Below are 57,671 nucleotides of genomic sequence, written 5' to 3' on the forward strand. Positions count from 1 at the left end.
TCGAGGTGCTGCTCGGCCACATGGGCGGGCCGTTCTGGGCGCGCAAGGACGCTGCGGGCTGGTCCATGCCCAAGGGCGAGCACGACGACGCCGAGGACCCGCGGGACGCCGCGCGTCGCGAGTTCGGCGAGGAGCTCGGTGTCCCCGCCCCGGCGGGTGAGCTGCGCGAGCTCGGCACGATCGTCCAGTCCGGGCGGCGCAAGAGCGTGACGGCGTTCGCGCTCGCCGGTGACCTGGCCGACGAGCTCGTCGCGGCCGTCGCCGGACGCCCGGACGACGGTTCCTGGGTGGAGGTGGAGTGGCCCCGGGGCTCGGGGCGGCGGCTGCGCTTCCCGGAGATCGACCGCGTCGCCTGGTTCGACGTGGACACCGCCCGGGAGAAGCTGGTCAGGGGGCAGGTCGGGTTCCTGGACCGGTTGCTGGCCCTGCGGAAGACCTCCTGAAAGGGACGTTTTCTGAATCGATCGTGAGTACCCTCACCTGCGGATTACTGGCGCGCGAGGAGGCGTTGGGGCACGGTAGGTATCGACGCACGCGGTCGTGCGTCCTGATTCCGACCGCATCCGTCCCGTTCGACCACGACCCGACAGGTCGAGCGCCGTCTCGGCAGACCCCCCGCAGCTGGCAACAGTGGCCGCTGCGGTCGCCATCCGGTGGTCCCCACACCGATGGCCCGGGCTCCGCCGGAGGAAATCCCCATGCCCGTCGCTTCCGTCGGTACGCGCGTTCGTGCGTCCGCCCGGCTCCGTTCCACCCCTTCGACCCCACCCTCCTTCCGGAGGCTCCGGATCGCCGTCACCGCGCTGTTCGCGTTCGACGGCGCCGTGTTCGGCAGCTGGGCCGCCCGGATCCCGGACGTCACCGTCCAGGTCGGCGCGACCCACGCCACCCTCGGGTTCGCCCTGCTCTGCGTGTCCCTCGGCGCGCTGGCGAGCATGCAGCTAACCGGCGTGCTCGCCGCTCGGTTCGGCTCCGGCCTCGTCGCCGGCGTGGGGGTGGCGGCGACCTGTCTGGTCGTCCCCCTGCCCGGGCTGGCGACGTCCGTCCCGCAGCTCTGCGGCGCGCTGCTGCTGTTCGGCGCGCTGACCGGTCTGGTCAACGTCGCGATCAACAGTGCCGGCGTGGCCGTCGAGGCCATGCGGCCGGAGAAGCCGCTGCTCACGTCCCTGCACGCCGCCTTCAGCTTCGGTGGCCTCGCCGGGGCCGCGGTGGGTGGGCTCGCGTCGTCGCTGGGCCCGGTCGAACCGCATCTCCTCGCCGTCTCGGTGGTCGGGCTGGCCGTCACCGCGCTCGCCGGCCCCGTGCTGGTCACGGTCGGCCGCACCACGGCCGCTGCCGCCCCGTCCGTCGAGTCGGAGGAGCGGGACCCGAAGGACGGGCGCCGGCTCGTCGTCCTGCTCGGGCTGATCGCCGGCTGCACCGCGTTCGGCGAGGGCGCCTTGACCGACTGGGGCACCCTGCACCTGCGGGAGACCCTGCACGCCGCACCCGGGCTCGCCGCCGTCGGCTACTCCGGGTTCTCCCTCGCGATGGCGTGCGGCCGGCTCTCCGGCGGCTGGCTGCTGGGCCGTCTCGGCGAGACCCGGCTGCTCGCGGGCGGGGCCGTCCTGGCCGCCGCCGGCATGACCGGCGCCCTGCTGACGACCTCACCAATGGTGGCACTCGCGGGATTCGTGCTGGTCGGGCTGGGCCTGGCCAACCTGTTCCCGATCGCGATCGCCCGCGCGGGGGCGCGCTCCGGTTCCCGGGGCGTCGCGCTCGCGTCGACCGTCGGCTACAGCGGCCTGCTCGGCGGCCCGCCCGCGATCGGCTTCCTCGCCGAGCACGCCGGCCTGCCGGTGGCCCTGGCGAGCGTGCCGCTGCTGGCACTCGCGGCGGCCGGGCTCGCGCTGGTCGTGGCGGCCGAGCGGCCCAGGCTCCGCCTGCCCGCCCGCGTCGTCCTGCCGGCCGGCATCCGGCCCTCGCGACTCGCCGGTCCGGTCCGGGCGCCGTTCGCCCGACTGGCGACCGCTGCCGCGCGGGACGTCGAGAGCGCTCCGGGCTCGGGTGTGCTGGCGACGGCGGCACGCGCCGCCCGGAGCGGCCGCGCCGGTGTGGGATCGGCCGTCCGGGAGCTGCCGCGGACCGCACCCCTGCGGGTCGTGCGCACCGCCCACGCCCGGTTCGCCGCGACCGCCCGCCCCGCGATCCTGCGCGGCGCGGCGGCGGTCGAGCGCGCCGTGGCGAGCGAGCTCCCGGCGCTGACGAAAGCCGCCGACGGCGGGACGGAGACCAAGGCCCCGGGCGCGCACATCCGCGCCTACCCGGGCCTGGAGCGCCTCGCCGCCTGACCGCGGATCGTCGTGTCACAGGACGCCGGGCAGGCCTTCGGGCCTGCCCGGCATCCTGGTCTTGCGGGTCCTCAGGCGGCGGGCTCGCCCGGTGCCGCACCGGCCGCGCCGTCCTCGCGGGCGGCCGCGGCCCGGCCCCGCGCCGCGGCGTAGCCGAGCCCGACGACCAGCCCGACGACGATCAGCAGCACCCATCCCCACCAGGGCAGACCGCCCAGCGCGGTAGCGATCACCCCTGCGAGGGCGGCGCCGACGACGGTGCCGAGGGTGCTGGACGTCGAGGTCCGGCGGCGACTCGTCGTGGTGCGGCGCCGCGTGCTGCTCCGCTTGCGGGTGGTGGTCCTCCTCCGCGCGGCGGCCTTCCTACGCGGCGTGGTGGCCATCAGCCGACCACGTCGCGCAGCCAGTTCTGCAGCACCGTCGCGCCGGCGTCGCCGGACTTCTCCGGGTGGAACTGGGTGGCGGAAAGCGGCCCGTTCTCGACGGCGGCGACGAAGTCCTCGCCGTGGTGCGCCCACGTGACCATGGGCGGGCGGATGGCGTGCGACTCCTCCAGCTCCCAGCGCCGGACGCCGAAGGAGTGGACGAAGTAGAAGCGCGTGTCCGCGTCGAGGCCGTTGAAGAGCGTGGAGCCGGGGGCGGCCTTCACGGTGTTCCAGCCCATGTGCGGCAGGACGTCCGCCTTCAGCCGCTCGACCGTGCCGGGCCACTCCCCGCAGCCGTCCGCCTCGTCGCCGAACTCGACGCCGCGGTCGAACAGGATCTGCATCCCGACGCAGATGCCGAGCACCGGGCGTCCCCCAGCGAGCCTGCGGCCGATGATCTGCGGCCCGCGGACGGCGTTCAGGCCCTGCATGCAGTGCGCGAACGCACCGACGCCGGGGACGACCAGGCCGTCCGCCTCACATGCGGCATCGAAGTCGGTGGTGACGGTGACGTCCCCACCCACCCGGCGGAGCGCACGCTCCGCGGAGCGCAGGTTCCCCGATCCGTAGTCCAGCACGACGATCTTCGACACGCCTGCCAGCCTACCGGCCCGTTCACGCATGGGTCCGCGATCCGACGCACAGGCCGCAACCTGTGCGCGAACCCACGAACATGGGACTAGAGGGTGCCCTTGGTCGACGCGATGCCCGTGATCCTCGCGTCCGGTTCCGTCGCGGCCCGCAGGGCGCGCGCGATCGCCTTGAACTCGGCCTCGGTGATGTGGTGCGGGTCCCGGCCGTCGAGCACGCGGACGTGCAGCGCGAGGTGCCCGTGGAACGCCAGGGACTCGAAGACGTGCCGGTTCAGCACCGTCGGGTAGTGCCCGCCGACGACGAAGCCCTGCATCACCTCCGGCTCGCCGGTGTGCACCGTGTACGGCCGGCCGGAGACGTCGACGACGGCGTGCGCGAGCGCCTCGTCCATCGGGATCCAGGCGTCCCCGAAGCGGCGGATGCCCTTCTTGTCCCCCAGCGCCTGCCGGATCGCCTGGCCCAGCACGATCGCGGTGTCCTCGACGGTGTGGTGCGCGTCGAGCTCGACGTCGCCCTCCGCGCGGACGGTGAGGTCGAACGCGCCGTGCTTGCCCAGCGCGTCGAGCATGTGGTCGAAGAACGGGACTCCGGTGCTGATGTCCGTGGTGCCGGTGCCGTCGAGATCGATCTCGACGAGGACCTTGGACTCCTTGGTGACCCGCTCGACGCGGCCGATGCGACTCACGAAAGCTCCTCCGTTGCGACGTCCACTGCGACCTGCAGGAACGCGTCGTTCTCCTCGGGTGTGCCGATCGTGACCCGCAGTCGTTCCGGGATCCCGTTGTCCCGGATCAGCACGCCGCGCTCCAGGAACGCCCGCCACGCCCGGTCCGCGTCGGCGAACCGGCCGAAGAGCACGAAGTTCGCGTCGCTCGGGACGACGTCGTAACCGGCCGCGGCCAGCTCCGACATCACGCGGTCCCGTTCGGCCGACAGCAGCGCGACGGACGCGAGGGTCGCCTTCGCGTGCGTCAGGGCGGCCCGCGCGGCGGCCTGGGTCAGCACGGACAGGTGGTACGGCAGCCGGACGAGCTGCAGCGCGTCGACGACCGCGGGTGCCGCGGCGAGGTAGCCCAGCCGGCCGCCCGCGAACGCGAACGCCTTGCTCATGGTGCGTGAGACGAGCAGCTTGTGGCCGTGCGTGGCGAGCAGCGTGGTTGCGCTCGGGTACGAGGAGAACTCCGCGTACGCCTCGTCGACCACGACGATCCCGGGCGCGGCGTCGATCAGCGCGGCCAGGTCGTCCGGGGCGATGGACTGGCCCGTGGGGTTGTTCGGGCTGGTCAGGAACGTGATGTCCGGCGCACGGTCCTTGAGCACCTGTCGCGCGGCGTCGACGTCGATCGCGAAGTCCGCGCCCCGTGGCGCCGGGAACCACTCCGTCCGGGTGCCCGAGGAGATGATCGGGTGCATCGAGTAGCTCGGCTCGAAGCCGACCGCTGTGCGTCCCGGCCCGCCGAAGGCCTGCAGGATCTGCTGCAGGATCTCGTTGGACCCGTTGGCGGCCCACAGGTTCTCCGGCCCGAGCTCGACGCCGGTCTGCGTGGTCAGGTAGGCCGCGAGGTCCGTGCGCAGGGCCACGGCGTCCCGGTCCGGGTAGCGGTGCAGGTCCCGCGCAGCCGCCTCGACGGCCGTGGCGACGTCCGCGACCAGCTCCGGCGGCGGCGGGTACGGGTTCTCGTTGGTGTTGAGCCGCACCGGTACCTCGAGCTGCGGGGCGCCGTACGGCGACTTCCCGCGCAGGTCCTCGCGCAGCGGCAGCTGGTCGAGGGTGACCTCGGCGCCGATCGCGCCCTGCTCGCTCATGCCCGGAACCTCGCCGTCACGGCCTGGCCGTGGGCGGGCAGGTCCTCCGCCGTGGCCAGGGTCACGACCTTGTCCGCCACCTCGCGCAGCGCCTCCTCCGTGTACTCGACGACGTGCACCCCGCGCAGGAACGTCTGCACGGACAGCCCGCCGGAGTGCCGCGCGCACCCGCCCGTCGGGAGCACGTGGTTGGACCCGGCGCAGTAGTCGCCGAGCGAGACCGGCGCGTACGGGCCGATGAAGATGGCGCCGGCGTTGCGGACACGCGCGGCCGTCTCGCGGGCGTCCGCGGTCTGGATCTCCAGGTGCTCCGCGGCGTAGGCGTCGACGACCGCGACGCCGTCGTCGAGGCTGCCCACCAGGATCGTGCCGGACTGCGGCCCGGACAGCGCGGTGCGGATGCGCTCGGTGTGCTTGGTGGCGCCCACCTGCGCCTCGAGCTCGGCGTCGACCGCCGTCGCCAGCTCGTCGGAGGTCGTGACCAGCACCGATGCGGCGTTCGGGTCGTGCTCGGCCTGGGAGATGAGGTCCGCGGCGACGTGCACCGGGTCCGCGCCGCCGTCCGCCAGGACCGCGATCTCGGTGGTGCCGGCCTCGGCGTCGATCCCGACCAGGCCGCGCAGCATGCGCTTGGCGGCGGTGACGTAGATGTTGCCCGGGCCGGTGACCATGTCGACGGGCTCCAGCTCGGCGCCGTCGGTGTCCGTGCCGCCGTGGGCCAGCAGCGCGACGCACTGGGCGCCGCCGACCGCCCACACCTCGTCGACGCCGAGGAGCGCGGCCGCGGCGAGGATCGTCGGGTGCGGGAGGCCGCCGTTCTCGGCCTGCGGCGGCGAGGCGACGACCAGGGACTCCACCCCCGCGGCCTGCGCGGGCACCACGTTCATGATCACGCTCGACGGGTAGACGGCCAGCCCGCCCGGGGCGTAGAGCCCGACGCGGCGGACCGGGACGAACCGTTCGGTGACGGTGCCGCCGGGGACGACGTGGGTGACGACGTCCTGGCGCCGCTGGTCCCCGTGGACCTTGCGGGCCCGCTCGATCGAGGTCTCCAGCGCGTCCTTCACCGCCGGGTCGAGGTCGCGCAGCGCGGTGCTCAGCGCGTCGGCGGGTACGCGCACCGAGGGGGGCCGCACCTTGTCGAACTTCTCGGCGAACTCCAGGGCGGCCTCGGCCCCACGCTCGCGCACGGCCTCGACGATCGGCCGGACCGCCGCCAGCGCCGCGTCCACGTCGACCTCGGCACGCGGCAGCATCCCGCGCAACGTGGCGGGGCGAGGCAGTGGTTCGGAACGCAGGTCGAGGCGGCGGAGCATGGTCCTCAGGGTACGTCCTGCGGCTCCGCCGCCCGTGCGCGGTAATCGTTGCTCAGGCGAGGATTTCCGCGCACGAGCGGCGCAGCCGCATAATCCTGGCGTGCCCCTCCCCGAGATCGGTCCCGAGCAGCGACGGGCCCGGCTCGCGACCCGGCACCGGCTGGCGGCTTCGCACCGCACGGACGACGTCGGCGCGATCGTCGACGACCTCGTGGCCCTGCACGCCACGGACCCCGTCACCGTCTACCTCTCCGCCGCCACGCGGATGCGCACCCCGGCACTCGCGCCGATCGAGACCGCGCTCTACGAGGACCGCACGCTGCTCCGCCACCACGCGATGCGCCGCACGTTGTGGGTGTTCGGCCACGGGAACGCCCGGCTCGCGCACCACGGCGCGACGGTCGACGTGGCCGCCGTCCAGCTCCGCAACCTGCTGAAGCAGCTCGACGCCGCCGGGGTCCCCGACCCCGCGGCGTGGCTGGCCCAGGCGCGGGCCACCGTCCACGACCTGCTCGCGGCCGAGGGCCCGATGCCCGCCCGCGACGTCGGCACGCGGCTCCCCGAACTCGCCATCCCCGTCCCGATCGGCGACGCGACCGTCGCCGCCCACTCCCGCGTCCTGCTGATCATGGGTTTCGACGGCCAGGTCCTGCGCGCCCGCCCGACCGGCACCTGGATCAACGGGCAGTACCGCTGGGCGGCCGCGAACGCGTGGCTGCCGGGCGGGATCGGCGCGGCCTTGGAGAAGCAGGTCGCCGCCGCCGGGCTGGCCGCGGCCTACCTCCGCGCCTTCGGCCCGGCGAGCCGTGAGGACCTGAAATGGTGGGCCGGCTGGACGGTGGCGACGACGAAGCGTGCGCTGGCGGACGTCGGCGCGGTGGAGACGACCGCCGGCTACGTGCTCCCGGACGATCTCGCCCCCGTCCCGGACCCCGGCCCGTCCGTCGCGCTGCTGCCCGGGCTGGATCCGACGACCATGGGCTGGAAGTCCCGGGACTGGTACCTGGCCCCCGAACTGGTCCCGCAGCTGTTCGACCGCAACGGCAACGGCGGCCCGTCGATCTGGGCGGACGGCCGCATCGTCGGCGGGTGGGTCCAGCGCAAGGACGGGACGATCGCGACGGAACTCCTGGTCGACGCGGGCACGGAGGCACGGGACGCCGTGGACGAAGCCGCACACGTGCTCGAGAAGCTGCTCGGCGACGTGCGGTTCACGGTCCGCTATCCCGCCCCGATGCAGGCCCGACTGCTCGCCTAGGTTCACCCCGTGACCGACTGGTTCCTGGCGGGTGAGTACGAGGCCGACGCCGTCGCGTCGATCGCGAGCGGCGAGCGTTCCTTCGACGAATGGCCGCACCTGTCGGTCCCGCTACACCGGGCGGAGCTCGCGGTGCTGCACGCCGCGCTCACCGAACCCGCGCCCACGGACGGACCCCTGCCGCCCGGCCTGCTCGCCGTCGAGGTCGACGAGGGCATGATCGTGACGCGGGTTCCGGCGCCCGTCGTCGAGGCCCTCGCCGAGATGACACCCCGCACCGCGCCGCGGGTGATCGCCGCGTGGTCCGCAGGGATCGACCATCGCGAGCCGGACGCTCTCGGCGAGATCCTCACCGAGCTCGCCGCCTTCGCCAGGGCCGCCGCGGAGACCGGAAGGCCGGTCCTGGAGCTCTCGCCCTACTGACCGGAGCACACGAATCGGCAGCGGTACGGCCGATCTTCGTCGACGCCCGCCCCGGAAGCCCCGAACCGATGACCGACTTCGGATACGACCCGGAGTCCCTACGCCACGCCGGCGCCCGGCACCGATCGACGGGAACCTCCGCCGCCGACCTCGGTGGCTTCCTCGAACGGATCGCGCTCGACCCCACAGCGCTGGGCGACGTCGCGCACGCTGCGGCGTTCCACGGGGCGACGGTGACCGCTCGCGACACGCAGGCTGGCAAGCCGCAGCGCCCCGAGATGAAGGGGCAGCCGACGGAGGCTTCGACGTATCCGAGCTCGCCGGGGGCGCCATCGACTCGTTCGAGGAGACCGGCGAGATGCTCGTCGAGCTGAACCCGCTGCGGGCGCTCACCGAGCCGGCCGAGTACGGGGACACGCGTGTTCCGGTACGCCGGCGGAATCGCCGCCATCCCCCGGGGCGATCATCGACCGCCCCCTGGACTTCGCCGACCAGATCTTGTTCAGCGGCGAGCTGCGCAAGGAGCAATGGGACCGGGCGACGGGCCAGACCGTCTCGGCGTTTCCGCAGCTCAGCCCTGGTTGTGAGTGTGGAACCTCGCTCTAGTGAGGTTCCACACTCACAGCAGATCGAGGCCCAGGTCCAGGGCGGTGACGGAGTGGGTGAGGCCGCCGACCGAGATGAAGTCGACCCCCGTCTCCGCGTACTCCCTCGCGTTCGCCAGGACCAGCCCGCCCGACGACTCCAGGAGCGTCGGCAGTGACCCGCGGCGACGGACGGCGTCCGCGGTCTGCGCCGGGCTGAAGTTGTCCAGCAGGATGAGCTCCGCGTTCAGGGCGAGGACCTCGTCGAGCTGCTCCAGCGAGTCGACCTCCACCTCGCACGGCAGGTCCGGCGCGGCCGCACGGGCCGCGGTCAGGGCCGCGGACACCGAGCCCGCCGCGGCGACGTGGTTGTCCTTGATCAGGACCGCGTCGCCGAGGCCGAGCCGGTGGTTCATCCCGCCCCCGCACCGCACCGCGTACTTCTCCAGCAGCCGCAGCCCGGGAAGGGTCTTGCGGGTGTCCCGGATGACGGCCCCGGTGCCCTCGACGGCGTCGACCCACCGGCGCGTCGCCGTCGCCACCCCGGAGAGGTGGCAGAGCAGGTTGAGCGCGGTCCGTTCCGCGGTGAGCAGGCCCCGGACCGGGGCCCGGACGACCAGCGCGGGCTCCCCCGGGACGAGCCGGGAGCCGTCGGGCAGCGCGGAGAGCACCGCGAACCCCGGTACCACCAGCTCCAGGACGCGCAGGGCGACCGGCGCGCCGGCCAGCACGCCCGCCGCCCGCGGCGAGAACTCCCCCACCGCGACGGCGTCCGCCGGGACGGTCGCGGCGGTCGTCGCATCCGGCCCGTAGCGCAGGTCCTCGTCGAGGGCGGTCTGCACGACCCGCGCCAGGTCCCCGGGATCGGGAACGCCGATCTCGGTCGCCCCACCGACGCCGGCCGCCAACTTCGCACTCATGCCACACCCGCCAACACGTCGGTGCCGATCACCGGGCGCCCGGTGGCGTCCAGCGAGATCGGCAGGCTGGAGCGCTGCCACACGTCGTCGCGCTCGGGGAAGTCCGTGCGCACGTGGCAGCCACGGGTCTCCCGGCGGGTCCCGGCCGCGGCGAGCACGGCCTGGGCCAGCAGGGTCAGTGCGGCGTCCTCGACGCCGGCGCGGTCGATCGGCGTCGCCGGCTGCGTCGCCGCCTCCACGACGTCCGACGCCGCGGCGAGCCCGGCCGCGTCCCGCCCGATCCCGGCGAACGCGCTCATCGCGCGCTGCACGACCCCGCGGTCCGCCACTCCGACGGCGGGCGCGGCCAGGACCAGCTCGGACGATGCCGACCGCGGCGTCGCGAGGTCCGCGACGACCGCGCGGACGACCCGCTCGCCGATGACCAGCCCCTCGAGCAGGCTGTTCGACGCGAGCCGGTTCGCGCCGTGCAGGCCGGTGCGGGCCACCTCGCCCGCGGCGTAGAGCCCCGGGACCGACGTCCGGCCGTCGACGTCGGTCACCACCCCGCCGCACGCGTAGTGCGCCGCCGGCGTCACCGGGATGGGCTCGCGGCGCGGGTCGATTCCCGCCTCCCGGCAGGAGGCGAAGACCGTCGGGAACCTCTCCGCGAACCCGCGGAGCCCGGTCGCGTCGAGATACATGCAGTCCGCGCCGGTCTCGGCCATCCGCCGGGTGATCGCGGCGGCGACGACGTCCCGCGGCGCCAGGTCGGCGAGCGGGTGGACCCCGGTCATGAGCCGGATGCCGGTGCGGTCGCGCAGCACGGCGCCCTCGCCGCGGACGGCCTCGGTGACGAGCGGGCGCCGCCCGACGGCCGGGCCGGTGTAGAGGACGGTGGGGTGGAACTGGACGAACTCCAGGTCCGCGGCCGTGGCACCGGCCCGCAGGGCGAGCGCGACGCCGTCGCCGGTGGAGGTGCCCGGGTTCGTCGTGCTGGCGTAGAGCTGCCCGTACCCGCCGCTGGCGAGCAGGACGGCGGGCGCGCGGAGCAGGCCGGGCCGCCCGGCGTCGTCGAGGACCGAGAGCCCGGCGACCCGTCCGGAGGCGTCCCGCACCGCGTCGAGGGCGACGTGGCCGGTCAGCAGGGCCAACCCGCTGGCGGCCGCGAGCAGGGCACGCTCGACCTCGGCGCCCGTCGCGTCGCCGCCGGCGTGCACCACGCGGAACGCCGAGTGGCCGCCCTCGCGGGTACGGTCCAGCCTGCTGCCACGGGCGTCGAACGAGGCGCCCCGCTCGCGCAGCCGGCGGACCGCCGCCGGGCCGCCGCGGAGGACCGCGGCGACCGCAGCCTCGTCGTTCAGCCCGCCGCCCGCCGCGAGGGTGTCCGCGATGTGCGCCTCGACCGTGTCCCCCGGGATGTCCCCGAGGACGACGGCCACGCCGCCCTGGGCCCAGCGGGTGCTGCCCTCGTCCGCCGCGTCCTTCGTGACGACGACGACCCGGAGCCCGGCCTCGGCGGCGTCGAGCGCGGCGGTCAGCCCCGCGACCCCGGTGCCGACGACCACCAGGTCCACCGAGGCCTCCCAGAGCCGATCGATCGCGTGGCCGGTCACTCGCCGCCCCCGGGCTGCCCGATCGCGATCATCCGCTGCACCGCGCGCCGGCCGCGGGCGGCGAGCTCGGGGTCCACCTGCACCTCGTCCGTGCCCTCGCGGACCGACCGCAGCAACGCGTCCGGCGTGATCATCTTCATGTAGGTGCAGGAGGCGCGGTCGTTGACGGCGCGGAAGTCGATCTCCGGAGCGGCCTTTCGGAGCTGGTGCAGCATGCCGATCTCGGTCGCGACCAGCACCGACTTCGATGTGCTCACGCGTGCCGCGTCGAGCATGCCGCCCGTCGAGAGGATCTTGACCCGCTCGGCCGGGACCGCGCCCGCGGTGGCCAGGTAGAGCGCGGACGTCGCGCAGCCGCACTCCGGGTGCACGTAGAGGTCCGCCTCGGGGTCGGCCTCGGCCTTCGCGGTGAGCTCGGCGCCGTTGATCCCCGCGTGCACGTGGCACTCCCCGGCCCAGACGTGGATGTTCGACCGGCCCGTGACCCGGCGGACGTGCGCGCCGAGGAACTGGTCCGGCAGGAAGAGCACCTCACGGTCGGCGGGGATCGACTGCACGACCTCCACGGCGTTCGACGAGGTGCAGCAGATGTCCGTTTCGGCCTTTACCGCGGCGGTGGTGTTCACGTACGCGACGACCACCGCGTCCGGGTGCTCGGCCTTCCACTCGCGGAGCTGCTCGGCGGTGATCGAATCCGCGAGGGAGCAGCCGGCGCGGGCGTCCGGGATGAGGACCGTCTTCTCCGGGGCGAGGATCTTCGCGGTCTCGGCCATGAAGTGCACACCGCAGAACACGATCGTCTCGGCCTCGACCTCGGCCGCGAGCCGGGAGAGCGCGAGGGAGTCCCCCACGTGGTCCGCCACGTCCTGGATGGCCGGGACCTGGTAGTTGTGCGCCAGGATCACCGCGTTGCGCTTCTCCGCGAGCGCACGCACCTCGTCGGCCCACCCGGGGCCCGGGTCCTCGGAATCCGTCGCCGGGGGCGCAGTTCGCGTCGCCGTCAGGCTCATCGTCGTCCTCCCCAGGACGTCGGACCTGTTTTCGCCTGATGGTCGAAAACGTGGCGATAGTAGCAGCCGGGTCCATCTCCCGGCACCGTCCACGTGACCCGGAACTCACCTGGCCGTAACCCCTACGTCGCCGAGGCGGCCGCGCGCCCACCCCTACGATCGGCCCCATGGACCGCACCCCGACCCGTCCGACGGGACACGAGGTGCTCGCCGCCGTCCTGCAGATCCGCGCCGGCAGGCTGCAGGTCCTGCTCTGGCAGCGCGCCCGGGAACCGGACCGCGGGCGGTGGGCGTTGCCCGGCGGGCGGCTCGGGGACGACGAGGACGTCGAGGCGTCGGTGCGCCGCCAGCTCGCCGAGAAGGTCGACGTCCGGGACGTCACGCACGTCGAGCAGATCTCGGTGTTCAGCGCGCCGGAGCGGGTTCCGGGCGTCCGGCTCGTCGCGACCGCGTTCCTCGGGCTCGTCCCCTCCGACGCCGATCCGGCCGTCCCGCCGGACACCGCCTGGCACCCCGTCGCGCACCTGCCGGACACGGCCTTCGACCACGCGGAGATCATCCGCGACGCCCGGGACCGCCTGCGCGCCAAGCTCTCCTACACGAACCTGGGCTTCGCGCTGGCCCCCCGCGAGTTCACGATCTCGGCACTGCGCGAGCTCTACGTCGCGGCGCTGGGGCACGGTGTCTCGGCCACCAACCTGCAGCGGGTCCTCACCCGCCGGGAGGTGCTCGTCCCGACCGGGGGGACGGCGCCGCCCGGTCCCTCCGGCGGGCGGCCGGCGGCCGAGTTCCGGTTCACCGACCGTGCGCTCAAGGTGACGGATGCGTTCGCCGTGCTCCGGCCCCCGGGAGCCACCGGACCGGGGTGCGCCAGGACCGATTCGCCGGGCGGCGGGACGCCGACGGCCGTACCGTGAACCGCGTGGTCGCGACGATTCCCCTCTTCCCCCTGGGCACGGTGCTGATGCCCGGGGCGTCGCTACCGCTGCACGTCTTCGAGCCGCGGTACCGGCAGCTGACGGTCGACCTGATGACGGGCGCCGTCCCGGACAAGGAGTTCGGCGTCGTCGCGGTGCGGGAGGGCTTCAACCCGGACGTCGACGGCATCGAGGCGCTGGCCCCGGTCGGGTGCACCGCCGCGCTGCTCGACGCCCGCCGGCTGCCCGACGGTCGCTACGACATCGTCACCCGCGGCGCGCGCCGCTTCCGGCTGCTCGAGATGGACGAGGGCTCGCACTCCTACCTGTGCGGATCCGTCAAGTTCCTGCCGGACGCCGAGAAGGCGGACGACGGGGACGACCTCACCCGAATGCTGTCGGCCTCGGCCCGCGCGGCCCACCGCCGCTACTGCGCGACCGCCTGGAAGAGCGACGACTGGTCCGAGCCCGCCCACGAGGTCGGCGCGGCGGAGCTGGCGCACGTCCTCGCGGCGGACTGCCTGCTGCCGATGTCGGACCGCCAGCAGCTGCTCGAGGAGACGCACCCGGTGCAGCGGCTCCGGATGGTGCGCATGCTCATCGCGCGGGAGACGGGCCTGCTGACGCGCCTACGCGCCGTCCCCACCCCGATGACCACGTACTCGACGGACCAGAGCCACAACTGACCGGGCGTCATGGAGCCACGACGCGCTTTTCAGGCCCCCATTCTCGCGTTGTGGGGCCACAACGCGGTTCCCGGGGGCGGTCAGGTCCAGCCGTACCGGGTGCGCAGGGCGTCCGCGACGCGGTCGAAGCGGGCCTCGTCCAGGATCGCGCCCTCGCGGCGGATGTCGTGCTCGCCGACCTCGAGCACCCGGTCCAGCCGGATGAACGACTCGCGGCCCTCGCGGTCCCACTCGCCGCTGCCGATGCCGATCCAGCCCTGCTCGCCGTCGCGCCTGTGCTGGCTGGAGAGCATCAGCCCGAGCAGCTCGCCCTGCCGGCGGCCGACGACGAGCAGCGGCCGGTCCTTGCCCTGGCTCGCGTCCTCCTCGAAGGGCACCCACGTCCAGACGATCTCGCCCGGATCCGCGGCGCCGTCGAGCTCGGGGGCGTAGGCGACGGTCCGCGCCCGCTCCGCGGTCGGCGCGGTGCGCACGCCGCCGTGCCCCTCCGGTCGCGGCGCGGGCTCGGTGCCACCCGACTCCGCCAACAGCTTCATCCCGACGTCCACCGCCTGCTTGAGCAGGTTCCCCCAGTCCGGCATGGGCACAGCATGGCCGACGGCCCGGCCCCACCCTCAACCGGAGCCCCCTGATGGCGGGAAAGCGGAGGATCAGGAGCCGGTGAGCTCGCCGTGCCGGCTGCACCGCGCGACCCAGCCCACCGGCGTCACCTGGACGACCATCCGGCGGGCGCACTCCGGGCAGTAGCGCGGGGGCTCGAGCTCCCGCCCCCGGGCGCAGCGCTCGTGTCCCGGGTCCGCGGCGGGGCGGCCGCAGCGGTCGCAGAAGAGGGTCACAGGGTGTCGTTGAGGGCCTTGAGCGGCATCTCCAGCTCGCCGAGCAGGTCGATGTCCGACTCCGCGGGCCGCCCGAGTGTCGTCAGGTAGTTCCCGACGATCACCGCGTTGATCCCGCCCAGCAGGCCCTGCCGCGCGCCGAGGTCGCCGAGGGTGATCTCCCGCCCGCCCGCGAACCGCAGCACGGTCCGGGGCATCGCCAGCCGGAAGGCGGCGACGGTGCGCAGCGCGTCCGGACCCGGCATCGGCTCCAGGTCCCCGAACGGCGTACCCGGGCGCGGGTTGAGGAAGTTCAGCGGCACCTCGTCCGGGGTCAGCGACGCGAGCTGCGCGGCGAACTCCGCGCGCTGCTCCAGGGTCTCCCCCATGCCGACGATCCCGCCGCAGCAGACCTCCATGCCGGCTTCGCGGACCAGGCGCAGGGTCTCCCAGCGCTCCTCCCACGTGTGCGTGGTGACCACGTTCGGGAAGTGCGAGCGCGCCGTCTCGAGGTTGTGGTTGTAGCGGTGCACGCCCATAGCGGCGAGCTCGGTGACCTGCTCGGGGGTCAGCATGCCCAGCGAGCAGGCGATGTTGATGTCGACCTCGTCCTTGATCGCGGCGATGCCGGCGGCGACCTGGCTCATCAGCCGCGCGTCCGGCCCGCGGACGGCCGCGACGATGCAGAACTCGGTCGCCCCGGTCTTCGCGGTCTGCTTCGCGGCCTCGACGAGCATCGGCACGTCCAGCCACGCCGAGCGGACCGGGGACTCGAAGAGCCCGGACTGCGAGCAGAAGTGGCAGTCCTCAGGGCAGCCGCCGGTCTTCAGCGAGATGATCCCCTCGACCTCGACCTCCGGGCCGCACCAGCGCATCCGCACCTCGTGGGCCAGCGCCAGGAGCTCGTCGAGCTCGGAGTCCGGCAGCCGCAGGACGTCGAGGACCTGCTGCTCGGAGAGGCCTTCACCGTTCTCGAGGACCTGGGTTCGGGCAATGCTGAGGACGGCCGACTGCGTTGTGGTCACGGCTCGGGACTATGCCATTCGCCCCCGAGCTCGGGAGCCAGGGTGTGACGCGCGACGCCGGTGAACCGTTCCGGCGCAAGGCTTCCGGCCCCCTCGGGTACGGCGCCGAGCAGCGGGACCCGGGTCACCGCCGGCAGGTCCGCGAGGTTGCAGCGCGCAGCGAGGTCCGGGCACCGCGGCCACGACCCGACGACGACGCCCGCGCACCCGAGCTCGCGCACCGCGAGCGCCTCCGTGGTCAACGCCGTGTGGTTGAGCGTGCCGAGCCCCGCGGTCGCGACGACGAGCACCGCCGCCCCCAGCTCGGCCGCGACGTCCGCGAGCGTCCCCGACCCGGCGAACCGCACGAGCAGCCCGCCGGCCCCCTCGACGAGCACCAGGTCGTGCTCGCGGGCCAGCCGCAGCGCCGCGCGCGCCACCTCCCCGGGTGTGACGGGCGGTGCTCCGGCGAGGCGCGCGGCGGTGTCCGGGGCGAGCGGTGCCGGGTAGCGGGCGAGCTCGCGCGTCGTCACCTCCGGGACGAGGGCCCGGACCCGGGCGAGGTCCCCGGGCTCCCCCTCGGCGACGCCGGTCTGCGCGGGCTTGAGCACCGCGGCCCGCTCCCCCGCGGCGACCGCGAGCGCGGCCACCGCCGCCGTGACCACGGTCTTGCCGACGTCGGTCCCGGTGCCGCTGACCAGCAGGATCCGGCCGCTCACGGGCGGACCTTTCGGCGGAGCACGTCGCGGACGCGGTCGAGCTCGGCGCCGGTGAGGTCCGCCCGGGCCGTCAGCCGTAGCCGGCTCGTCCCCTCGGGCACCGACGGTGGCCGGAAGCAACCGACCCGCACCCCGGCGTCGAGGCAGCGCTGGGCCGCCTCGTACGCGAGGACCGGCGGGCCCAGCACCACGGACACCACGGCCGACGGCGGCGCGGCCACCCCGGCCGTCCGTGCGAGCTCGGCCGCGACCCGCAACACCTCGGCGGGCAACGCCGGTTCGTCCATGAGCACGCGCAGCGCGGCCAGGGCGGCGCCGACGGCCGGCGGGTTGAGCGCGGTGTCGAAGATGAATGTGCGTGCGGCGTCCACCAGGTGCGCGGTCACGGCGGCCGGGCCGAGCACCGCACCGCCCTGGCTGCCGAGTGCCTTGGACAGGGTGACGGTGGCGACGACGTCGTCCGCGCCGGCCAGCCCCTCGGCGGCGAGGACACCCCGCCCGCCGGGACCGGCGACGCCGAGCCCGTGCGCCTCGTCGACGACCAGGACCGCGCCGCGCGCCCGGCTCACCGCGTGCAGCTCGCGCAGGGGGGCCAGGTCGCCGTCGACGCTGTTCACGCTGTCGGTCACGACGAGGGCGCGCTCCTCGGTGCGGGCGGCCAGCGCGGCGTCGACGGCGGCCACGTCGTTGTGCGGGACCACCACGGTCCGCGCGCGGGACAACCGGCAGGCGTCGACGAGCGAGGCGTGGTTGGCGGCGTCGGAGACGATCAGCGCGCCCGGCCCGGACAGGGCCGTCAGCACGCCGAGATTGGCCGCGTAGCCCGAGGAGAAGACGAGCGCGGACTCGGCGCCGCAGAAGGCGGCGAGCTCACGCTCCAGGGTGGAGTGCAACTGCGTGGTGCCGGTGACGAGCCGGGACCCGGTGGACCCCGCGCCCCAGGTCCGGGCCGCCTCGACGGCCCCGTCGACCACGCGCTCGTCCCGGCCCAGGCCGAGGTAGTCGTTGCCCGCCAGGTCGATCACGTCCGCGGACGGGGCCCGCGGGCGCAGCTCGCGACGCAGGCCGGCGGCCCGCCGGCGCTCTGCCACGGCGTCCAACCAGGACAGCGGATGCGGGTCGGCGGTCTCCACGACGGGTGACACTAGAGCGTGGGGCGCCGCCTGCGGACAGCCGAGTGGTGAAGACCCGTCCTCCGAGCCGGCCCCACGCAACGATCCGGACGACCCCGGATCGCGGGGCCGCCCGGATCGAGGGGCCGCCCGGATCGAGGGGTGACTCAGGCCTGCTGCTCGGACTCGGCCTGTGCGACGGAGGCGCGGACCTCGTCCATGTCCACCTCGCGCACCTTGCCGATCAGCTCCTCGAGCGCCGGGCCGGGCAGCGCGCCGGGCTCGGCGTAGAGCACCACGCCGTCCCGCACCGCCATCAGCGTCGGGATGGAGGAGATGCCGAAGGCCTGCGCGAGCTGCGTCTGGGCCTCCGTGTCCACCTTGCCGAACGTGATGTCGCCGTGCCGTTCGGACGCCTCGTCGAAGACGGGGGCGAACTGGCGGCAGGGACCGCACCATTCCGCCCAGAAGTCCACGAGGACGGTGCCCTCGGCACTCACGACGTCGTTGAAGTTCTCGGTCGTCAGTTCCACCGTTGCCATGGGTCCCTCAACTCTCCTCGGCCGGCTCGTGTTCCCGCGGGTACCCGCCGCTATCCGCGCAGAACCGGCAGCGCGCCGCCGGCGCGGTCGTGCGGGCGGAACTCCTCCGCGTCCGCGTCGTAGACGAGGACGCTGGCCGTCCGGATGTCGAAGAACAGGCCCATCAGCTCGGCGTCCACGTCCAGCTCGCGAAGCCGGTCCAGCTGGACCGCGACGTTGACCATGGCCAGGCAGTCGTTCTGCGCGAAGCCGTCGCGGGCGCCGGCCCGGCCGGCCGGGTGGCCGTCGATCCAGGCCTCGAGGCTCGACGCCCCGCCCTTGAGCCAGTCCCCGAGCGCGCCCTCCGGCATGTCCGTCGGGACGCCGTCGACGAGGCCCTTCATCGCGCCGCAGCCGGAGTGGCCGCAGACCGCGATCAACGGGACGTGCAGCACGGACGTCGCGTACTGGACCGCCGCCAGCGTGCTCGTCCCGGAGACCAGGTTGCCGACGTTCTGCACCGTGAACAGGTCGCCCGGCCCGCTGTGCGTGATCATGCTCGGCATCACCCGGGAGTCCGCGCAGGCCAGCAGCAGCCCGGACGGGCTCTGCCCGTGGGCGAGGCCGGACATCGTCGGACGGATCACGCCGGCGGTCTGCGCGTGGTAGGCCGCGACCCCGGCCAGCATCGGGGCCGATGCGCTGCCGTCACCGTGTTCCTCGGCCCACTGCGACCAGGTCGCGAAGCGGCCGTGGGACGCCTCGGCGCGCGCGTCGCCCGGCTCGTCGACCTCGACGAAGCCGCCGGTCCCTCGGTGCCGCCGGGTCCAGGCCTCGAGATGGTCGAACGCGGCGTGGTCGAGGTAGTCGACGACGAGCTCGATCCGGGTCGGCGCGCCCGCGGGTACCTCCGACAACACCCGGGACAGCGTGGGCACCGAGAGGAAGCTCAGCGTCCCCTCGACGACGACGCGGTGCAGCTCGCCCTGCCGTTCGATCCGGACCCGGGCCCGCACCGCGCGGCGCAGCACCATCAGGCCGGCGAGGACGAGCCCGATCGCGACGCCCTCCAGCAGGTTCAGGAGCACCACCCCGGCGACCGTCACCACGTAGAGCAGCAGCTCGCCGTGCCGGTGCGAGGTGCGGATGTCCGCGACCTTCACCAGCTGCAGGCCGACGACGACCAGCAGCCCGGCGAGCCCGGCCAGCGGGATCAGCTCGATCACCGACACGAGTGCGATGCCGAAGACGGCGATCCACACGCCGTGCAGGACCGCGGAGTTGCGGCTGCGGGCCCCCGCGCGGACGTTCGCGGCGCTGCGCACGATCACCCCGGTGATCGGCAGGCCGCCGAGCAGGCCGGAGACGGCGTTGCCGGCGCCCTGGCCGAGCAGCTCGCGGTCCGCGTTCGTGCGCACGCCACCGTGCATCCGGTCGACCGCGACGGCGGAGAGCAGGCTCTCGACGCTCGCGACGAGGGCGACGGTCAGCATGCCGCCGAGCACGCCCGTCCAGAGGCCGCTGTCGGGCAGCACCGGCAGCGCCACGGACTCGATGAGGTTGCCCGGCAGGTCGACCCGCGGGACGTCCGGCCAGAGCAGGGCCAGCGCGGTGGCGGCCCCGACGGCGACGAGGGCGCCGGGCACGGCCTTCTGCGGGCCGGGGATCCGCGGCCACACCAACATGATCGCGACGGCGGCCAGGCCGACGACGACGGCGTGTCCGTGCAGGTCCGCGAGCTGCGCGGGGAGTTCGAGGATGTTGTCCAGGGCGGCGGTCTGCGCGGTCCCGCCGAGCACCACGTGCAGCTGGGCGAGCGCGATCGTGACGCCGATCCCGGCGAGCATCCCGTGCACGACGGCCGGCGGGATGGCCTGGGCGAACCGGGCGAGCCGGGAGAGGCCGAAGAGGATCTGCAGGGCACCGGCCCCCACCGTGATCAGGCAGGTGACCTGCCAGCCGAACTGGTCGACGAGGCCGGCGACGATGACCGTCAGGCCCGCGGCGGGGCCGCTGACGGCGAGCGGCGAGCCGCCCAGGAGGCCGGCGACGACGCCGCCGACGACGCCGGCGATGAGGCCGGCCATGATCGGAGCGCCGGAGGCGAGGGCGATGCCGAGGGAGAGCGGCACGGCGACGAGGAACACGACGAGCGAGGCGCCGAGGTCGGCGCGGAGCGCGGCCGGACTCCAGCGGGAACCGTCCGGGCCGCCCGGTCGGGGGCGGCCGGGCGGGGCGTGCGGGCGGGACTCGGCCCTCGGGAGAGCGGTGTGCGGAGCGGGGTGCTGCGGCACGGCGGGGGTCCTCCGGTCAGTCATCACACGTTCGAGGTCTGGCAGGGGGGCGCACGAGAGCGACGCTGCAGCGGCGTGCGTATTGAGCCAACCGGAGTAATGCCGGTGGTGGTTCCCGGCCGTACTTCCGTTACGTCCGTTTCGCCGACCGGCCGTGACCGCGGGTGGTCGGCCATGCGGGGTCGGCCCCGGCACGTCCGGGCTCGTGGCCTCCGTGCGGGTGACACGGACGGTGATCCACGGCGGTCGGCCCACCCGACCGCGGGCCGCACTGCTCCGATCGTGTGGATCATGGTGTGCGCGGCCACATGTCACTCGTTGGAGGAACGCTCGTCGACGTGCGGTGAAACCCCGGATGACCGATCGGGGCGATCGAGCCCGGCGTCACACCGGTTCCCGCGACCCGAAGGGCGGATCAGGCCGCCGCGGCGACCGCCTGGACGCCCTCGGTGATCGCCGCGAGGTCCTCGGACGTGCAGATGTACGGCGGCATGGTGTAGACGAGGTCGCGGAAGGGCCGCAGCCACACCCCGGCGTCCAGGGCCGCCGCCGTCGCCGCGCCCATGTCCACCTCGTGGTCGAGCTGGACGACGCCGATCGCACCCAGGACCCGGACGTCGACGACGCCCGGCAGGTCCTTCGCCGGGGCGAGCCCGGCCCGCAGGGCGCCCTCGATCCTCTTCACCTCGGCGCGCCAGTCCCGTTCCCGCAGCAGCGCGATCGACGCGCACGCGACGGCGGAGGCGAGCGGGTTGCCCATGAACGTGGGGCCGTGCATGAGGACGCCGGCCTCGCCCTCGGAGATGCCGCGGGCGACCTCCGAGGTGCAGAGCGCGGCGGCCATGGTGACATAACCGCCGGTCAGGGCCTTGCCGACGCACATCACGTCCGGGCTGACGCCGGCGTGGTCCGCCGCGAACATCTCCCCGGTGCGGCCGAAACCGGTGGCGATCTCGTCGAACACCAGCAGGACCTCGTGGGTGTAGCAGAGTTCGCGCAGCACGTGCAGGTAGCGCGGATCGTGGAAGCGCATGCCGCCCGCGCCCTGCACGACCGGCTCGACGACGACCGCGGCGAGCTCGTCGGCGTGGGCCTCGATCAGCGCGGCGAGCTCCGCGACGTAGGCCTGCTCGAACGCCCGCGGCGGCGCGCTCGCGAACACCTGCGGGGTGAGGACGTCCCGCCAGAGGGCGTGCATCCCGCCGTCCGGGTCGCAGATGCTCATCGCGCCGAAGGTGTCCCCGTGGTAGCCGCCGCGCCAGGTCAGCAGCCGGTGCTTCGCCGGGCGTCCCCGCGAGCGCTGGTACTGCAGGCACATCTTGATGGCGACCTCGACGGACACGGATCCGGAGTCCGCGAGGAACACGTGCTGCAGCGGCTCGGGGGTGATCTCGACCAGCAGCTTCGCGAGATCGACGGCGGGTCCGTGGGTGAGTCCGCCGAACATCACGTGGCTCATGACGTCGAGCTGGTCCCGGACCGCGGCGTCGAGGACGGGGTTGCGGTAGCCGTGGATCGCCGCCCACCAGGACGACATGCCGTCGACGAGCTCCCGGGTGGTCCCGTCCGGCGCGACGACGCGGAGCCGCACGCCCTCGGCCGACTCGACGATCACCGGCTCCACACCCGCGGGCATCGGCGCGTAGGGATGCCAGACATGGTCGCGGTCGATCGCGCGCAGTTCGGGGACACGGTCGAGGGCGGGGTGCGCGGCGTCGGGACTCACCAACGGACCCTATCCGGGGTCGCGGTCTAGGCTGACCGGCGTCATGTCCACCGATACCGAGCCCTCCAGCGCCCTCGGCGCACGCACCGAGCCGGTCGGCGGCGCGCACCCCGCGCTGTCCCGGCGTCGCGGCCTCGGCCAGACCAGCGCGCGCTCGCTGCTGCTCACCGTCCTGGGCGAGTTCGTGCTCCCCCGCGAGGAACCGGTCTGGACGCAGGTCCTGATCGACGTGCTCGGCGGGCTGGACGTGGAGAACAAGTCCGCGCGCCAGGCCCTCGCCCGCACCGCAGCCGAGGGCCTGCTCGTCTCGGACCGTTCCGGGCGCCGGGTCCGCTGGTCCCTCACCGGGTCCGGCCGCCGGCTGCTGTCCGACGGCGCGGCCCGGATCTACGGGTTCGGCGCGCCTGCCGCCGCGTGGGACGAGCGGTGGCTGGTCCTGCTGGTCAGCGTGCCGGAGTCCCGGCGGCAGCTGCGCCACCGGCTTCGCACCCGGCTCGCGTGGGCCGGCCTCGGCTCCCCCGCCCCCGGGGTGTGGGTCTCCCCCGACCCGGCCAAGCAGGAGGAGGTCGCGGACGTCGTCGCGGACCTGGGGCTGGAGGAGGTGACCAGCTCGTTCGTCGGGCCGTTCGGCGCCATCGGGAGCCAGGCGGACGTCGTCGCGCAGGCGTGGGGCCTCGCGGAGGTCGAGGACGCCTACGAGGAGTTCATCGCCGAGTTCGCCGACGCGGCGCCGTCGACGCCCGCCGAGGTGCTCGCCCACCAGATCCTGCTGGTGCACGCCTGGCGTCGCTTCCCGTTCCTGGACCCGAAGCTGCCGGCCGAGCTGCTGCCCGCGGAGTGGGCGGGCTCGCGGGCCGCGGAGCTCTTCGAGTCCCGGCACGAGCTCTGGCGGGACCAGGCCCAGGCGCACTGGCAGGCGTTGGTCCGCAGCGCGAGCTAGCTTCCTGTCTCCGACGAGCGGCACTCACTCTCGTCCGGGCCTACGGGGCGAGAGTGCCGTTCGTGCAGCTCCGAGGGCTCAGCCGAGGCAGCCGGGGCCCAGCAGCGCCTTCAGGTCCCCGTACAGCGACGGGCTGTTCGTCACCTTCAGGCCCTGGTCCAGGCGCAGCATCGTGGTCTTCGTGCCGTAGACCAGCGCGAGGTGCACCTCGGACGTGCCGGGGTGGTGGGTGAGGACCTCCTTGAGCTGCGCGACCCGCTCCGGGGTGCACATCTCGGTGCGCAGGCTGACCTTCACCGGCAGCCCCGCCTCCCCCGCGGCCTGCAGCTCGGGGACGGCAAGGTCGTTCGCGATCAGGGAGACCCGGTCGTCCCGCTTGTTCACCCGGGCCTTCACCAGCACGATCGCGTCCTCGGCCACGTCCACACCGACGACCTGGTAGGCGCGCGGGAAGAACAGCACCTCGATGCCGCCGACGAGGTCCTCGATCTGGGCCGACGCCCAGGGCTCGCCGTTCTTGTTGACCCGCCGGTTGACGTTCGCGAGGATGCCGCCCACGGTGACCTGCGCGCCCTCGGCGACCGTGCCCTCGAGGATCGCCTGGATCGGGGTGTCCGACTTGGCCGAGAGGGCCTGCTCGAACCCTTCCAGGGGGTGCCCGGAGACGTAGAGGCCCAGCATCTCCCGCTCGACGGCGAGCTTGTGCTTGGTGTCCCACTCTTCCTCGGGCACCTTGACGTCGAAGAGGCCGGTGAAGGCGTCGTCGTCCGAGGGGCCGTCGAGGGAGCCGAAGAGGTCGAACTGGCCCATCGACGCGGCCTTCTTGGTGCTCATCACCTGGTCGATCGCGTCCGCGTGGACGAGCAGCAGGCCCTTGCGCGAGTGGCCGAGCGAGTCGAACGCGCCGGCCTTCACCAGCGACTCGATGACCTTCTTGTTGCAGACCACCGCGTCGACCTTGCGCAGGAAGTCCGAGAAGTCGGTGAAGTCCCCCTTCTCCTTGCGCGCGGCAACGATCGCGTCGACGACGTTGAAGCCGACGTTGCGGATCGCGCCGAGGCCGAAGCGGATGTCCGTGCCGACCGGGGCGAAGTTCCGGACCGACTCGTTGACGTCCGGCGCGAGGACCTTGATCCCCATCCGGCGGCACTCCGCCAGGTAGATCGCGGCCTTGTCCTTGTCGTCCCGGACCGAGGTGAGCACCGCGGCCATGTACTCCGCGGGGTAGTTCGCCTTGAGGTAGGCCGTCCAGTACGAGACGAGGCCGTAGGCGGCGGAGTGCGCGCGGTTGAACGCGTAGTCCGAGAAGGGCAGCAGGATGTCCCAGAGCGTCTTGACCGCGGCCTCGGAGTAGCCGTTGTCCTTCATGCCCTGGGCGAAGCCGGCGTACTCCTTGTCCAGGATCTCCTTCTTCTTCTTGCCCATCGCCCGGCGCAGCAGGTCCGCCTTGCCGAGCGTGTACCCGGCCAGCTTCTGGGCGATCGCCATGACCTGTTCCTGGTAGACGATCAGGCCGTAGGTCTCGCCGAGGATGTCCTTGAGGGGCTCCGCCAGCTCCGGGTGGATCGGCGTGACCTCTTGGCGCTTGTTCTTGCGGTCCGCGTAGTCGTTGTGCGCGTTCGCACCCATCGGGCCGGGCCGGTAGAGCGCGCCGACGGCCGAGATGTCGTCGAACTCGGTGGGCGCCATCCGGCGCAGCAGGTCCCGCATCGGGCCGCCGTCCAGCTGGAAGACGCCGAGCGTGTCCCCGCGGGCGAGCAGGTCGTAGGTCGTCTGGTCGTCCAGGTCGACGGTCTCGATCTCGAGCTTCGGCTTGCCGTTGAGCTCGATGTTCTCCAGCGCGTCGTCGATGATAGTGAGGTTGCGCAGGCCCAGGAAGTCCATCTTGAGCAGCCCGAGCGTCTCGCAGGCGCCCATGTCGAACTGCGTGATGATCGAGCCGTCGGCCTCGCGGCGCTGGATCGGGATGACGTCCAGCAGCGGCTTGCTGGACATGATCACGCCGGCCGCGTGCACGCCCCACTGGCGCTTGAGGCCCTCGAGGCCCCGTGCGGTGTCGATGATCTCCCTGACCTGCGGGTCCGCCTCGTAGAGGGCCCGGACCTCGGTGGCCTCGGAGTAGCGCTTGTGGCTCGGATCGAACACCCCGGACAGCGGAATGTCCTTACCCATGACGGCCGGCGGCATGGCCTTGGTGATCCGGTCCGCCACCGAGTAGCCGGGCTGGCCGAACAGCACGCGCGCCGAGTCCTTGATCGCGGCCTTCGCCTTGATCGTGGAGTAGGTGATGATCTGCGCGATCCGGTCCTCGCCGTACTTCTCGGTGGTGTAGCGGATCATCTCGCCACGCCGACGCTCGTCGAAGTCCATGTCGATGTCGGGCATCGAGATGCGCTCGGGGTTCAGGAACCGCTCGAAGATCAGCTTGTGCTTGATCGGGTCCAGGTCCGTGATGGCCAGCGCGTAGGCGATCAGCGAGCCCGCGGCGGAGCCACGGCCGGGCCCGCACCGGATGCCGACGGACTTCGCGTACTGGATGAGGTCCGCGGTGACCAGGAAGTACCCCGGGAAGCCCATCTGGATGATGACCCCGAGCTCGTACTCCGCCTGCTTGCGGTACTGCTCGGTGACGCCGTTCGGGAACCGCGTGTGCAGCCCCCGCTCGACCTCCTTGATCAGCCAGGACTCCTCGGTCTCGCCCTCCGGGACGGGCGCCCGGGGCATCAGGTCCTGGCTGGCGAAGGAGATGCCGACGCGCTCGGCGACGGCGAGGGTGTTGTCGCAGGCCTCCGGGTGCAGCGGGTCCCACTGGGCGCGCATCTCGGCGGCGGACTTGAGGTAGAAGTCCTGTGCGTCGAACTTGAAACGGTTCGGGTCCGACATGGTCTTGCCGGTCTGGACGCAGAGCAGCACCTCGTGCGGCTTGTTGTCGTCCGGATACGTGTAGTGCAGGTCGTTCGTGGCGAGGCCGGGCAGATCGAGCTTCTTCTTCAGCGCGAAGAGGTCCTCCTGGACCCGCTTCTCGATCTCGATCCCGTGGTCCATCAGCTCGCAGAAGAAGTTGCCCTTGCCGAAGATGTCCCGGTAGTCGCTCGCGGCCTGGCAGGCGCCGTCGAAGTCGTCCTGCTGCAGCAGGCGGGCCACCTCGCCGGACGGGCAGCCGGTGGTGGCGATGATCCCCTTGCCGTAGGTCTCCAGCAGCTCGCGGTCCATACGGGGCTTGTAGTAGTAGCCCTCGAGGCTCGCGAGGCTGGAGAGCCGGAAGAGGTTGTGCATCCCCTCGTTGTTCTCGGCCAGCAGCGTCATGTGCGTGTACATCAGGTCCGGGTTGCCCGTGTTGTCCTTGGCACCCAGCGATGTCCGCTTGCGCTCGTGCCGGGAGCCCGGCGAGAGGTAGCCCTCCATGCCGATGATCGGCTTGACCCCGGCCGCTGTGGCCTTCTTCCAGAACTCGTAGGCCCCGTAGACGTTGCCGTGGTCCGTCATGGCGAGCGCGGGCATCTCCATGCGGGCGGCCTCTTTGAAGAGATCGTCCAGGCGCGCCGCACCGTCCAGCATCGAGAACTCGGTGTGGGTGTGGAGATGGACGAAGCCGTCCTTGCTGGTTCCGCTCGCCGAGGCCATGTGTCTTCCGGGCTCCTCTCACGCGCTCTCGCACGGTGCGTTGCGGTCCCCCGGACGCCCCCCGCGGGTGCTGCTCCTCCCTTGCCGGCCGGTGCGGCCGGGCGGAGAAGGGGCGGGTGCTCGCGGGGTCCGGGGAGGGCCCAAGACTAACCCCGGGCACCGACACTTCCTCGAGTCCCGGGGGGTGGTCGACGAACGCCCAGCTCACCGGGGCGAGCGGTGTGTCGGGCCGCTCGATCGGTCTCACTGCGGGTGCTCCGGCCGTCACGCGGCGCGTCGGTGGGGGCCCCCACTGATCGTTTCGCGGGAAACGTCCGTGTCGCATGGGCCGCGACAGCGCACCGGTCACGGGCGAGGGCGTGGACGGTGGATGCGGACGGGACGAGGGCGCCGTCGGGCGCCCACGGCGCGGGGAGGAGCGCCTCAGGCCGCCGCGGTGAGGCGGGTGGCCGCCGGGGTGAGGACGCGGGTGTAGACGGCCTCGAACGCGTCCAGGGTGGCGTCCAGGGCGTGCCCCGAGACGATCTCCCGGCTCGTGGCGCCCATCCGGGCCCGGGTCCCGCGGTCGCGCAGCAGCGCGCCGAGGGCGGCGGCCAGCGCGTCGACGTTGCCGGGCGGGTAGAGCCAGCCGTTGCGGCCGGGGTGGACGAGGTGCGGCAGCGCCATCGCATCCGCGGCGACGACCGGCTTGCCCGCCGCCATCGCCTCCAGGGTCACCAGGCTCTGCAGCTCCGCGACGCCCGGCATGCAGAAGACCGCGCAGCGCCGGTAGGCCGCTACCAGCTCGGCCTCGTCCACGAAACCGTGGAAGACGACCCGGTCCGCGATGCCGAGCCGGTCCACCAGCGCGGTCCACTCGGCCCGCTTGCTGCCGTCGCCGACGATCTCCAGGCGCAGGCCGGGCGGCAGCGTCGCGACCGCGCGGATCAGCTCGGCGACCCGCTTCTCCTGGTCCAGCCGCCCGACGAACAGGATCGTCGGCGTCGCGTCCTCGGTACCGCCGGCATAGCGGTCGGCGTCGATGCCGCAGGAGATCGCCGAGCCGGTCAGGCCGGTCGAGCGCTCGAGGAGCTCGACCGCCCGCGGGGTCGGGGCCGTCACGGCGTCGGCGCGGCGGAAGACCTTCCGCAGGTCCCGCCAGGCGAACCGGGACGCCGGGCCGTGCAGGCCGGACGGCAGGAAGGAATGGTCGAGGAGGTTCTCCGGCATGAAGTGGTTGGTCGCGACGAGTGGGAGCCCGGCCTCGGCCGCGGCCACCGCCACCCCGCGGCCGACCGAGAAATGGGCCTGCACGTGCACGACGTCCGGGGCGACCTCACCGAGCACGGCGGCGGTCTCCGGCCGGGCCTGCCAGGGCAGGCACACCCGGAACGAGTCCTGCAGCGGGTAGCGGTGCGAGCGGATCCGGTGGACGGTCACGCCCTCCACCTCCCGGGAACCGGCGGGGCCCTCGGGCGACGGGGCGACGACGTGCACCTCGTGCCCGCGTCCGGCCAGCCCGGTGGCCAGCCGTTCGGCGAAGCGGGCGGCGCCGTTCACGTCGGGCGGGTAGGTGTCGGCACCGATCATGATCCGCATGGGGATCCTCCTCAGGACGGTTCGGGGTGGGGAAGAGGTCAGGAGCGGCCGGCGAGCACGGGCTCGCGGTCGTCGGTGGGACGGGCCGGGGTGCGGGTGGCGGCGTCGGGGTGGTGCCGGGCGAGGAGCGAGACCCCGCCGGCGGCGACGAGCGCGCCGCCGGCCATGCCGAGCGCGGCACCGACACCGAGCCCGGCGCCCTCGCCCAGCAGGCCCATCCCGAGGGCGACGGCCACCATCGGGTCGACGACGGTCAGCGCCGCGACCACCACGGCCGGCGGTCCGGAGGCGAAGGCCTGCTGGACGAGCCAGCCGCCCGCGAGCAGGGCGACGACGATCCCGCCGGCGGCGACGAGGACGGTCTCGTCGAACGGCCCCGCGGCACCCGTCGCGAGCTGCCGGGACACGGCCCGGACGGTCGCGGCGACCAGCCCGAACGCGACCGCGCCGCCCACGGCACAGGCGAGGCAGCGCAGCCGTCCGCAGGTCCGGGCGGCGACCGCGGCGAGCAGGAGCACGACCGTGGCCGCGAGCGCCCCGGCGATCAGCAGGGACCGGCCCGGGAGCGCGCCCGTGGCCTCGACCGGGTCCGCCGCCGCGGCGAACCGGACGACCAGCGCCACGCCCCCGACGCAGGCGGCGCTCCCGGTGAGAACCGCCGCTGCCGGCCTGCCACCGCTGCGGAGGCCGAGCAGGACCGCGATCGGGACCGCGAGCACCCCGATCGGCTGTACGACGGACACCGGCGCCAGGACGAGCGCGACGGCGTGCAGGGCGGCCCCGCCGGCGGCGAGCCCGATGCCGAGCAGCCAGGACGGTCGGCGGAGCAGGTCCCGGAATCCGGCGAGATCGAGTGAGGGACGGGAGCCGGGCACCCGGACCGCTCCGTGCTGGAGCACCGCGGCGAGGGCGAAGCATCCCGCGCCGGCGACGGCGAGCACGACCGCGAGCAGGAGGCTCATGCCGCCACCCCCGAAGCGCCGGCCTCGACCGGGCACCGTCCCACGAGCGCCGGGTCGGCCTCGGCGACCGCGGGCACCGCGACGAGATCCGGGGCGGTGCGCCGCAGCGCCCGGGCCGTGACGAGCAGCAACACGATCACCAGGGCGTAGAGAACCCGCTCCACCCCACCCAGCAGCGGAAATCCGGGTGAACCGGCGATGTCGATCGCCAGCACGATCGGAACGTGCGCCACCAGGAACGTCCCCGCGGCCACGCCGACGGCCACGGCCAGCCCGCACAGCGCCCGGTTCCGGAGCGCACGGCCGAGCAGCCACACGGCGATCGGGAGGACGGCGAAGGCCAGGGCCCCGGCGTACCGGTGCACGCCCGCGGCGAGGTCGGCCGGGACGCCGGGCGGGTTGGTCGGGAAGAGACCCACCAGCAGCAGCGCGGCGCTCCAACCGAGCAGCAGCACCGGCACGGCGCGGGCCGCCGGGGCGGCGCGCCGGGCGGTCGCCGCGAGGGCCACCCCGACCAGGCCGAGCGCCAGGGCGGCGACCGCCAGCAGCGCGTACCCGCCCGGCAGGGCGACGTAGTCGCTGACGGTGAAGGCCAGGGGGTCGACCCGCGGGGCGGCGAGCGCGCCGGCCAGGTGCAGCCAGCCGGCCGCCGTCACCGCGACCGCGGCACCGGTCCCCGCCACGAGGAGCGGGTCGGCTGTCCTGTGTGGAGGGGCGTGCTGGCTCATGGGACGACCGTCCCAGCGGACGGGCCCCGGCAGAATCAGGTGATCCACCCAGTCCGACCGGGGGTTACCCCGGGATCGACCGGGGGTCAGCCCCCGGTCGGACGATCAGGGCGCCGCGGGGACCGGTCCGTCGTCCGGCAGCGGGACGGCCGACTCCCGCTGCTCCGGGAGCAGCGGGGCGAGGGCCAGCTCGACCGGGGTGGTGCCCACCGGCGCGGCCTGGACCGCCCGGACCCCGCCGGCCGCGGCGAGCGCATCGAGGCCGGCCCGGTCCGTCTGCACGAGGAGCGCGACGACGCACGCGCACGGCCCGCGGTACGCCGCGTCCTCCGCCGAGGCGACGGCCGCGGGACGCCCGCCGAGCCGCACAGCGTCCGCCCCGGCGGCGATCCCGGCGCGCTGCCGGGCCGTGTCGAGGGCGGCGGGGTTCGGGACCCCGGCGTCGACGGTCTGGAAGCGCAGCGCGGTCTGGACGCGCGGGATCGGCACGCGGAACACGGCCGTCAGGACACGGGCGTCGCCGACGAGCGCGGCCGCGTCGGCCGGGGTGACCTCGGCGTCGAGCTGCACCAGCGCGGGTGTGGAGGCGCCGGGCGGGGGCAGCTCCGCCGGGAGCCGCGCGCGGTAGTCCGCGACGGTCTCCCCCGGGTCCGGGCCGAGCCGCACCGAACCCGGCGACGGGCCGGGTCCCGCGGGCCCGCCGTACTGCCGTGATGCGTAGAGCGCGACGAGCACGAGGATCACCCCGCAGACGGCGTAGGCGGCGAGCCGCCGGTTGCGGGTCATCAGTCCCGCAGCAGCTCGAGGGCCCGCTCGAGGTCCGCCGGGTACTCGCTGACGAACTCGACCCACCGGTCGTCCGCCGGGTGGTGGAACCCCAGCTGCCGGGCGTGCAGCCACTGCCGGCCGAGGTGCAGCCGCTTGGCCAGCGTCGGGTCCGCGCCGTAGGTGATGTCCCCGACGCACGGGTGGCGTAGCGCGGAGAAGTGCACCCGGATCTGGTGCGTGCGGCCGGTCTCCAGGTGCACGTCCAGCAGGCTGGCGGCGCGGAAGGCCTCGATCGTGTCGTAGTGCGTGACGCTCGGCTTCCCGTCCGCGACGACGGCGAACCGGTAGTCGTGTTTCGGGTGCCGGTCGATCGGGGCGTCGATCGTGCCGCTCGTCGGGTCCGGGTGGCCCTGGACGATCGCGTGGTAGCGCTTCTCGACGGTGCGCTCCTTGAACGCCCGCTTCAACACCGTGTACGCGTGCTCGGACTTCGCGACGACCATGACGCCGGTGGTGCCGACGTCCAGCCGGTGCACGATGCCCTTGCGCTCGGCCGAGCCGGACGTCGAGACGCGGGTGCCCAGGGCCGCCAGCCCGCCGAGGACGGTGGGCCCGGTCCAGCCCGGGCTGGGGTGCGCCGCGACCCCGACGGGCTTGTCCACGACCACGATGTCGTCGTCCTCGTACAGGACGGCGAGACCGGCGACGACCTCCGGCGGGGCCGAGATCGCCGTCGGCACGTCCGGCGACGGCAGCTCGACCTCGAGCCAGCTGCCCGCGGTGAGCCGGTCCGACTTGCCGGCGGCCTGGCCGTCGACGGCGACCCGGCCCTCCTCGGCGAGGGTCGCGACGACGGTGCGGGAGAGGCCCAGCAGGCGGGCGAGGCCGGCGTCGACGCGCATGCCGTCCAAGCCGTCGGGAACGGGGAGCTGGCGGAGGTCACTCACTGGAGACGGCTTCTTCCTTGGTGGTCTTCGTGCCGTCGAGCTCGCGCCCGAGCAGGGCCATCAGCACGAGCAGGATCCCGCCGCAGACGATCGAGGAGTCCGCCAGGTTGAACACCGGCCATACCGAGCCGTCCGGCGCGAAGAGCGACACGACGTCGACGACGTGGCCCTGCAGCGGGCCGGGCGCGCGGAACAGCCGGTCCGTCAGGTTGCCCAGCGCGCCGCCGAGGACCAGCCCGAGGGCGAGCGCCCAGCCGGTCGAACGGAGCTTGCGGGAGATCCGGACGATCACCACGACGACCGCGACGGCGATCAGCGTGAGCACCCATGTGTAGCCCGTGGCCAGCGAGAACGCCGCGCCCGGGTTGCGCACGAGGATCAGGTAGACGGCACCGCCGAGGAGCTCGACCGGCGGGCGACCCTCCAGCTCGGCGACGGAAAGGGTCTTGGTGAGGATGTCGAGCCCGAGGATCGCGACCGCGACGACGGCGAGCAGCAGCACCCTCTTCGGCGGGAGATCGGGGGCTGTGTCGGGCTCGGCGGTCACCCCACGATTATGCGGGCGCGCCCGGGCTGCCCGGTCGCCGGGCCTTCGGGTCCGGGTCGGTGTCCCTCCAGCGGACCAGCGCACCCCCGCGGTCGACGGCGCGGAGCCGTTCCTCGGCGCGGGCGCGGGAGGACGCGGTGGCGACGACGAGCAGCTGGTCCCGTTCGCGCAGCCGCGTCTCCCCGTTCGGGGTGAACGCGGCCTCGTCCCGGACCACCAGACTGACGATGGCTCCGCTGGGCAGCCGCAACTCGCGCAGGTAGACCCCCTGCAGCTTCGACCCGACCGGGATCCGGACCTGGAGCAGGCTGGCGCCGAGCTCGTCGAGCGGGGCGGCGTCGACGCCCATCTCCTGCGGCTCGCTGCCCTTCGCCACCCCGAGGAACCGGGCCACCCAGGGCAGGGTGGTGCCCTGCAGGAGGGTGAGGAAGACGACGAGGACGAACACGACGTCGACCAGCCGCTCGCCGCCGGGCGCTCCCTCGACCAGCGCGATCAGCGCGAGCACGATGGGGACCGCGCCGCGCAGCCCCGACCAGGACAGGAACACCTGCTCCCGCCACGGCAGCCGGAACGGCAGTGCTGCCGCAACGACGGACAGCGGCCGGGCCAGCACCAGCAGGACGCCCGCACAGATCAGGGCCGGGACCAGCGCGTCGACCAGCCGGGAAGGGCTGGAGTAGAGGCCGAGCAGGACGAACAGGCCGATCTGGGCGAGCCAGCCGGTGCCCTCGGCGAACGACACGACGCCGCCGCGGTGCGGGAGCCGCGAGTTGCCGAGGACCAGCGCGGCGACGTAGGTGGCGAGCAGCCCGGACGCGTGCAGCAGCTGCCCGCCGGCGAACGCGAGCACGCAGACGGCCATCGTGGCCAGGGGGTACAGGCCGGTCGACGGCAGCGCCGCCCGCCGGAGCCCCCAGGCGCCGCCGAAACCCAGGGCGAGCCCGATGAGCCCGCCGGCCAGCAGCTCGTAGACGACGAGCGCCGGCGTCACCCAGGTGATCGCCTCGGTGGACGCGAGCAGGATGACGGCCAGGACGACCGGGGCGTCGTTCATTCCGGACTCGAGCTCGAGGGCCCCGGCGAGCCGCGGGGAGACGCCGACCCCGCGGAGCACGCTGAACACCGCCGCCGCGTCCGTGGACGAGAGGACCGCGCCCCAGAGGAACGCGACCCGCCAGTCCAGGCCGAGGAGGTAGTGCAGCGCGGTGCCGGCCACCCCGATGCTGACGGCGACGGAGATCGTCGAGAGGCCGATGCCGATGCCCAGCGACGGGCGGACCGCCTCCCACCGGGTGGTCATGCCGCCTTCGATCAGGATGAGGACGAGCGCGGCGATCCCGATGTTCTCGGTGAGCCGGGCGTCGGAGAACTGCAGGCCGAGGACGGCCTCGCCGAGCAGCATGCCGATGGCGAGGTAGAGCAGGAGCGAGGGCAGGCCGAGGCGAACGGACACCCGCACCGCGATGACGCCGAGCAGCACCACCCCGGCGACCGCGCCGAGTACGACCTCCAGACTCATCCGCACCCCCCGCGCGATCGTATCGGCGCAGGTCGGAAGCACTTTCGGCGGGTTGGGAGGGTCGGCCCGGTCACGTTCTGCCCGGCGATGGCTGGGTCCGGCGCCGGCCGGGTGGGCGATGATCTCCCCATGACGCGGAGGCGAGGGTGGGCGCTCCTCGCGGCCCTCGCGCTACTCGCCGTGACGAACGTGTTCGTCGTCCCCCGCTGGCCCCTCGCCGTCGTCCCCTGGAACCTCGCGGTGGCGGCGGCGCTCCTGTCGCTGGCCCGGCGCGCGGGGTCGGGTGGGCGGAGCTCGGGCTCGGGGGCGGTCTGCGCCGGGGGCTCGCGGTCAGCGGGCCTCGGACGACTCTCCCTAGGGTCGTTCCCATGTCCACCGCACCGATGATCCCTGCCGGGACCCTTCCGACGGGCCCGTTCACGCCGGGTCCGGTCACCGGCCGGCGCAGCGGGTTCGAGATGCCCCGGCCCACCGATCCGGTGCACGCCCTGCTGGCCCCGGCGACCTGGCTCGGCGCGGCCCATCTGCTGCTCGACGTCGTCCTCGGCGGCGCGACCGCGCTGATCGTGGGGACCGGCCTGGTGGCCTCGGTCCTGCTGTTCCCGTTCGCCCTGCTCGGGCTGCCCGTCTGGCTGCTCACCGGCTGGGTCGGCTCCGGCCTGGCCCGGCTCGAGCGCGCCCGCTACGCCCTGCTGCTCGGGGAGCGCTTCGACGGCCAGCCGATGCCGGCGCGTGAGCGGAACCCGCTGCGCTACGGCGAGGCGATGCTCCGCGATACACCGGAACCGGGCTGCGCAGCACGTCGATCACCGGCGACACCACGTACGGCGACATCACGCTGGCTCTCGCGGTCGAGCCGCGGCACGTCTGCTGGCCTCGAACGGCGGCGACGTCGACCTGGGTGTGCCGGCGGGGCGGTCCTACCGGGTCGACGCGGTCTCGGTGACCGGCCACGCGGGCCGGATCTCGGTCCCCACGGACTTCGGCGCGGACGCCACCATCCGGGCGAGCACCGAGACGGGCGACGTCACAGTGCATCCCGCCTGACCCACCCGCCTCGCACCGCCCGCGAGTCGTGCTCTGAAACCCCGCGAGTCGCGCTCCCACACCCCCGCGAGTCCCGCTCTGCAACCGCGCGAGTCGGGCCGGGGCGGGTCTGGAGCGCGGTTCGGGTCAGGGCCGCCAGACGAGCGTCGCCGCGGTCCTGGTCCGCGGTGGAACCTCGGCCAGGGCCGCCTCCACCTCCTCGGCCCGGGCGTCGGGCAGGCACAGCCGCCGTGCCACCCACGCCGGGTCGTGCGGCGGCCGCCGGATCCGCTCCCACCGCGTCACCTCGGGCTCGACCCCGAGTTCGCGGAGCACCGCCGCGGCGTCCTCGGTCGTCGCGGACGGCGGCCGGTGCAGGTCGTGGAAGCGCACCCACAACGGATCCAGCCAGGCCATCGGATGCTCGGTCATCATCTCCACGACGACGCCGCGCCGGGCCGCGGCGGTGAGCGCGGCAACGAACGGCGGCAGGTCGACCACGTTGTGCAGCACGTGATGGCACGTGACGACGTCCGCGCTCCCGGCGTCGGGGGCGACGTCCGGCCAGCGCCCGAGGACCGTCCGGAAGGGGATTTCGCGGGCCCGGGCGCCGACGGCGAACAGATCGAGCATGTCCTGCTGCTGGTCCGCCCCGGTCACCTCGGTCACCGGCCCGACCAGGGCGAACGCCGCGTCCCCGCCGCCGCAGCCGACGTCGAGGACGCTCCCGGCGTCGCCGAGGAGCGCCAGCCCGGCGTCCCGCGACGGGGTGTCGGACGGGACGTCGGGCGCCGTGAAGTCCTGCGGATCGTGCACCCAGGGGCTCACCGGAGCCTGCGCGAGGATCTCCGGCGGGACGGCCCGCCCCTCCTGCAGCTCGGCCCACCGCTCCGCGGCACCGCCCATCGGTCCTCCTTCAGAGCCCGGTGAGTCGGGAGACGACCGACGCCCCGCGAGCCCGCGACTCACACTGTCCTCCCGCCTCGCGCGCCGGCAAAGCCCGACTCGCCCGGTCCCGGACCCCGACTCGCGGGGTCTGAGAGCGCGACTCGCGGGTGATGTCAGGCGCGGGTGACGTGCACCCCGACCTCGGCGGCGGCCGAGTCCGGGGCCGTGACCGAACCGGTGGAGGTCGGCTCCGGGACGGCGGCGTAGGACACCGACGTCGCCAGGACCTCGCCGGACACGAACTTCTCATGCGTCCGGACGGCGTCGAGCACCGGCTCCGGACCGTCGAGGACCAGGTCGATCCGGTCCGAGACGTCCAGGCCGGCGTCCCGGCGGGCCTGCTGCACCGCGCGGACGACGTCGCGCGCCGTGCCCTCGGCCGCCAGCTCCGGCGTGACCTCGGTGTCCAGGACGACCAGGCCCGTGTTGCCCGGCAGCGCGCTGGTCGAGGCCGGGTCCGCGGACACGAGCTTCTCGGTGAACTCGCCCTCGAGCAGCTGGATGCCGCCCGCGGTCACCGTCCCGTCCGCGTTCGACGTCCAGTCCCCGGCCTTCACCGCCTTGATCACCTTCTGCGTGTCCCCGCCGAGCCGCGGACCGCAGGCCCGGGCGTTGACCGCGACCTCGAACCGGCCGTAGCTCGCGACGTCGTCGGTCAGGACGACCTCGCGAACGTTCACCTCGTCCCGCAGGATGTCCGCGAACGGCTCGAGCACCGTCGCATCCGCGGACGCGACGGTCAGCCGGGCCAGCGGCAGCCGGACGCGCAGCTTGCGCGCCTTGCGCAGGGACAGCGCGGACGACGCGACCTGGCGCACCCGGTCCATGGCCGCGACCAGGGCGTCGTCGTGCGGGAGCTCGTCGCGGGCCGGCCAGTCCGCGAGGTGCACGGAACGACCACCGGTGAGCCCCTTCCAGACGACCTCCATGGTCAGCGGCAGCAGCGGCGCGGCGACGCGCGCAGTCACCTCCAGGACGGTGTGCAGCGTGTCGACGGCGTCGACGTCCCCGTCCCAGAAGCGGTCCCGCGAGCGGCGCACGTACCAGTTGGTGAGCACCTCCGCGTGGTCCCGGATCTGCTCGCAGGCGCCCGCGATGTCGTAGACCTCCATCGCGGCGGTCACCCCGTCGACGAGCGCGGCGGTCTTGGCCAGCACGTACCGGTCCAGGACGTGGGGCGAGTCCGTCCGTGTGATGCCCTTGCGCCCGGCCGCCCCCGCGTAGAGCGACAGGAAGTACCAGGTGTTCCACAGCGGCAGGATCGCCTGCCGGACGCCCTCGCGGATGCCCTGCTCGGTGACGACCAGGTTCCCGCCGCGCAGGATCGGGCTCGCCATGAGGAACCACCGCATGGCGTCCGAACCGTCGCGGTCGAAGACCTCGTTGACGTCCGGGTAGTTGCGCAGCGACTTCGACATCTTCTGGCCGTCGTCGCCGAGCACGATGCCGTGGGCCGACACGTTCTCGAACGCCGGGCGGTCGAACAGGGCCGTGGCCAGCACATGCAGCGTGTAGAACCAGCCGCGGGTCTGGCCGTTGTACTCGACGATGTAGTCGCCCGGGTAGTGGTGGTCGAACCAGTCCGCGTTCTCGAACGGGTAGTGCACCTGGGCGAACGGCATGGAGCCGGACTCGAACCAGCAGTCGAGCACCTCGGGCACGCGGCGCATGGTCGACTTCCCGGTCGGGTCGTCCGGGTTCGGGCGGGTGAGGTCGTCGACGTAGGGCCTGTGCAGGTCCGTCGGGCGCACGCCGAAGTCCCGCTCGAGCTCGTCGAGCGAGCCGTAGACGTCCGTCCGCGGGTAGCGCGGGTCGTCGGACTGCCACACCGGGATCGGGCTGCCCCAGTAGCGGTTGCGGGAGATGCCCCAGTCCCGGGCACCCTCCAGCCACTTCCCGAACTGACCGTGCTTGATGTGCGCGGGCACCCAGTTGATCCGCTCGTTGAGCTCGACCATCCGGTCCCGGAACGCCGTGACCTGGACGAACCACGAGTCGACGGCGCGCTGGATGAGCGCGTTCCCGCACCGCCAGCAGTGCGGGTACGGGTGGTCGTAGGTCTCGTGCCGCAGCAGGACGCCCTGGACGTGCGGCGACCCGTCCCGGAGGTCACGGATGATCTTGGGGTTGGCGTCGAAGACCTGCTGCCCGGCGTAGGGCGGCACCTCGACCGTGAACTCGCCGCGCGAGTCCACGGGGACGACGGCCTCGATGCCCGCCGCATCCGTGACGGCCTTGTCCTCCTCACCGAACGCCGGCGCGATGTGCACCAGGCCGGTGCCGTCCTCGGTGGTGACGTAGTCCGCCTCGAGCACGACGTGCGCGTTCTCCCGGCCGACGAAGAAGTCGAACGGCGGGGTGTAGCGCGTGCCGAGGAGCTCGCGGCCGGTGTAGTGCCGCAGGACCTCCGGCTCCTCCCCCAGCTCACGGGCGTAGGCGGCGACGCGGGCGGCGGCGATCACGTACTTCTCCCCGTTCGCGGCGAGGAGCACGTAGTCGACGTCCGGGTTCACCGCGACGGCGAGGTTCGACGGGAGGGTCCACGGCGTCGTCGTCCAGACGAGAGCGAGGGCGTCGTTCAGCTCCGGGCCGTCCGAGGCGAGGCGCAGGCCGACGGTGACGGCCGGGTCCTGGCGGTCCCGGTAGACGTCGTCCATCTTGGTCTCGGTGGCCGACAGCGGGGTCTCGCAGCGCCAGCAGTACCAGAGCACCCGGAAGCCCGAGTAGACGAGGCCCTGGTCCCACAGGGTCTTGAAGGCCCACATGACGCTTTCCATGTAGTCCAGGTCGAGCGTCTTGTAGTCGTGGTCGAAGTCCACCCAGCGGGCCTGGCGGGTGACGTACTCCCGCCACTCCCCGGTGTAGCGCAGGACGGAGGTGCGGCACGCCTCGTTGAACGCGGCGACGCCCATCTCCTCGATCTCGGACTTGTGCGTGATCCCGAGCTGGCGCTCCGCCTCGACCTCGGCGGGGAGGCCGTGGGTGTCCCAGCCGAACCGGCGCTCGACCCGCTGCCCGCGCATCGTGCGATAACGCGGGACGACGTCCTTGACGTAGCCGGTGAGCAGGTGGCCGTAGTGCGGGAGGCCGTTGGCGAAGGGCGGGCCGTCGTAGAAGACGAACTCGTTGGCGCCGTTCTCACCGGCCGGCCGGGCCTCCACGGATGCGACGAACGTGTCGTCGGCCTCCCAGAAGTCCAGCACCTCGCGCTCGAGTGCCGGGAACGACGGATGCGCCGGGACGGCCGGATAGCTCTCGCTCATGACGGTGGTGCTCCTCGTGCGGCGGAGGGTGCTCATGCCTGCACGGGGACGACGAGACGGATCTCGCCGCGGTACCACCCCGCTTGCCGGGAACTGCTGCTCCCGGCCTCTCGACGACGGCTGTGACGGGCCGCTCCCGTCCGGTTCTACTCCCCCGGCCTGGGCAGGGGTTTCTTCCGGAGGCTCCCCGGTGATGGCCGGATCGGTGCCTGTGGTGATGCGTGAACTACCTGCTGATGCTAGCGCGGGGCCGCGACCGGTTATTCCGGCGGCCCCGCGCCGACGCCTGCGGCGGTCCGCTCAGCGGACCTCGGCCGAGTGCCGGCGGGCCAGCATCCGGTCCGGGGTGCACCATCCGCACGGCGTGAAGCCGAGTTCGACGGCCTCCCGTGCGGGGATCGGGATGACCGGCCGTCCGGGCAGGGAGCGGCAGCCCGCCAGGTGGTAGCGGGGCTGTTCGTCGATGACGAGGACCTCGTCCGGGAGTTCCGCGACCAGGGCCGCCGCCTCCGCGTTCCGGGGCTCCTCCGGGGCCTCGCCGTCCGGTCCGGCCGGGGGCAGCATGCCGCCCTGGGCCCCACCGTGGACGCCGTTGCCCTCCTGGGCTCCGCCACGAGGGCCACGCCCCTCCTGAGCCGGCCCGCCCTGACCTGCGGGAACCTGGCCGGCGGGACCGTTCTGACCCGGACCGTTCTGACCCGGACCGTTCTGACCGGCCTGGCCCACGACCTGCCCTGGCGGGACCTGGCCGCGCGGACCGTGGTCCGCGCGGGCCTGACCTGCAGGCGGCCGGGTCTGGCCGCCCGAAGGCGAGCTCGGCGCGGTCCGGCCCTCCGGCCCCGCCGCCCGGGTCGTGACGGTCGGGCCGTCGATGTCCTCGGGCGTGGCGGCGGGGCCGTCCTCCGCGGGACGGTCGGCGGGCGCGTCCGCGGCGCGAGCCGACTCCTCGACGGGCGTCCGGCCCTCGGTGGTGCCGCGGCCCCTGGCGCCGTCGGAGAAGCTGGCGAACAGGTCCGCCCCGCCCAGCGACGCCCGGTTCGCCGTGGATGCCGTGGACGTCGCGGCCTCCTCGTCCGCGGGAGTTCCGGCGGACGGACGGTCCGCGCTCGACGAGCCGGGAACCGTGGTGTCCGAGCCCGCGCCCTTCGTGTCCGTGGCGAGGCTGTTCCTCCGAGCGTCGCGCGCGGGGTCCGCCGGAGAGCCGGCCGCCTCGGGCGCGTCGGCACCCGTGCCCGCGGCCGTGAGTGCGCTGTCGGGCTCCGCCGGTTCCGGCTTCTCGTCGGACTTCTTCGCCGCGGCCGCGGCCGCGAGTCCCGCGCCCGCCGCGACGGCACCACCGACGACCCCGGCGGCCACCTTGCCTCCGGAGGGCCCGCGCCCGGCGTCGTCCGCCACGGAGGCGTCCGAAGTGGCGTCCGAGACGGCCGGAGCACCCGTGGGAGGCTCCTCGGGCCCACCCACAGGTGTCTTCGGTGCGTCGCCGTCGGACGGCGCATCGGTCACGCCGTGTGACAAAGGTTCATTCGTCCGAGTGTCACCCTCGACAGCGCCGGACGGCGGGCCCGCTGAGCCGGGCGGTTGCACGACCGGCATCACGGTCGTCGCCTCGCTGTCCGCACCGGCGGCGAACACCGACGAGCCCCGGGCCGGGGAGGACGTGTCCGCCCCGTCCGTGGAATCCGCGACCGCGGCCTCGGGGGTGGCGGGCTCGTCGGACACCGGCGGTCCGCCCGGGGCCGGAACCGCCGGGAGGACCTCGGTGACCGGCTCGTAGTAGTCCGCAGGAGCCCTGCCGACCGGCGGCGAGCCGGGCGGCGGCGTGGACGGGGCCCGGACGGCCTGCGGTGCGGCGGTGGCCGCGCCGGTCTCCGAACCGGCCTTGACCGCCGAACGCCGGTGCCACCAGTCAACGAGCAGGGACACGGCGGCCGCGACACTCACGGCCACCGACACCCAGGCCCAGATCACGCTGCCCGAGAGCAGCGCGACGACCAGCAGCCCGAAGGCGATCAGGACGAGGATCAGAACCAGCAGCAGCACGATTCACTCCGTGTGCGGCGGTGCGGCACGCCGTGGTGACAGCATGACCGCCCGCCCGCGTCGATCTGACTGTCTGCGGACTCAGCTGCCGGCGTCGGCACGCTGGCCGTAGCCGGAGGCCGCGTAGCCACCGTTCGCGCCGGACCGGCCGGCGTCGGACGGAGCGGCCGAACCACGACCCTCGAGGTCCCGGAGCTGGGACTCCAGGTACGTCTTGAGCCGGGTCCGGTACTCGCGCTCGAAGGTCCGGAGCTCATCGATCTTCTTCTCCAGCACGGACTTGTCCCGCTGGATGGCACCGATGACCTCGGTCTGCTTGCGCTCGGCGTCGCCGACCAGCGTCGCCGCCTTCTCCCGCGACTGCCGCTCGAGCGTCTCCGCCCGGGTACGGGCGTCGTTCAGCATGGTCTCGGCACGCGAGCGTGCCTCGTTGACCAGGCCGTCCGACTTGGTGCGGGCGTCGGAGAGCAGCTGCTCGGACTTGGTGCGGGCATCCGCCAGCATCGAGTCCGCCTCGTTCTTGGCCTCGGCGGTGAGCCGGTCGGCCATCTCCTGGGCCAGGCCCAGGACCTTCGCGGCCTGGACGTGGTGGTCGCCACCTCCGGGCTCGGAGTCCGCCATCGCCGGCGCGGGCGCCATGCGCTGCGGCTCCGGGCGCTGCGGGGCAGGCGGCTCGACCGCACGCTGCATCTGCTGCGTGGGTGGGGGCCCGTTCTGACCCCCCATGCCGCCACCCTGCGGGCGCGACCTTGCCTCCTCGAGGTCGGCCTGGGTGTTGCCCAGGCGTTGCTCGAGCTCAGAGACCTGCTCGCGCAGGTCCTCGTTCTCCTCGATCAGTCTCGCGAGTTCGGCCTCGACGAGGTCGAGGAATGCATCTACCTCGTCCTCGTTGTACCCCCGCTTACCGATCGGGGGCTTGCTGAACGCGACGTTGTGGACGTCAGCGGGCGTCAGCGGCATCGGATCACCTCATGCAGTCCTCGGCGGCAGACCGGGTGACTGGGGCTCACACCGGTCTGGCAATGCTCATCAGTATGAACACCACCAGCAGTAGAACCATAATCGACAAGTCCAGTCCGACGCCTCCTATGCGGACGACGGGAATCACTCTCCGCAACAACTTGACAGGAGGGTCGGTCACGGTGAACACGACCTCGAGCGCCACGGCGGTGTGTCCGGCGGGCGCCCACTGGCGCGCGAACGAGCGCACGAGTTCGACGACGATCCGGCCCACGAGCAGCAGCCAGAAGAAGAAGAGGACGTAGTAGATCAGGAAGAGCACGGCGGTCGGCACGACTCAATCCTGACGGAAGAGGCCCCGCTCCGCGAGCTTCCGCGCGTCGTCCGCGGAGACCTCCACGTCGGCCGGGGTGAGAAGGAACACCCGGCTCGTGACCTTGTCGATCGAACCTCGCAGCGCGAAGGCCAGACCTGCGGCGAAGTCCACCAGGCGCTTCGCCGCGGCGTCGTCCAGCTCGGTCAGGTTCATGATCACCGGGACGCCGTCGCGGTAGCGCTCGCCGATCGTCCGGGCCTCGTTGTAGCTGCGCGGCTGCAGCGTCGTGATGCGCGCCAGCGCGGCCGCGCCGCGGTCCCGCTGCTCGGGGACCGGAGCCGGCGCGGGGACCCGCTCGACGGGCCGGAGGGCCTCCCGGACGGCCGGCTCGCGGACCGAGTCCGGATCGACCGCGAGGGCGCCGCGGACCGCCGGTGGAGTGGGCAGGGACATGCCTCCGGAGCCCCGGACGGGCTCCCGGTCCCGCGCCGACCGGACGGGCTCGCGCGCCGACCGGCGGCTCCAGTCCGTCCCGAAACGGCCGTCGACGTCCTCGGGGGACTCCGTTCGGCCGCTTCCGTACTCGTCGTAGTCGCCGTAGCGGTCGTCCGGATCGGCCCAACGGTCGTCCCGGCGGGGACGACGGGGCTCCGGGAACGCCTCGGGGTCCTCGGCGTAGTCCATCTCCTCGGCGGGAACCATGCCGAAGTAGGCCTTGAGCCGGTACATCGCGCCCATCGCGCGCTCCCCTCGTCGACGCCTCGCCCCCGCTGCAGCCCCCGCGTTGGCGATCACCGCGAGGTTAACGCCCGCTCCCCCACAAGGGCCGTTCCGACACGCACCACCGTCGATCCGTGACGGATCGCGACGTCCAGGTCACCGCTCATCCCGGCCGAGAGCTCGCGGGCCCCGGGGTGCTCGGCGCGCAGCCGGGCGGCCGCGGCGGCGATCGCGGCGAACGCCCGGTCCGGCTCGGATCCCAGCGGGGCCACGGCCATGAGGCCCCGCAGCTCGAGCCCCGGCAGGCCCGCGACGTGCGACGCGAGCTCCAGCAGCCCGTCGTCGGCCACTCCCCCGCGGGCCGGGTCACCGTCCACGCTGTACTGGATCAGGACCGGCAGGACCGGCTCGGCGCGGGTGCCGTCGTCGTGCGCCTTGCGGGTCGCGGCGTCCACCGCGTTCGCCAACCGGGCCGAGTCGAGCGTCTCCAGCCGCGTCACCCACGGGACCACCACGCGTGCCTTGTTCCGCTGGAGGTTGCCGACGAAATGCCAGTGCGGTCGGGCCTGCGGCCGGAGCCCGGCGACCTCCTCCACCTTCGCCGACGCCTCCTGGGCGCGGTTCTCGCCGAACGAGTCGAGCCCGAGGTCGATCAGCGCCGCGACGTCCGCGGGCGGGACGGTCTTGGTCACTGCGAGGAGCGCGACCTCCGCCGGGTCCCGCCCGGCCGCGGCGCACGCCTCCGCGATCCGGGCACGCACGTCCGTCAGCCGGCGTCCGAGGTCCGCCCGCCGCTCGTCACTCACGTTCTCCACCTGCACGCATCCGACCCTACGGTCGTGCGCGGCACCTGGTACCCGAGCACCACTCACCGCGCAGGGGCGGCGTCAGCCGCGATCGAGCCAGACGACCCCACCGAGACGGCCCGTCTTGCCCTCGCGGCGGTGGCTGTAGAGGTTCCGGTCCTCCATCGTGCAGCGCGGGTCCCCGGCGATCCTGGTGACGCCGAGCCCGAGGAGCTGACGGATGAGGCCCGCCCGCAGGTCGAGGCCCGGGTTGCCGTTGCGGGTCTGGGACGCGCTGCCGGGCAGCTGCCGGTCGACCTCGGTCCGCATGGCGGCCGGGACCTCGTAGCAGAGCCCGCAGACGGCCGGGCCGAGGAGGACCTCGATGTGGTCGCGCTGCGCGCCGAGCGCCTCCATCGCCTCGACGGCGGCGGGCACGACGCCCGCTGCGGCCCCGACCCGTCCCGCGTGGGCCGCGCCGACGACCCCGGCGACGGGATCACCGAGCAGGACCGGCACGCAGTCCGCCGCCAGGATGACGAGCCCGAGGCCCGGCGTCGCGGTGACGACCGCGTCGGTGTTCGGGATGTCCGGCGCGTCCGGGCGGGGCGGCGTCTCGACCGTCGCGACCCGGGTGCCGTGGACCTGGTTCAGGAAGACGGCGCCCTTCAACCCCAGCTCCACGACGAGCCGGCCCCGGTTGAGCCGGACGGCTCCGGGGTCGTCGCCGACGGAGCGGGACAGGTTGAAGGAGCGGAAGTGCCCGGTCGAGCGCCCGCCCACGCGGGTGGTGACCACCCGGCGGATGCGCGCCTCCGCGGCCGGAGCGGAGGGGGTGGACTCGCTCACCGACGCATGAACGGCGGCACGTCGACGTCGTCGTCGAGGTCCTCGACCGGCTTCGCCGCGGCCGGGGCCGAGGCCGAGGAGTAGCCGGAGGACGACCCGAGGCCCGCCTGCGGGGCCGCGGCGGCCTCACCGAAGCTCCGCGGGGCCTGCGCGCCGGCGCCGTCCTGCGTCGTCTCCGGGACGCGCGGCGCCGGGGGCGAGTAGCTCCCGTTCGACGCGGCCGGGGCGGCGGGCGGCAGGGTCCCGCTCTGGTTCGGCGACTGCGGGTGCGGGTGCGGGCTCGGGGCCTGCGGGGCCGGCTGCGACGAGTACTGCGAGGCCTGCGGCTGCGGGGCCGGCGCCGCGTACTGCGTCGTCGCCGGCTGCGGCGCGGCCGGAACGGTGCCGGACGCGGAGTACGCGCCGGTCCCGTTGCTCCCGGAGCCGTTCGACGAGGGCTGCGGGGACGACCGGATGCCCGACGAGCCGTCCGTCGACTCCCCCGACCGGAAGGCCCCGGGCTCCAGCTTCTTGTGCGTCGGTGTCCCGCCCTCGAACCCGGCGGCGATGACCGTGATCCGGACCTCGTCGCCGAGCGAGTCGTCGATCACGGTGCCGAAGATGATGTTGGCCTCGGGGTGCGCGGCCTCCTGGACCAGCGAGGCGGCCTCGTTGATCTCGAACAGGCCGAGGTCCGAGCCGCCCGCGATCGACAGCAGGACGCCCTGCGCGCCGTCCATGCTCGCCTCGAGCAGGGGTGAGTTGATCGCCTTGCCGGCCGCCTGGACGGCCCGGCCCTCACCGCGGGCACTGCCGATCCCCATGAGCGCGCTGCCCGCCCCCGACATGACGGACTTGACGTCCGCGAAGTCGAGGTTGATCAGGCCCGGGGTGGTGATCAGGTTCGTGATGCCCTGGACACCGGAGAGGAGGACCTCGTCCGCCGAGCGGAACGCGTCCATCAGGGACACGCCGACGTCACCGAGCTGCAGGAGGCGATCGTTCGGAATCACTATCAACGTGTCGCACTCGTTGCGCAGGCCGGTGATCCCGTCCTCGGCCTGGCCGGCGCGCCGGCGGCCCTCGAACGTGAACGGCCGCGTGACGACGCCGATGGTGAGCGCGCCGAGCTTGCGCGCGATGGACGCGACGACCGGCGCGCCACCGGTCCCGGTGCCACCACCCTCGCCCGCGGTCACGAAGACCATGTCGGCCCCCTTGAGGACCTCCTCGATCTCCTCGCGGTGGTCCTCGGCGGCCTTGCGCCCGACGTCCGGGTTCGCCCCGGCGCCGAGGCCCCGGGTGAGCTCGCGCCCGATGTCCAGCTTCACGTCGGCGTCCGACATGAGCAGGGCCTGGGCGTCGGTGTTCACCGCGATGAACTCGACCCCCTTGAGGCCGACCTCGATCATGCGGTTGACGGCGTTCACGCCGCCGCCACCGATGCCGACGACCTTGATCACGGCCAGGTAGTTGTGCGGGGGCGTCATGAGGGCACCTTCCGTCTCGCTCGGGTTCCGGTCTCGAATCAGCTCCGGTCTGCCCGGGCCGTACGGGTCGAACGCTAGGTCCCGTGTCCACCACGGTCCAGCAGGCGCGCCGCACGTCGGCAACAGCCCGACCGGGTGTTCCTGAGCGCGAGCCTCCCGGCGTGACCGTTCCGTGACCGGTCGCGGACTGAAAGTGAGAAGTACCGCGTCAGTGCTGGACGGTCGGCAGTTCGGGGCTGGCGACGTCGTAGACGGACCCGGACTCGGTCAGCAGCGGCACGAGGACCGCGGATTTGCGGGCCCCGTCGTCCGCCGTGCCCCACCTGACCCGCCGGTCCTCGGTGAGCCCGAGCTGCACGGTCGGGTCCTCGCCGTCGGCCCCTGTGGTGACGCCCACGGTGAGGATCTGTGCGCGCAGCTGTTCCGGCAGCGCGGCCAGCACGGCGAGGGCGGAGCGGGTGGACTCGTCGTCCGGGCCGACGGCGCCGAAGGTGAGCCGTGGCAACGCCGGCGGCACGGCGGGGGCCTCGTGGTACGGGACGCCGGTGGCGTCGACGAGCGTGAGGCCCTTCGGGGTCTGCGCGAGCGCTACCGCCACCCGTTCGGTGACCGCGATCCCGACGGTGTGCGGCCAGTTCCGACTGACCTCCACGGACGCGACGTCCGGCAGCTGCGCCACCCGGTGCGCCACGGCGGCGGTGTCCACCGACGCGAGCGGCACCCCGGTCTCGACGGCGGCGACGTCCGTCACCTGCTGGACGCCGGCCGGCAGGACGCCCGTGACCTCGACACCCTCGACGTCCGCGAGCCCCGCCCGGTAGAGCAGCGCCCAGCCGCCCGCGGCGAGCGCCCCGAGCAGCACGACGATCGCGATCAGCGCGGCCAGCGTCCGGCGGAGCCGGATCCGGGCCGCGGTCACCGCCGCGGCGGAGGTCGCCGACGCCGGGAGGGCGGCGGCGACCGCACGCTCGCGCGCGATCTTCTCGACGCGAGCCCGTTTCGCCCGTTCCGCCCGTTCCGCCGTGGTCGGCGACGCGGCCTCGGCACCCTTCCGGGCCCCGTCCCGCGCCTTCCGTCGGCCGGCGGGGGCCGCGGACCGTGCCGGCGTCCCGCGGGACCCCGACCCCCGGTCCACGGGCCTGGTCACGCCGTCCCGCCCGCCCGTTCCAGCTCGAGCAGGACCTCCGGCCCGAGCACCGTCACGTCGCCCGCGCCCATGGTGAGCACCAGATCACCGGGGCGGGCCAGCCCGGCCAGCACGCGCGGGACGTCCGACCAGCCCGGCACGAAGTGCACGCGCTCGGCCGGGAGCCGGACGTGGTCCGCGACGAGCTTGCCGGTCACGCCGGGTTCGGGGTCCTCGCGGGCGCCGTAGACGTCCAGCACCACGACCTCGTCCGCCAGGGCCAGGGCCTCGCCGAAGGCGCTCGCGAAGATGCGCGTGCGGGAGTAGAGGTGCGGCTGGAACGCGACGAGCACCCGGCCGCGGCGACCCTGCTCGACGCCGAACACCTCGCGGGCCGCCCGCAGCGTGGCCGCGACCTCGGTGGGGTGGTGGGCGTAGTCGTCGTAGACCGCGACGCCGCCGGCCCGGCCCTTGTACTCGAAGCGGCGCTGGACGCCGTCGAACGCGGCCAGGCCCGCCAACATCCCGTCCACCGGGGCGCCGAGCTCGATCCCCGCCAGCAGCGCGGCCAGCGCGTTGAGGGCCATGTGCTCGCCGGGGACGGCGAGCCGCACCGCCAGCTCGACGCCGCGGTGCCGGGCCCGCGCGAGGGAGCCGCTGCCCTCCGGCCGGAAGTCCAGCAGCACGACGTCCGACCCGCCGGTGGCGCTGCGGCCGTAGCGGCGCACGGGGATCCCGCGGTCCTCCGCGGACCGGGCGAGCTCCTCGGCCCCGGGATCGTCCGCGCAGGTCACCAGCACGCCACCGGGGGTGATCCGGCCGATGAAGGCCTCGAACACGGCGCGGTAGGTCGCCTCGTCGCCGTGATGGTCCAGGTGGTCCGGCTCCACGTTGGTGACGACGGCGACGGACGGCGCGAACGCGGTGAACGACCCGTCGCTCTCGTCCGCCTCGACGACGAACGCCTCCCCCGCGCCGTGGTGCGCGCCGGAGCCGCTGGCGGTGAGGTCCCCGCCGATCGCGAACGACGGGTCCAGGCCGCAGTGCTGCAGGCCGACGGTGAGCATCGAGGTGGTGGAGGTCTTGCCGTGGGTGCCCGCGATCGCCGCGACCAGCCGGCCCTCCGTCAGCGCCGCGAGCGCCTCGGCCCGGTGCACGACGGTGAGGCCGCGCTCGCGGGCCGCGGCCAGCTCCGGGTTCGACTCGCGGATCGCCGTCGACACGACGACCGTGGGCGGCCCGCCGAGCAGGTCCAGGTTCGCCGTGGCGTGCCCGACCTCGACGACGGCGCCGAGCGCGCGCAGGGCGAGCACGGTGCGGGAGTCCTTGGCGTCCGACCCGGAGACGGCGACGCCCCGCGCCAGCAGGATGCGGGCGATCCCGCTCATCCCGGCCCCGCCGATCCCGACGAGGTGGACGTGTTTCCCGAGGCCGTCCGCGTCGCTCATCGTCATCTCCCGACCACCCCGAACACGATGTCCGCCAGTACCTCGTCGGCCCCGGCGTGCCCGGACGCGCGCGCCGCGGCGCCCATCCGGCCGATCCGGCGGGGATCGGCGAACCACGGCACCAGCTCGGCGAGGACCCGGTCCCCGGTGAGGTCCGCGTCGGCGACCATGGTGCCGCCGCCAGCGTCGACGACCGGCTGGGCGTTGAGCGCCTGCTCCCCGTTGCCGTGCGGCAGCGGCACGTACACCGCGGGCAGCCCGACGGCGGAGACCTCGGCGACGGTCATGGCCCCCGAGCGGCACAGCACCGCGTCCGCGGCGGCGTAGGCGAGGTGCATGTCCTCGATGTAGGGCACCGGGACGTACCCGGGCGCCGCGGCCGCGGGCGTGCCGGTGGGCCCGTGGGCGTGCAGGACCGCGATCCCGTGGTGCACCAGGCCCGGCAGTGCCTGCGCGAGCGCGGAGTTCAGCGATCGCGCGCCCTGCGACCCGCCGAAGACGAGCAGGACCGGCGCGCTCGGCGGCAGGCCGAACCTCGCGCGGGCCTCGGGGCGCAGCGCCGTCCGGTCCAGCGACGTGACGGCGTGGCGCAGCGGGATGCCGACCACCTGCGCGTCCGGCAACCCGCTCCCGGGCACCGCGGCGACGACGGCGGCCGCGAACCGGGCGCCGACCTTGTTCGCCAGCCCGGCGCGCGCGTTGGCCTCGTGCACGACGATCGGCACCCGGCCGCGTGCGCCGAGGTAGGCGGGCAACGCGACGTACCCGCCGAAGCCGACGACGACGTCCGCCTCGACCTGGCTGAGCACCTCCCGCACGCGGGACACCGCGCCCTTGATCTTCGACGGCAGCCGCAGCAGGTCCCCGGAGGGCCTCCGCGGTAGCGGGACGGGCGGGATCAGCTCTAGCTTGTACCCGCGCGCCGGGATCAGCCGGGTGTCCAGGCCCTTCTCGGTGCCGAGCGCGGTGACCGTCGCGTCCGGCCGGAGCCGGCGGACGGCGTCGGCGAAGGCGAGCGCGGGCTCGATGTGCCCGGCGGTGCCCCCGCCCGCGACGACGACGGACAGCGGCTTCGGCGCGCTCACCGGCGCACCGCCCGCTGGGCCGGCGGGCGCGCGACCGGGGCCTTGTAGGGCTCGGGCAGCGGGAGCCGCAGCAGCCGCGCGATCCGGCCCTGGCCGTCGGACCGCAGCGCGGCGACCGCCTCGGGCTCATGCCGCGCGGCGTTGGTGAGGATGCCGAACACGAACATCGTGACCACCAGGGAGGTGCCTCCGGAGGAGATGAGGGGCAGCTGCAGGCCGGTGACCGGCAGCAGGCCCACGACGTAACCGATGTTGATCGACGCCTGCGCGACCAGCCAGGTCGTCGACGTCGCGACGACGATACGCAGCCACGGGTCCGTGCTGCGCGAGGCGATGCGCAGACCCGTGTAGGCGAGCGTCGCGAACAGGGCCAGCACGGCGAGGGCGCCGACCAGCCCGAGCTCCTCCCCGATGATGGCGAAGATGAAGTCGTTGTGCGCGTTGGGCAGGTAGCTCCACTTGGCGCGGCCCTGCCCGAGCCCGGCGCCGAGGAGCCCGCCGTCGGCCAGCGAGTAGAGGGCCTGGTTGGCCTGGTAGGCGGGGCCGAGCGGGTCGCTGGTGTCCGAGGACAGGAACGCCGTGATCCGGCTGACCCGGTAGCCGGCCGTGAGGCCGAGGACGACGGCGCCCGCGAGGCCGCCGCCGGCGATGGCCGCGATCAGCCTCATCGGGGCGCCGGCGAAGTAGAGCAGCGCGATCAGCACGATGCCCATGGACACCGACATGCCCATGTCCGGCTCCAGCACCAGCAGCGTCAGCACGACGAGGGTGACCGGGACCAGCGGGTTGAGCGCGTGCTTCCAGCGGTGCATGACGGCGCGCCGGGCGGCGAGGACGTGCGCGCCCCACAGGGTCAGCGCGACCTTCACGCCCTCGGACGGCTGCAGCGAGAACGAGCCGATCGCGAACCACGCCCGGGAACCGTTGCGGAGGACGCCGACCCCCGGGATCAGTACCGCGACCAGCGCCGCGACGCCGACGAGCAGCATCACCGGGCCGAGCGCCCGCATCCGGCGCGGCGGGATCCGCAGGCCGACCCAGAACAGGACGAGGCCGAGCAGGCAGAACATCACCTGCTTGGTGAACACCGAGTACGACGAGCCGTCCTGGGTCAGCGACTCCACCGACGACGCCGAGAGCACCATGACCAGCCCGAACAGGGTGAGCAGGCCGAACACGGCGAGGATCAGGTGCAGCGAGGTCAGCGGGCGGCGCAGCCACACCTGCAGCGCGGTGCCGCTGCGGCTGATGCCGGCCCGGAGCCCCGCGAAGGTGCCCGGCGCGGCCTTGGCGGCCGGCCGCCGGCCGGAGCGGCCGGGCCCGGCGGAGGGCCGCGACGACGTGGGGGCCGCCATCAGCCCGGGTCCCCGGCGGCCGGCTCCCGCACGGCCATCTCCCGGACCGCGTCGGTGAAGGCCCGGCCCCGCGCGGCGTAGTCCCGGAACTGGTCCATCGACGCCGCGGCGGGGGCGAGCAGGACCACGTCCCCCGGCCCGGCGAGCGCGGCGGCACGGTGCACGGCGGACCTCATCGGCCCATCGTCGCCCGCGGCGACCTCCGCGACGGGGACATCGGGCGCGTGTCGGGCCAGTGCGTCGAGGATCTCCGAACGGTCCGTGCCGATCACGACGGCGCCCGCGAGCCGGCCGGCGTGCCGGGCGACCAGGTCGTCGACCCGGGCGCCCTTGAGCAGCCCGCCGAGGATCCAGACGACCTGCGCGTCGCCCTGGGCCGCCAGGGCGGCGTCCGCGGCGTGCGGGTTCGTGGCCTTGGAGTCGTCGACGTAGCGGACCCCGGCGACCGTGCCGGCCTCCGCCATCCGGTGCGCCCCGGGCTCGAAGGCGGCGAGCCCCGCCCGGACGGCCTCCGGCTCGACGCCGTACGCGCGGGCGAGCGCCGCGGCGGCGAGCGCGTCGGTGAGGCCGGGCGGCCCGCCGGGACGGACGTCCTTCACCTCGGCCAGCTCGTCCCGGTCACCGAACGCCCGGTCGAGGAGCTCGCCGCCGGAGATCCCGAGCTGCCCCTCCCCCGGCTCCGCAAGCGTCACGCCGACCTTCCGCGGGGCGGGCGAGCGGGCGAGCAGGTCCGCGGCGAACGGGTCGTCGACCCCGGCGACGGCCACGTCGCCGATGAGGGCCGCGGCCTTGGCCTCGGCGTAGGCGGCCATCCCGCCGTGCCAGTCCAGGTGGTCCTCGGCGACGTTCAGCACCACGCCGGCGGCCGGACGGATCGACGGCGACCAGTGCAGCTGGTAGCTCGACAGCTCCACGGCCAGCACCCGATGCCCCGCGGCGACCGCGGAGACGACCGGGTAGCCGATGTTCCCGCAGGCCACGGCGTCGAGACCGGCGGCGCGGAGGATCGCGGCGAGCATGCCGGTGGTGGTGGTCTTGCCGTTGGTCCCGGTGACGACGAGCCAGGCCGGAGGCTCCGCGCGCTGCGCGCCGAGCCGCCAGGCCAGCTCCGGCTCGCCGACGAGGTCGATCCCCCGGGCCGCCGCCTCGGCGACGAGCGGGTGGTCCGGGCGCCGGCCCGGGCTGGTGACGATCAGGCTCGTCCCGTCCGGGATCGTGCCGTCCCCGGGCACCGCCCCGGCGGGCAAATCCGTGAGCGCGGCGGGGTCGTCGTCGGACACGACGACCCGCGCCCCCGCGGCCACCAGCGCCTCGGCCGCCGCGAGCCCGGAGATTCCGGCCCCCGCCACCAGCACGGTCGCGCCTCTCACCACAACCCCCACCGCGTCGTGGAGCCACGACGCGGAAAGTCGGGTCTCGAAAGCGCGTTGTGGCTCCACGACGCGCGGGGTCGGGGCTGCATGCTCACAGCCCTGCCGAGGCGGTGAGCCACTCGCTGTAGAAGATGCCCAGGCCCAGCGCCGCGCACATGGCGCCGAGCAGCCAGAACCGGATGATGACCGTCGTCTCCGCCCAGCCCGCCAGCTCGAAGTGGTGGTGGAACGGGGCCATCCGGAACAGCCGTCGTCTCGTCGTGCGGAAGACGACGATCTGCAGCGCCACCGACAGCACCTCGACGACGAACACGCCGCCGATCACCAGCAGCAGCAGCTCGGTGTGGGTGACTATGGACAGCCCCGCGACGAGGCCGCCGAGGGCCAGCGAGCCGGTGTCCCCCATGAAGATGCGGGCCGGGGCGGCGTTCCACCAGAGGAAGCCGATGCAGCCGCCCATCGCCGCGGCGGCGACGATCGAGACGTCGAGCGGGTCCCGGACCTCGTAGCAGCCCGCCGCGGAGACGACCGCACAGCTGTTGCGGAACTGCCAGAACCCGATGATCACGTAGGTGGCCAGCACCATCGCCGAGGTGCCGGCGGCGAGCCCGTCCAGGCCGTCGGTCAGGTTCACCGCGTTCGACCAGGCCGAGACGACCAGGTAGGCGAACACCACGAAGCCGATGCCGCCGAACGAGATCACCGCGATGTCCCGGACGAACGACAGCGTGTCCGACGACGGCGTGAGGTTGCGGGCGTTGGCGAAGCGCAGTGCGAGGATCCCGAAGACCACCGCGGTGAGGAACTGCCCCACCAGCTTCGAGGTCTTGTTCAGGCCCAGGTTGCGCTGGCGGCGGATCTTGATGAAGTCGTCCAGGAAGCCGACGACGCCGAGCGCGGTGGTCAGGAACAGCACCAGCAGCGCGGACGCGGACATCGGCTCGCCGGTGAGCAGGTGCGCGGCGAGGTAGCCGACCCAGATGGACAGCAGGATCGCGACGCCGCCCATCGTGGGCGTGCCGCGCTTGCTCTGGTGGCTCTTCGGGCCGTCCTCGCGGATCTCCTGGCCGAAGCCCTGCTTCGCGAAGAACTTGATGAGGTACGGGGTCATCAGGATGGACAACGCCAGCGCGACGCCCGCGGCGACGAAGACACCTCTCACCGGGTCACCAGTTCCTGCTCGTTCGTGTTGTCGGGGACGTCCGCCAGCAGGGCGGACGCGAGGCGGTCCAGTCCGGCGGACCGGGAGGCCTTGACCAGGACGACGTCGCCCGGGGCGAGCTCCGCGCGGAGCAGGGCCAGGGCGGCGTCACGGTCGACCCGGCCGGTGGTGCGGGGGCCGGCGCCGTAGGCGTCCGTGCCGACGGCGACGATCCGGTCGACGCCCAGCTCGCGCGCCGCGGCGGCGGTCTCGGCGTGTGCGGCGGCGGAGTCCGGCCCCAGCTCGGCCATCGGGCCGAGGACGGCCCAGGTGCGCCTTCCCGGCTGCGTCTGCGTGGGCCGGGCGATGGCGGCCAGCGCCCGGAGCGCCGCCAGCATGGACTCGGGGTTGGCGTTGTAGGCGTCGTTGACGACCGTGACGCCGTCGGCCCGCTTCTCGACCTCCATCCGCCAGCGCGACGCCGGGGTGGCGGCCGAGAGTGCCGCGGCGATCCCCTCCGGGGTGCCGCCGAGCTCGAGCGCGACGGCCGCGGCGGCCAGGGCGTTGGAGACGTGGTGCTCGCCGACGAGCTGCAGCGCGACGTCCGCCTCGCCCACGGGGGTGACCAGCCGGAATCGGGCCCGGCCGGCGTCGAGGACGACGTCCCGGGCGCTGACGTCCGGGCCGGGTGGCGCGCCGGTGTGCGCAGAGCGCTCTGCAGACACCGGTGCTGCCAGACCGAAGCGGACCACCCGGGCCGCCGTGCGGGAGGCCATCGCGGAGACCGCGGGATCGTCCGCGTTCAGGATCGCGACCCCGTCCGCGGCGAGGGCCTCCACCAGCTCGCCCTTGGCCTGCGCGACCCCCTCCGGCGAGCCGAACTCGCCGAGGTGCGCGCGCCCGACGTTGAGCACGAGCCCGATCGACGGCGGCGCGACCGCGCAGAGCCGGGCGATGTGCCCCGGCCCGCGGGCGGAGAGCTCCAGCACGAGGTGCCGGGTGTCCTCGGTCGCCCGCAGCGCCGTCCACGGGTGGCCGAGCTCGTTGTTGAAGGATCCGGGCGGCGCGACGGTCTCCCCGAGCGGCGCCAGCACGGTCGCGACCAGGTCCTTGGTCGAGGTCTTGCCGGAGCTTCCGGTGATCCCGACGATCCGCAGCCGCGCCGGACCGGTCGCCAGCGAGTCCACGTTGCGCCGCGCGAGCCGGCCGAGCGCGGTGAGGACCGCGGCCCCGGAGCCGTCCGGGTCGAACTCGTCGAGGTAGGTGCCACCCGCGCTCGGGGGCGCGGCGGGCACGATCACCGCGGGGGCGTCGACCTCCCGGGCCGCCAGCACGCCCACCCCGCCGGCGGCGACGGCGGCCGCGGCGAAGTCGTGCCCGTCCGTCCGCTCGCCGGGGAGCGCGAGGAACAACCCCCCGTCGCCGACCTTGCGGGAATCGAACTCGACCGCGCGGACGCGCTCGTCACCGGTGGCCCGGTGCAGCCTCCCGCCCGTCACCCGGGCGATCTCGGCCAGCGTCATCTCGATCATGGTGTCTCCCTCCTCGGCGGACGGAGTCCCTCCGGTTCCGTGTGGGGCATGTCCGGATCAGCCGCCGGCCGCGCGGATCGCCGCGGCGAGCTCGTCGACGTCGTCGAAGGGATGCTTGAAGCCCTGGATCTCCTGGCCCTTCTCGTGCCCCTTGCCCGCGACGACGACCGCGTCCCCGGGCTTCGCGATCGCGACGGCGGCCGCGATGGCCGCGCGCCGGTCCCCGACCTCGAGCACGTCCCCGCGTCCGGGCTCCGCCTCCGCGCCCGCGCGCATCGCGGCGCGGATCTCGGCGGGGTCCTCGGTGCGCGGGTTGTCGTCGGTGATCACCAGCAGGTCCGAACGGGCCGCCGCGAGGGCACCCATCAGCGGCCGCTTGCCGCGGTCCCGGTCCCCGCCGCAGCCGAGCACCGTGATCAGCCGGGCGCCGCGGCCCGGCAGCTGGGCGCGCAACGCGTCGAGCAGGGCGGCGACGGCGGCGGGCTTGTGCGCGTAGTCGACGACGGCCAGGAACGGCTGCCCGACCTCCACCCGCTGCATCCTCCCCGGCACCGCGAGCCGGCCGAAGTGCTCGGCGGCGACGGCCGCGGACACCCCGACGGCGTCCAGGCAGGCCAGCGCGAGCAGGGCGTTCGCGACGTTGAAGGCGCCGGGGAGCTGCAGCGCGACGGGGATCTCCTCGCCGTCCGGGCCGACGGCGAGGAAGTGCTGGGCACCGTCGGGGTCCGAGGCGGCGTCGCGGGCGGTCCAGTCGGCCGCGGGACTGGTCGTCGAGACGGTGATCACGTCCGGGGCGAGGCCCGCCAGCTTCCGACCCCACTCGTCGTCGACGCAGATGACGCCGCGCTCGGCCTTCACCTCGTCGTCGAGGAAGAGGCGGGCCTTGGCCGCGAAGTAGGACTCCATCGTCGCGTGGAAGTCCAGGTGGTCCTGGGAGAGGTTCGTGAACGCGCCGACGGCGAAGCGGGTGCCGGCGACCCGGCCCATCGCGAGCGCGTGGCTGGACACCTCCATGGCGACGTCGGTGACGCCCTGCTCGCGCATCACCGCGAACAGCGCCTGCAGGTCCGGCGCCTCGGGTGTGGTGAAGGCGCTGGGCAGGCTGGTGTCCCCGATCCGGGTCTGGACGGTGCCGAGCAGTCCGGTGGAGCGCCTGCCCGCGGCCAGCCCGGCCTCGAGCAGGTGCGCGACCGTCGTCTTGCCGCTGGTGCCGGTGACGCCCAGGACGTCCAGCGCGGCCGTCGGGTTCCCGTAGACCTCGGCGGAGAGCGCGCCGAGCACGGCCCGGGGGTGCGGGTGCAGCAGGACCTTGATGTCCGGTCCGGAGGTAGACCGCACGGCCTCGGCCAGCTCCGGGCGGGTCAGCCCGGCGGGGTCGGTGAGGACGGCGGTGGCGCCGGCGGCGAGGGCCTGCCCGGCGAAGTCCGCACCGTGCACGCGGGAGCCCGGCAGGGCGGCGAAGAGATCACCGGGGCGGACCTCCGCGGCCCGGTGCGTCACCCCCGTCACGGCGGCGGGACGGCCCCCTGCCGGGTGCGGCTCCGCGCCGACGGCGGCCGCGAGCGCGACCACGTCGACCGGGCGGACCAGCGCGGGGCGCGGTGGCAGACCGACCGCGTCCGTGGGGGGAGAGCTGGCGGGCGACACGTCGCGGAAGGTTACCGGCGGCACGCGCACCGCTCCCCGGCGCACCGCCGAGGCCCCGGAAGGCCCTCACCGCCGGGCGCACGGGGCCCACCGGTGGCCGTCGGACCTGCGGCACGTTCCGCACGCGGCGGGTCCGGAAGATCCGGTGGCCGCCGGGAGCGCACCGGTGATCGACGTCCGCGGACCACGTCGGGCGCCCGGGCCGCCGGGTGTCCGCAAGATCTCACGGAACGCCGATCACCGCGCAGGGGGGACGTCCCGCCGAGGACGCGCACCCGTGGCGCTCTCGAGCCGCGGCGGGACACGGAAGGCCCACGAGCCTCGGGCCGTTCGGGCCTTCGCCCATGATCGACGGGCCGCCCCACCGGCCCGCCGCCGCGCGTGACTCGTGGCGCTCCCGTGTCGCGCTGTGGCACGAAAGCGCCACCAGTGCCCCGGACGGCGCCGCTCAGGGCGCGACGAGGGTCTGGATCGGGGTGGGGTCCGGGCTGACCGGAAGGGCGTCCTTCTGCGCGATGTAGCTCGCCATGTCGTGGAACAGCGGCGCGGCGCTCGTCCCGCCCTGGGGCGCGTCGAGCATGATCGCGATGACGTACCGCGGGTCCTGCTGCGGGATCATGCCCGCGAAGGTGATCCAGTACGTCGACGAGGCGTAGCAGCCGCAGGACGGGTCGATCTGCTGTGCCGTGCCCGTCTTCCCCGCGACCTGGTAGCCGGGGACCTCCGCCGCGTAGCCGCTGCCCTGCTGGCCGTGGGCCTTCTGGGTCACGGCCATCAGCATCGTCCGCAGCTGCCGCGCCGTCTCCGGCGAGACCACCCGGACGCCCTCGGGCTGGGCCGTCGGCGTGCGGGTGCCGTCCGGGGCGATCGTGGCCTCGACGATCCGCGGCGGGATCCGCACCCCGTCGTTCGCGACG

At 74.1% G+C, this 57,671-nt stretch carries 51 protein-coding genes and 1 pseudogene (2 of these 52 running past the window's edge); 9 read left to right on the top strand and 43 right to left on the bottom strand.

Annotation, left to right across the window (positions count from 1 at the left end; genetic code table 11):
• Window positions 1–443, top strand: partial view of an NUDIX domain-containing protein gene (locus JWP64_RS14815; RefSeq protein ID WP_297496850.1) — the 3' portion only. The gene continues 46 nt to the left of window position 1, outside the view; the window shows 443 of its 489 coding nt (coding positions 47–489); its start codon lies off the left edge, out of view; it ends in the stop codon at window positions 441–443.
• 255 nt (window positions 444–698) lie between these two features.
• Entirely contained in the window at window positions 699–2,330 is a 1,632-nt protein-coding gene (locus tag JWP64_RS14820; protein WP_297496742.1) for an MFS transporter, read from the top strand.
• 71 nt (window positions 2,331–2,401) lie between these two features.
• Here the strand turns inward: JWP64_RS14820 and JWP64_RS14825 are convergent, their stop codons facing one another.
• The 5 genes from JWP64_RS14825 to hisD all read right to left on the bottom strand — a co-directional run bounded on the left by JWP64_RS14825 (window position 2,402) and on the right by hisD (window position 6,471).
• On the bottom strand, window positions 2,402–2,713 hold the full coding sequence (locus JWP64_RS14825) for a hypothetical protein (RefSeq protein ID WP_297496744.1): 312 nt from the start codon (window positions 2,711–2,713) through the stop codon (window positions 2,402–2,404).
• The gene (gene hisH / locus JWP64_RS14830) at window positions 2,713–3,348 is read right to left on the bottom strand and encodes an imidazole glycerol phosphate synthase subunit HisH (protein WP_297496746.1); all 636 of its coding nucleotides are present in this window, start codon (window positions 3,346–3,348) and stop codon (window positions 2,713–2,715) included. Before hisH ends, JWP64_RS14825 begins: the two co-directional genes overlap by 1 nt.
• 86 nt (window positions 3,349–3,434) lie before the next feature.
• A complete protein-coding gene (gene hisB, locus JWP64_RS14835; protein ID WP_297496748.1) occupies window positions 3,435–4,034 on the bottom strand; it encodes an imidazoleglycerol-phosphate dehydratase HisB in 600 nt (199 codons plus the stop codon).
• A complete protein-coding gene (locus JWP64_RS14840) occupies window positions 4,031–5,155 on the bottom strand; it encodes a histidinol-phosphate transaminase (protein ID WP_297496750.1) in 1,125 nt (374 codons plus the stop codon). The genes hisB and JWP64_RS14840 overlap by 4 nt, the downstream gene beginning before the upstream one ends.
• Window positions 5,152–6,471 carry a histidinol dehydrogenase gene (gene hisD, locus JWP64_RS14845; protein ID WP_297496752.1) on the bottom strand — a complete coding sequence of 440 codons (1,320 nt, stop codon included), beginning with the start codon at window positions 6,469–6,471 and terminating at the stop codon, window positions 5,152–5,154. Before hisD ends, JWP64_RS14840 begins: the two co-directional genes overlap by 4 nt.
• Before the next feature lie 100 nt (window positions 6,472–6,571).
• On the opposite strand from hisD, the gene JWP64_RS14850 reads away from it, so the two are divergent.
• Together JWP64_RS14850 and JWP64_RS14855 are read left to right on the top strand one after the other, a co-directional pair.
• Window positions 6,572–7,729 (top strand): winged helix DNA-binding domain-containing protein, encoded by a 1,158-nt coding sequence (locus JWP64_RS14850; RefSeq protein WP_297496754.1) that lies wholly within the window; start codon window positions 6,572–6,574, stop codon window positions 7,727–7,729.
• Window positions 7,730–7,738: 9 nt separating this feature from the next.
• The gene (locus tag JWP64_RS14855) at window positions 7,739–8,152 is read left to right on the top strand and encodes a hypothetical protein (protein WP_297496756.1); all 414 of its coding nucleotides are present in this window, start codon (window positions 7,739–7,741) and stop codon (window positions 8,150–8,152) included.
• Between the two features lie 98 nt (window positions 8,153–8,250).
• On the opposite strand, the gene JWP64_RS14860 is transcribed toward JWP64_RS14855, so the two are convergent.
• The 4 genes from JWP64_RS14860 to nadA form a co-directional block, all read right to left on the bottom strand.
• Window positions 8,251–8,376: a hypothetical protein gene (locus JWP64_RS14860; RefSeq protein WP_297496758.1), complete on the bottom strand. Its 126-nt coding sequence runs from the start codon at window positions 8,374–8,376 to the stop codon at window positions 8,251–8,253.
• A 395-nt stretch (window positions 8,377–8,771) separates the two neighbouring features.
• On the bottom strand, window positions 8,772–9,656 hold the full coding sequence (gene nadC / locus JWP64_RS14865; RefSeq protein WP_297496760.1) for a carboxylating nicotinate-nucleotide diphosphorylase: 885 nt from the start codon (window positions 9,654–9,656) through the stop codon (window positions 8,772–8,774).
• Window positions 9,653–11,251: an L-aspartate oxidase gene (locus JWP64_RS14870; RefSeq protein ID WP_297496762.1), complete on the bottom strand. Its 1,599-nt coding sequence runs from the start codon at window positions 11,249–11,251 to the stop codon at window positions 9,653–9,655. The genes nadC and JWP64_RS14870 overlap by 4 nt, the downstream gene beginning before the upstream one ends.
• The gene (gene nadA, locus JWP64_RS14875) at window positions 11,248–12,261 is read right to left on the bottom strand and encodes a quinolinate synthase NadA (protein ID WP_297496764.1); all 1,014 of its coding nucleotides are present in this window, start codon (window positions 12,259–12,261) and stop codon (window positions 11,248–11,250) included. Before nadA ends, JWP64_RS14870 begins: the two co-directional genes overlap by 4 nt.
• Window positions 12,262–12,428: 167 nt before the next feature.
• Between nadA and JWP64_RS14880 the strand changes: the two genes are divergently transcribed.
• Window positions 12,429–13,178 carry an NUDIX domain-containing protein gene (locus tag JWP64_RS14880; protein ID WP_297496766.1) on the top strand — a complete coding sequence of 250 codons (750 nt, stop codon included), beginning with the start codon at window positions 12,429–12,431 and terminating at the stop codon, window positions 13,176–13,178.
• A 5-nt stretch (window positions 13,179–13,183) separates the two neighbouring features.
• On the top strand, window positions 13,184–13,864 hold the full coding sequence (locus JWP64_RS14885; RefSeq protein WP_297496768.1) for an LON peptidase substrate-binding domain-containing protein: 681 nt from the start codon (window positions 13,184–13,186) through the stop codon (window positions 13,862–13,864).
• 80 nt (window positions 13,865–13,944) lie between these two features.
• On the opposite strand, the gene JWP64_RS14890 is transcribed toward JWP64_RS14885, so the two are convergent.
• From JWP64_RS14890 to JWP64_RS14925, 8 genes are all read right to left on the bottom strand, one after another.
• A complete protein-coding gene (locus JWP64_RS14890; RefSeq protein WP_297496770.1) occupies window positions 13,945–14,445 on the bottom strand; it encodes a type II toxin-antitoxin system PemK/MazF family toxin in 501 nt (166 codons plus the stop codon).
• A gap of 69 nt (window positions 14,446–14,514) precedes the next feature.
• Entirely contained in the window at window positions 14,515–14,700 is a 186-nt protein-coding gene (locus JWP64_RS14895; protein ID WP_297496772.1) for a hypothetical protein, read from the bottom strand.
• Window positions 14,697–15,704, bottom strand: coding sequence for a biotin synthase BioB (gene bioB / locus JWP64_RS14900; RefSeq protein WP_297496774.1), 1,008 nt, complete (start codon window positions 15,702–15,704; stop codon window positions 14,697–14,699). The genes JWP64_RS14895 and bioB overlap by 4 nt, the downstream gene beginning before the upstream one ends.
• A complete protein-coding gene (gene bioD / locus JWP64_RS14905) occupies window positions 15,701–16,402 on the bottom strand; it encodes a dethiobiotin synthase (protein ID WP_297496776.1) in 702 nt (233 codons plus the stop codon). The genes bioB and bioD overlap by 4 nt, the downstream gene beginning before the upstream one ends.
• The gene (locus tag JWP64_RS14910; RefSeq protein ID WP_297496778.1) at window positions 16,399–17,535 is read right to left on the bottom strand and encodes an 8-amino-7-oxononanoate synthase; all 1,137 of its coding nucleotides are present in this window, start codon (window positions 17,533–17,535) and stop codon (window positions 16,399–16,401) included. The genes bioD and JWP64_RS14910 overlap by 4 nt, the downstream gene beginning before the upstream one ends.
• A 146-nt stretch (window positions 17,536–17,681) precedes the next feature.
• The gene (gene trxA / locus JWP64_RS14915) at window positions 17,682–18,056 is read right to left on the bottom strand and encodes a thioredoxin (RefSeq protein WP_297496780.1); all 375 of its coding nucleotides are present in this window, start codon (window positions 18,054–18,056) and stop codon (window positions 17,682–17,684) included.
• Window positions 18,057–18,106: 50 nt separating this feature from the next.
• Entirely contained in the window at window positions 18,107–20,329 is a 2,223-nt protein-coding gene (locus JWP64_RS14920) for a SulP family inorganic anion transporter (RefSeq protein WP_297496782.1), read from the bottom strand.
• 415 nt (window positions 20,330–20,744) lie between these two features.
• Window positions 20,745–22,055: an adenosylmethionine--8-amino-7-oxononanoate transaminase gene (locus tag JWP64_RS14925; RefSeq protein ID WP_297496784.1), complete on the bottom strand. Its 1,311-nt coding sequence runs from the start codon at window positions 22,053–22,055 to the stop codon at window positions 20,745–20,747.
• Between the two features lie 43 nt (window positions 22,056–22,098).
• Here JWP64_RS14925 and JWP64_RS14930 point away from each other — a divergent pair, with 43 nt between their 5' ends.
• The gene (locus JWP64_RS14930) at window positions 22,099–22,995 is read left to right on the top strand and encodes a PaaX family transcriptional regulator C-terminal domain-containing protein (RefSeq protein WP_297496786.1); all 897 of its coding nucleotides are present in this window, start codon (window positions 22,099–22,101) and stop codon (window positions 22,993–22,995) included.
• Window positions 22,996–23,073: 78 nt separating this feature from the next.
• Here JWP64_RS14930 and dnaE read toward each other — a convergent pair whose 3' ends face one another.
• From dnaE to JWP64_RS14970, 8 genes are all read right to left on the bottom strand, one after another.
• Window positions 23,074–26,619 carry a DNA polymerase III subunit alpha gene (gene dnaE, locus JWP64_RS14935; RefSeq protein ID WP_297496788.1) on the bottom strand — a complete coding sequence of 1,182 codons (3,546 nt, stop codon included), beginning with the start codon at window positions 26,617–26,619 and terminating at the stop codon, window positions 23,074–23,076.
• Window positions 26,620–27,042: 423 nt separating this feature from the next.
• Window positions 27,043–28,197: a glycosyltransferase gene (locus JWP64_RS14940; RefSeq protein WP_297496790.1), complete on the bottom strand. Its 1,155-nt coding sequence runs from the start codon at window positions 28,195–28,197 to the stop codon at window positions 27,043–27,045.
• A gap of 38 nt (window positions 28,198–28,235) precedes the next feature.
• The gene (locus JWP64_RS14945) at window positions 28,236–29,159 is read right to left on the bottom strand and encodes a hypothetical protein (RefSeq protein ID WP_297496792.1); all 924 of its coding nucleotides are present in this window, start codon (window positions 29,157–29,159) and stop codon (window positions 28,236–28,238) included.
• Entirely contained in the window at window positions 29,156–29,887 is a 732-nt protein-coding gene (locus JWP64_RS14950; protein ID WP_297496794.1) for a DUF998 domain-containing protein, read from the bottom strand. Before JWP64_RS14950 ends, JWP64_RS14945 begins: the two co-directional genes overlap by 4 nt.
• Window positions 29,888–29,992: 105 nt before the next feature.
• Window positions 29,993–30,673, bottom strand: a complete 681-nt coding sequence (locus JWP64_RS14955; RefSeq protein ID WP_297496796.1) for a hypothetical protein — start codon at window positions 30,671–30,673, stop codon at window positions 29,993–29,995.
• Window positions 30,673–31,557 carry an RluA family pseudouridine synthase gene (locus JWP64_RS14960; RefSeq protein ID WP_297496852.1) on the bottom strand — a complete coding sequence of 295 codons (885 nt, stop codon included), beginning with the start codon at window positions 31,555–31,557 and terminating at the stop codon, window positions 30,673–30,675. Before JWP64_RS14960 ends, JWP64_RS14955 begins: the two co-directional genes overlap by 1 nt.
• Before the next feature lie 37 nt (window positions 31,558–31,594).
• Window positions 31,595–32,149, bottom strand: coding sequence for a signal peptidase II (lspA, locus tag JWP64_RS14965; RefSeq protein WP_297496798.1), 555 nt, complete (start codon window positions 32,147–32,149; stop codon window positions 31,595–31,597).
• Window positions 32,150–32,156: 7 nt separating this feature from the next.
• The gene (locus JWP64_RS14970) at window positions 32,157–33,671 is read right to left on the bottom strand and encodes a potassium/proton antiporter (protein WP_297496800.1); all 1,515 of its coding nucleotides are present in this window, start codon (window positions 33,669–33,671) and stop codon (window positions 32,157–32,159) included.
• A gap of 458 nt (window positions 33,672–34,129) precedes the next feature.
• Here JWP64_RS14970 and JWP64_RS31525 point away from each other — a divergent pair.
• Both JWP64_RS31525 and JWP64_RS14975 read left to right on the top strand, forming a co-directional pair.
• A pseudogene (locus JWP64_RS31525) lies at window positions 34,130–34,438 on the top strand (sensor domain-containing protein); the annotation flags it as partial.
• Window positions 34,439–34,574: 136 nt separating this feature from the next.
• Entirely contained in the window at window positions 34,575–34,718 is a 144-nt protein-coding gene (locus tag JWP64_RS14975; RefSeq protein ID WP_297496802.1) for a hypothetical protein, read from the top strand.
• 126 nt (window positions 34,719–34,844) lie between these two features.
• On the opposite strand, the gene JWP64_RS14980 is transcribed toward JWP64_RS14975, so the two are convergent.
• The 18 genes from JWP64_RS14980 to JWP64_RS15065 all read right to left on the bottom strand — a co-directional run.
• Window positions 34,845–35,603 (bottom strand): class I SAM-dependent methyltransferase, encoded by a 759-nt coding sequence (locus JWP64_RS14980; protein ID WP_297496804.1) that lies wholly within the window; start codon window positions 35,601–35,603, stop codon window positions 34,845–34,847.
• Between the two features lie 155 nt (window positions 35,604–35,758).
• Window positions 35,759–38,908: an isoleucine--tRNA ligase gene (gene ileS, locus JWP64_RS14985; protein WP_297496805.1), complete on the bottom strand. Its 3,150-nt coding sequence runs from the start codon at window positions 38,906–38,908 to the stop codon at window positions 35,759–35,761.
• Between the two features lie 300 nt (window positions 38,909–39,208).
• Entirely contained in the window at window positions 39,209–40,948 is a 1,740-nt protein-coding gene (locus JWP64_RS14990; RefSeq protein WP_297496807.1) for a hypothetical protein, read from the bottom strand.
• An 81-nt stretch (window positions 40,949–41,029) separates the two neighbouring features.
• Entirely contained in the window at window positions 41,030–41,908 is an 879-nt protein-coding gene (locus tag JWP64_RS14995) for a DivIVA domain-containing protein (RefSeq protein WP_297496809.1), read from the bottom strand.
• 46 nt (window positions 41,909–41,954) lie between these two features.
• Complete coding sequence (locus JWP64_RS15000) at window positions 41,955–42,242, bottom strand: YggT family protein (protein ID WP_297496811.1); 288 nt, start codon at window positions 42,240–42,242, stop codon at window positions 41,955–41,957.
• A 3-nt stretch (window positions 42,243–42,245) separates the two neighbouring features.
• Window positions 42,246–42,962 carry a cell division protein SepF gene (gene sepF, locus JWP64_RS15005; protein ID WP_297496813.1) on the bottom strand — a complete coding sequence of 239 codons (717 nt, stop codon included), beginning with the start codon at window positions 42,960–42,962 and terminating at the stop codon, window positions 42,246–42,248.
• 53 nt (window positions 42,963–43,015) lie between these two features.
• The gene (locus JWP64_RS15010; RefSeq protein WP_297496815.1) at window positions 43,016–43,750 is read right to left on the bottom strand and encodes a YggS family pyridoxal phosphate-dependent enzyme; all 735 of its coding nucleotides are present in this window, start codon (window positions 43,748–43,750) and stop codon (window positions 43,016–43,018) included.
• Between the two features lie 81 nt (window positions 43,751–43,831).
• Window positions 43,832–44,578, bottom strand: a complete 747-nt coding sequence (gene pgeF, locus JWP64_RS15015; RefSeq protein WP_297496817.1) for a peptidoglycan editing factor PgeF — start codon at window positions 44,576–44,578, stop codon at window positions 43,832–43,834.
• Entirely contained in the window at window positions 44,575–46,047 is a 1,473-nt protein-coding gene (ftsZ, locus tag JWP64_RS15020; RefSeq protein WP_297496819.1) for a cell division protein FtsZ, read from the bottom strand. The genes pgeF and ftsZ overlap by 4 nt, the downstream gene beginning before the upstream one ends.
• Window positions 46,048–46,255: 208 nt before the next feature.
• On the bottom strand, window positions 46,256–47,194 hold the full coding sequence (locus JWP64_RS15025) for an FtsQ-type POTRA domain-containing protein (protein ID WP_297496821.1): 939 nt from the start codon (window positions 47,192–47,194) through the stop codon (window positions 46,256–46,258).
• Window positions 47,191–48,621, bottom strand: a complete 1,431-nt coding sequence (murC, locus tag JWP64_RS15030; RefSeq protein WP_297496823.1) for a UDP-N-acetylmuramate--L-alanine ligase — start codon at window positions 48,619–48,621, stop codon at window positions 47,191–47,193. The genes JWP64_RS15025 and murC overlap by 4 nt, the downstream gene beginning before the upstream one ends.
• Window positions 48,622–48,623: 2 nt before the next feature.
• On the bottom strand, window positions 48,624–49,706 hold the full coding sequence (gene murG / locus JWP64_RS15035) for an undecaprenyldiphospho-muramoylpentapeptide beta-N-acetylglucosaminyltransferase (protein WP_297496825.1): 1,083 nt from the start codon (window positions 49,704–49,706) through the stop codon (window positions 48,624–48,626).
• Window positions 49,703–51,061, bottom strand: coding sequence for a putative lipid II flippase FtsW (gene ftsW, locus JWP64_RS15040; protein ID WP_297496827.1), 1,359 nt, complete (start codon window positions 51,059–51,061; stop codon window positions 49,703–49,705). The genes murG and ftsW overlap by 4 nt, the downstream gene beginning before the upstream one ends.
• Window positions 51,061–52,431 carry a UDP-N-acetylmuramoyl-L-alanine--D-glutamate ligase gene (gene murD / locus JWP64_RS15045; protein WP_297496830.1) on the bottom strand — a complete coding sequence of 457 codons (1,371 nt, stop codon included), beginning with the start codon at window positions 52,429–52,431 and terminating at the stop codon, window positions 51,061–51,063. The genes ftsW and murD overlap by 1 nt, the downstream gene beginning before the upstream one ends.
• Before the next feature lie 94 nt (window positions 52,432–52,525).
• Window positions 52,526–53,596 (bottom strand): phospho-N-acetylmuramoyl-pentapeptide-transferase, encoded by a 1,071-nt coding sequence (gene mraY, locus JWP64_RS15050; RefSeq protein ID WP_297496832.1) that lies wholly within the window; start codon window positions 53,594–53,596, stop codon window positions 52,526–52,528.
• Window positions 53,593–55,107: a UDP-N-acetylmuramoyl-tripeptide--D-alanyl-D-alanine ligase gene (gene murF / locus JWP64_RS15055; protein ID WP_297496834.1), complete on the bottom strand. Its 1,515-nt coding sequence runs from the start codon at window positions 55,105–55,107 to the stop codon at window positions 53,593–53,595. The genes mraY and murF overlap by 4 nt, the downstream gene beginning before the upstream one ends.
• Before the next feature lie 57 nt (window positions 55,108–55,164).
• Complete coding sequence (locus JWP64_RS15060) at window positions 55,165–56,616, bottom strand: UDP-N-acetylmuramoyl-L-alanyl-D-glutamate--2,6-diaminopimelate ligase (protein WP_297496854.1); 1,452 nt, start codon at window positions 56,614–56,616, stop codon at window positions 55,165–55,167.
• Between the two features lie 586 nt (window positions 56,617–57,202).
• On the bottom strand, window positions 57,203–57,671 hold part of the coding region annotated (locus JWP64_RS15065) for a penicillin-binding protein 2 (protein ID WP_297496836.1) (this coding region is incomplete at its 5' end). 1,345 nt of the annotated region lie beyond the right edge of the window; 469 of 1,814 annotated nt are visible.

Source organism: Pseudonocardia sp. (assembly GCF_025465255.1).
Classification (GTDB): Bacteria; Actinomycetota; Actinomycetes; order Mycobacteriales; family Pseudonocardiaceae; genus Pseudonocardia.

Bases quoted from the DNA above. Each gene is read 5' to 3' on its own strand.
- JWP64_RS14940 (WP_297496790.1), bottom strand. From the start codon at position 28,197: ATGCGGATCATGATCGGTGCCGACACCTACCCGCCCGACGTGAACGGC.
- dnaE (WP_297496788.1), bottom strand. From the start codon at position 26,619: ATGGCCTCGGCGAGCGGAACCAGCAAGGACGGCTTCGTCCATCTCCAC.
- JWP64_RS14945 (WP_297496792.1), bottom strand. From the start codon at position 29,159: ATGAGCCTCCTGCTCGCGGTCGTGCTCGCCGTCGCCGGCGCGGGATGC.
- JWP64_RS14955 (WP_297496796.1), bottom strand. From the start codon at position 30,673: ATGACCCGCAACCGGCGGCTCGCCGCCTACGCCGTCTGCGGGGTGATC.
- JWP64_RS14995 (WP_297496809.1), bottom strand. From the start codon at position 41,908: ATGCCGCTGACGCCCGCTGACGTCCACAACGTCGCGTTCAGCAAGCCC.
- JWP64_RS14825 (WP_297496744.1), bottom strand. From the start codon at position 2,713: ATGGCCACCACGCCGCGTAGGAAGGCCGCCGCGCGGAGGAGGACCACC.
- JWP64_RS14930 (WP_297496786.1), top strand. From the start codon at position 22,099: ATGTCCACCGATACCGAGCCCTCCAGCGCCCTCGGCGCACGCACCGAG.
- murC (WP_297496823.1), bottom strand. From the start codon at position 48,621: ATGAGCGACGCGGACGGCCTCGGGAAACACGTCCACCTCGTCGGGATC.
- nadC (WP_297496760.1), bottom strand. From the start codon at position 9,656: ATGAGTGCGAAGTTGGCGGCCGGCGTCGGTGGGGCGACCGAGATCGGC.
- JWP64_RS14880 (WP_297496766.1), top strand. From the start codon at position 12,429: ATGGACCGCACCCCGACCCGTCCGACGGGACACGAGGTGCTCGCCGCC.
- ileS (WP_297496805.1), bottom strand. From the start codon at position 38,908: ATGAGCGAGAGCTATCCGGCCGTCCCGGCGCATCCGTCGTTCCCGGCA.
- JWP64_RS14970 (WP_297496800.1), bottom strand. From the start codon at position 33,671: ATGAGTCTGGAGGTCGTACTCGGCGCGGTCGCCGGGGTGGTGCTGCTC.
- ftsW (WP_297496827.1), bottom strand. From the start codon at position 51,061: ATGGCGGCCCCCACGTCGTCGCGGCCCTCCGCCGGGCCCGGCCGCTCC.
- trxA (WP_297496780.1), bottom strand. From the start codon at position 18,056: ATGGCAACGGTGGAACTGACGACCGAGAACTTCAACGACGTCGTGAGT.
- nadA (WP_297496764.1), bottom strand. From the start codon at position 12,261: ATGAGCCTGACGGCGACGCGAACTGCGCCCCCGGCGACGGATTCCGAG.
- JWP64_RS14840 (WP_297496750.1), bottom strand. From the start codon at position 5,155: ATGAGCGAGCAGGGCGCGATCGGCGCCGAGGTCACCCTCGACCAGCTG.
- JWP64_RS14950 (WP_297496794.1), bottom strand. From the start codon at position 29,887: ATGAGCCAGCACGCCCCTCCACACAGGACAGCCGACCCGCTCCTCGTG.
- hisD (WP_297496752.1), bottom strand. From the start codon at position 6,471: ATGCTCCGCCGCCTCGACCTGCGTTCCGAACCACTGCCTCGCCCCGCC.
- JWP64_RS14980 (WP_297496804.1), bottom strand. From the start codon at position 35,603: ATGGGCGGTGCCGCGGAGCGGTGGGCCGAGCTGCAGGAGGGGCGGGCC.
- JWP64_RS14960 (WP_297496852.1), bottom strand. From the start codon at position 31,557: ATGCGCGTCGACGCCGGCCTCGCCCGCCTGCTGGGCCTCTCCCGCACC.
- sepF (WP_297496813.1), bottom strand. From the start codon at position 42,962: ATGGGCGCGATGTACCGGCTCAAGGCCTACTTCGGCATGGTTCCCGCC.
- JWP64_RS14890 (WP_297496770.1), bottom strand. From the start codon at position 14,445: ATGCCGGACTGGGGGAACCTGCTCAAGCAGGCGGTGGACGTCGGGATG.
- murF (WP_297496834.1), bottom strand. From the start codon at position 55,107: ATGATCGAGATGACGCTGGCCGAGATCGCCCGGGTGACGGGCGGGAGG.
- ftsZ (WP_297496819.1), bottom strand. From the start codon at position 46,047: ATGACGCCCCCGCACAACTACCTGGCCGTGATCAAGGTCGTCGGCATC.
- JWP64_RS14820 (WP_297496742.1), top strand. From the start codon at position 699: ATGCCCGTCGCTTCCGTCGGTACGCGCGTTCGTGCGTCCGCCCGGCTC.